Here is a 57671-nt window from a genome sequence, read left to right as displayed (position 1 = left end):
CAACGCGGTCTGGCGGCTGGTGGCGTAACCCATGTAGAACTCGTTCGAGCCGACGGTATAGCTCTCCGCGCCAATGCCGAACAGCTTGCTCTCCACCGCGTCGATGTGGTGCGCCGGGTTGAGTTTTTCGCTGATGGCCTCATCCAGCGCGGCCAGCAGGCGCTGACGCGGGGCGAGACGGTCGACGGTGATGTCTTTCATACCGTCCGGGATCCAGATGTTCATCACCGACGGCGTGCCAAGCTGCTCGCCAAACCAGGCCGAGACGCGGCGGCAGGCTTTAACATGGTCGATCCAGAACTGACGGATGTCGTCGTTGGCATGTGCAAGGGTAAACCCGTCTGCGCTCAGCGGGTGCGAGAAGCAGGACGGGTTAAAGTCCAGACCCAGTTTGTTGGCTTTGGCCCATTCCACCCAGTTTTTAAAGTGCTCCGGTTTGATCTCGTTACGCGCCACCGGCTCGTCGGACTCCAGATAGATCGCGTGCAGGTTCAGGCGTTTTGGCCCCGGGATCAGGCTCAGCGCCAGTTCCAGATCCGCACGCAGTTCGGTGGCGTTGCGCGCTTTGCCCGGGTAGTTACCCGTCGCCTGAATACCACCCGTCAGAGAACCGCCCGGGTTCTCGAAGCCGGCGACGTCATCGCCCTGCCAGCAGTGCATGGAGACAGGCAGACGGTCGAGCTGGCGCAGCGCCGCGTCGACATCCACGCCGACGGCGGCGAAACGCTGTTTAGCCAGGTCCCAGGCTTGTTCAAGTTGAGTGATCATGCGCAAAGCTCCTTAGTCAGTCGTTTTTGCTGAAACTGCGCCCGGTAGCGGGCAATTTCATGGCAGGGATTAGGGGTGAAGGTGGTCAGGCGGGTATTCGCGGTGACCACCGAACGGAATTCGTCGACGTCTGAAAGTTCGTCCAGAGTCATCAGTTGAATACCGATGTTGCCGAGCGTTGAGGCCTCCACCGGACCCGCCACCACGGTGATGCCGCAGGCATCGGCGCAGAGCTGGTTCAGCAGCTGGTTCTGGCAGCCGCCGCCCACGATATGCAGCTGGCTGAACGGTTTGCCGCGAAGGCTCGCCAGCTCGCTCAGAACATCCGCGTAGAGCAGGGCCAGGCTGTCAAAAATGCAGCGCGCCAGCTCGGCAGGACGGGAAGGCACCGGCTGACCGGCTTCGAAACAGGCGGCCTGGATTTCGGCGCTCATATGCACCGGGTTAATAAAGCGGTCGTCGTTCGGGTTGATCAGGAACGTACAGGCCTTCAGCTTTTCGGTCTCTGCGATAAGCGCAGGCAGGTCGGCAATGTGTTGCTCTTTCAGCATCCTCTGGAGCAGCCAGAGCCCCATGATGTTCTTCAGCACGCGGTAGCGGCCTTCGGCACCGCCTTCGTTAGTGATGTTTGCTGCCATTGCGGCGTCGCTGGTGTACGGCGTTTTGCTCTCAAAGCCCATCAGCGACCAGGTGCCGGAAGAGAGATAGGCCGCGTCTTTACCGGCCAACGGAGATGCAATCACCGCGCTGGCGGTGTCGTGACTGGCGACGGCGACCACCGGGATTTCATTCCCCTGCGGGCAAATCCAGTAACCGATTACGTTACCCGGATGGGTCGGCGTGCCGAACCAGGAAGGCGAAGCGCCGGTCCAGGCCAGCAGGGTTTCATCCCAGCTGTCGGTGTTGATGTTGACCAGCTGCGTGGTGGTGGCGTTGGTGTATTCCCAGTTCATGTTGCCGGTCAGCCGGTAACTTAAGTAATCCGGGATCAGCAGCGCGTGCGCCACCTTTTTGACCAGCTCCGGCTGCTGCTCAACCAGCGCGCGCAGCTGATACAGCGTGTTAAAGGACAGAAACTGAATGCCGCTGCGGCCATAGATGTTGTCCTTGCCAATCTGCGCGATGGCCTGTGCCATCAGCCCGTCGGTGCGGCTGTCGCGATACGAGACGGGCAGGCCGACGCGGTCGCCATGGCTGTCGAGCAGAACGTAGTCCACCCCCCAGGTATCAATGCCAATGCTGTCGATGCGAATGCCGTCGTTGCAGACGTTGTTCAGCCCGGTGCGGATCTCCGCTTCCAGGGCATCAATATCCCAGGTATCAAAACCGTCCTGTTTTTGCAGGCAGTTGGCGAAACGGTGCATTTCGCGAAGCGTAAGTGTGCGCTTGCCGCAGTCCCAGGTGGCGAGCATTACGCGGCCGCTGGATGCGCCTAAATCGACAGCCACACAATGGCGAAAAGTCATGGTCAGGTCCCTTCTTAAGTCATTGGTGTTGAGTGTAAAAAAGGGAAGAAAAGACCACCTTCTCGTCACTGACAGCCCGAATCTCGCGCTGGCAAGAAAGCAAAGATGAACGTGAGGGAGTTCACAATTTCCAGTCAGGGCGGGGTTTTCGGGCAATGTGACGCTGACCGCATTTCCCGATTTTTCCGTCTGTTTCTTGAAAAATGGACAGCTTTTGCGACGTTTGCTGTCAAAAATTTAAGGTGTGTGTGGAAGGCCTTAATTACTATTTTGAGAACTTTTCTCATTGGTGGGGGCCGTTATGACCGTACTGCACAGCGTCGATTTTTTCCCGTCGGGAACGTCTCCGGTCGCGATTGAGCCACGGCTCCCGCAGGCTGCGTTTCCTGAACATCATCATGATTTTCATGAAATTGTGATTGTCGAGCATGGGACAGGCATTCATGTCTTTAACGGCCAGCCGTACACCATCAGCGGCGGTATGGTGTGCTTCGTGCGCGATCACGACAGGCATTTGTATGAACATACCGACAATCTGTGCCTGACCAACGTGCTCTATCGTTCGCCGGACGCGTTCCAGTTTCTGTCGGGGTTGAACAAGCTCCTGCCTCAGGAGCAGGATGGGCACTACCCGTCTCACTGGCGGGTGAATCAGTCCACGTTGCAGCAGGTGCGCCAGCTGCTGAATCAACTGGAGCAGAGCGAGGACGGGCAGGAGACCCATGCCATTGCCACCCGCGAGCTGCTGTTTATGCAGCTGCTGGTGCTGCTGCGTCGCAGCTCTCTGGTGGAAGGGCTGGCAAATAACGACGCGCGGCTGAACCTGCTGATGGCCTGGCTGGAGGACCATTTCGCCGAGGACGTGTGCTGGGAAGCGCTGGCGGATGAGTTTTCGCTGTCGTTACGCACGCTTCATCGTCAGCTCAAGCAACACACCGGGCTGACGCCCCAGCGCTACCTCAATCGTCTGCGCCTGATTAAGGCGCGTCATCTTTTACGTCATACCGATGAAAGCGTCACGGATATCGCCTATCGCTGCGGTTTCGGCGACAGTAATCACTTTTCAACCCTTTTTCGCCGCGAGTTTAGCTGGTCGCCGCGCGATATCCGTCAGGGGAAGGATGCTTCACTCCAGTAACGCGAAGGCAATCACCGTTTTATTGCCGCAAAAAGGCTAATAATGTCCGGTTATTCACCGTAGAGGTTGTGGTGTGGCCGCTCAGTTAATTCTTCGCAAAGATGATTTTTTTGCCTCCGCGAGTCAGGCCGTCGCGGTGGCCGACCGCTACCCGCAAAATGTCTTTGCCGAGCATACCCACGAATTTTGTGAGCTGGTGCTGGTGTGGCGCGGCAACGGCTTACACATCCTCAATGACAGGCCCTACCGCATTACGCGTGGCGATCTGTTTTATATCCGCGCCGAAGACAAACACGCCTACGCCTCGGTTAACGATCTGGTGTTGCAGAACGTGATCTACTGCCCGGACAGGCTCAAACTGAACGTCGACTGGGCGGCCCATATCCCCGGTTTTCTCAATGCCAGAGGCGAACCCCACTGGCGCTTGAGCAGCAGCGGCATGGCGCAGGTGCGCCAGACGATCTCCCAGCTGGAGCAGGAGAGCCAGAAGCACGATCCGGTGGCAAACCCGATGGCGGAACTGCTGTTCGCCCAGCTGGTCATGACCCTCAAACGCCATCGTTACGCTACCGATAACCCCTCCGCGACCGTTCAGGAAGCGCTGCTGGACAAGCTGATCGCCCGGCTTGCGGGCAGCCTGAACAAAAGTTTCGTGCTGGAAAAGTTCTGCGAGCAGGAGCAGTGCAGCGAGCGCGCGCTGCGCCAGCAGTTCCGCACCCAGACGGGGATGACGGTGAATCACTACCTGCGCCAGCTGCGCATCTGCCACGCCCAGTATCTGTTGCAGCATACGGAGCTGATGGTCAGTGAGGTGGCGATGCGCTGCGGGTTTGAGGACAGTAATTACTTTTCGGTGGTGTTTAACCGCGAGGTGGGGATGACGCCGGTTCAGTGGCGTCATCGCAGTCGAAAGGCAGCGTAATCAGTTCGCCATGCCGAGGCCGACAATGTTAGCGGCAATGATGATCACCACGCAGCCCAGGCTCAGGACGCCCACCGGACGACGCCCGGCGTTATTCCACTCCTTCAGTACCAGCCCAACCAGTCCGCCACACAGTACGTAGAAGCTCATGTGCAGCATCCAGCTTATGTAGTCGTACTGCGGTGGAATGCTGGCGTGACCCCAGGCGTAGAAAAAGAACTGCAGATACCACATGAGGCCGCCCAGCATCGACAGCAACACATTGGTAATGATTAAGGATTTTGCCAGTGAGAAATCGGCTTTTACCGACAGATCCTTCACTTTTGCCAGACGAATGAAGCAGAAGCCGAGGTTTACCAGCGCGCCGCCGCCCATGATCACCACGTAGCTTGGCAGCGCCACGTACAGCGGGTCGACGCCCAGCGCGGCGGCCGCTTCGTGCATAGGTTTTGCGGCGTTCATGGCGAACGACATGCCCGCCGAGAAGATGCCGCACATCACTGCCAGCAGCAGCCCTTTCTTCAGGTTAAAGTCCTCGGCTTTGATGCCCATCTTGCGCTCTTTCAGCTGACCCGCACGGGTGACGATACCCACGCCGATCACCGCGACAAGCACGCCCAGCAGCGTCATCTGCCCGCCTTTGGTGTTGAGCAACACATCGACATTGCCGTTAAGAATGGGCGTCATCAGCGTGCCGACGATCAGGGTAATGCCAATTGCGATGCCGATACCCATCGACATCCCGAGGTAGCGCATGGTCAGGCCATAGTTGATGTTGCCGATGCCCCACATCGCACCGAACAGAAACACCGGCAGCAGGGTGGAGGCATTGAAGGAGGTGAAGTAGCCCCAGAAATCCGGGAGCAGCATGGCGCTAATGGTCCACGGCAAAATCAGCCAGGAGACGGTACCGCCAACCGACCACATGGTTTCCCACGACCACCCTTTCACCTTTTTGAACGGGGCATAGAAACAGGCTGCACTGGCTGCGCCTATCAAATGCCAGAAGATACCCATCGTAATCGCATGATTCATTTTTACGTCCTCATCGTTTTTATAGCCGGTGGCTTCCCCCCGACTTGATGAGTGTAAAAATTAGGCGGTTCAGGAACCTTCAGAAGGTTGCCGCACTTTGGTTCTGGATGGCAATCAGCACGTTAACCGGGTGAGCAGACTCACAATTTTGTCATTTGGCAAAACCCGAATAACCTTATAAAAACTACGGCATTGATAATCATTTTCAATATCATTTAATTAACTATAATGAACCAACTGCTTACGCGGCATTAACAGCTGTGCCGCCCGACACTAATGGAGAGGATTATGAGTTATACACTGCCATCCCTGCCGTATGCCTATGACGCACTGGAACCGCATTTCGACAAGCAGACGATGGAAATCCATCACACTAAACACCACCAGACCTATGTGAACAACGCGAATGCTGCGCTGGAAAGCCTGCCAGAGTTCGCTAACCTGCCTGTTGAAGAGCTGATCACCAAACTGGACCAGCTGCCAGCGGACAAGAAAACCGTACTGCGTAACAACGCGGGCGGCCACGCAAACCACAGCCTGTTCTGGAAAGGCCTGAAAACCGGTACCACCCTGCAGGGCGACCTGAAAGCGGCTATCGAGCGCGACTTCGGTTCTGTTGATAACTTCAAAGCGGAATTCGAAAAAGCGGCTGCGACCCGTTTCGGATCTGGCTGGGCGTGGCTGGTTCTGAAAGGTGACAAACTGGCGGTCGTTTCTACCGCAAACCAGGACTCCCCGCTGATGGGTGAAGCGATCTCTGGCGCATCTGGTTTCCCAATTCTGGGTCTGGACGTGTGGGAACACGCTTACTACCTGAAGTTCCAGAACCGTCGCCCGGACTACATCAAAGCCTTCTGGGATGTGGTGAACTGGGACGAAGCTGCAGCGCGTTTCGCCGCGAAAAAATAAGGTTGCATTGACGCCTGTGAGAAGCGAGTCTGTTGACTCGCTTTTTTTGTATCTGAAGGAGTAGAGATGCATTACCCGGTGAATGTGTTTACAGGCAAGGTAAGGGAATACGACGGCAGCCGCCCGAGCGCCATCGCCAAAGTGCAGGTCGACGGAGAGCTGACGTTAACCGAGCTCGGGCTTGCGGGCGACGAGCAGGCCGAGAAGAAAATCCACGGCGGGCCCGAACGCGCGCTGTGCCACTATCCGCGCGAGCATTATCAATACTGGATAACCGAATTCCCTGAACAGGCGGACCTGTTCGTCGCCCCCGCGTTCGGTGAGAATCTCTCCACCGAAGGGCTGACGGAGAAGAACGTCTTCATCGGTGATATTTTCCGCTGGGGTGATGCCCTGATTCAGGTAACGCAACCGCGCTCGCCATGCTTCAAGCTTAACTTCCATTTCGGCATTAACGACATATCCGCACGATTGCAGAGCGCGGGTAAAACCGGCTGGTTGTACCGGGTGGTGCTGGCGGGGCAGGTGTCTGCGGATGCGCCGCTGGAGCTGGTGTCGCGCCTGAGCGATGTGTCGGTGTATGACGCTTGTGCCATTGCCTGGCATATGCCGTTTGATGACGAGCAATATCATCGGCTGTTGTCGGCGGCAGGGTTATCCACCAGCTGGACAAGAACGATGCAGAAACGCCGCACTAGTCGGCAGATTGAGGATAATTCGCGGAGATTGTGGGGGAAATAGTGCCCCTCACCCTAACCCTCTCCCCAAAGGGGCGAGGGTGAAAAAACCGCACCGAGCAGTCCCCTCTCCCCTTTGGGGAGAGGGTTAGGGTGAGGGGATTACGCGCGTTTATACAACGGCAGCCACAGCGTTAACCGCAGCCCGCCCAACGGACTGTCGTCGGCTTTCACCCAGCCGCGATGCTGCTGCATAGCGGTTTCAACAATCGCCAGACCCAGCCCGGTACCGCCAGATTCACGGTCCCGCGCCTCGTCGGTGCGGTAGAACGGACGGAAAATCTGCTCGCGATCTTCCGGGCTTACGCCAGGACCATCGTCATCCACAATGATGGTGATACCGTCTTTATCCACCGAGAAGGCCACCTCAATCTTCGTATGCGAGTAGCGCAGGGCGTTACGCACGATATTCTCCAGCGCGCTCTCCAGCGTGTTGGGGTTACCGTACAGCGGCCATGGCCCCGGCGGGAAGTTGACGGTGAACGATTTACCCATCTGTTCCGCTTCGAACGCCGCGTTGTCTAACACTTCATGCCACAGCTGATTGGCTTTCACCGTTTCGCTCACCAGCGCGTTTTTCTGCTGATTGCGCGACATCACCAGCAGATCGTTGATCATGCTGTCCAGACGCTGGGCTTCGGTTTCGATACGTTCCAGCTCTTTGCTCTCACCGCTGCGGCGACGCAGCAGTGCGGTGCCCAGCTGGAGTCGCGTGAGCGGCGTACGCAGTTCGTGCGAGATATCCGACAGCAGCCGCTGCTGCGTGGTCATCATGCGCTCAAGAGCGGTGATCATCTGGTTAAAACTGGCCCCGGCGGCAAGAAACTCCTGCGGTCCGGCTTCCAGCTCAGGGTGCTGTCGCAGGTTACCCTGCGCCACTTCGTCGGCGGCGTTTTTCAGCTTACGCGCCGGTTTTGCCAGGCTCCACGCCAGCCATAACAGCAGTGGAGAACTGACCAGCATCGTCACAATCAGCAGCAGAAGCGGACGGTCAAACAGCAGGTTGATAAAATCGGACTGGGAATTGCTCGCCGGGCGAATCAAATAAAGCTGGTAGTTATCTTCCCCATCCCTGACTGAGAAAGGGCCCACCATCTCAACCCGACCATATTTTTTCTTCTGCGGATGATCGGCGTTATCCGCCTGGCCAATAAAGTTGCGGATGATCTGCATTTCATTGCGATCCGCGCCAATCACGCGGCCTTCGCTGGTCACCAGCAGCAGGCGTTGTCCGGGAGGTGCCCATTTGTCGATAGCGCGAAACAGCCTGCGCCACCACATCAAATCGTTTGGCGGATCGTTTGCCAGCTCGGCTTCTACGTGCTGCTCGATCATCACGCCCTGACGTTGCTCGCTGTCGAGAAGCTCCGTCATCTGGCGTGAGTCGAGTTTTGGCAACATCAAAACCAGCATTAAAACCAGTGCCAGCGTCAGCCAGAAGATGGCGAAGATGCGGGCGGTTAAGCTTCCTATCATGAAGCGGAAACCATCAGATAGCCGCGACCACGCAGGGTTTTAAACCACGGATGACCGTCTTTACGCTCCGGCAGTTTGCGGCGCAGGTTCGAGATATGCATATCGATGGCGCGGTCAAACGGCGTGAGGCGTTTACCCAGTACTTCCTGGCTTAAATGTTCACGCGATACCACCTGGCCGAGGTGCTGCGCCAGCAGATACAGCAGCGTGAACTCGGTACCGGTCAGCTCCAGCGTTTCACCGTCAAAGCTCGCTTCCTGACGACCCGGATTGAGGCTCAGGGAGTCCACTTCCAGCGTCGGTGAACTGTTGTCAGTATTCTGCTGCTGTTCGCTCCAGTGGGAACGACGCAGGATAGCGCGAATACGGGCGACCAGTTCGCGGTCGTTGAACGGCTTCGGTAGATAGTCATCCGCACCCAGCTCAAGGCCGAGTACACGGTCTAGTTCGCTGCCGCGTGCGGTCAGCATGATAACGGGGGTCTGGTGTGTCTGGCGAAGCTCTTTCAGCGTATCAATGCCGTTTTTCTTCGGCATCATGACGTCGAGCAAAAGTAGATCGATGCTGTCGTCAAGGAGACTCAGCGCCTGCTCGCCATCATGGGCGACCAGAACGTTGAAACCTTCCATGTCGAGCAACTCCTTTAAAAGAGATGTGAGCTCTCGGTCATCATCAACTAACAGGATTTTATTCATTGTTTAAATACCTCCGAGGCAGAAATTACGACATCAAGGCTATCTAATCCATGACTTTACGTTGTTTTACACCCCCTGACGCATGTTTGCAGCCTGAATCGTAGACTGTCTCTCGTTGAATCGCGACATGAAAGATTTTGGGAGCAAGTGATGCGCAAAGTTACCGCTGCCGTCATGGCCTCAACGCTGGCGTTCAGTGCGTTTAGCCAGGCCGCTGTAGCTATCATCGGCGATAACGCGTCCTCACAAGAGGGTATCGCGCAGCACAGCAGCCAAAGCCATATGTTTGACGGCATAAGTTTAACCGAACATCAGCGTCAACAGATGCGAGATCTGATGCAGAGGGCACGACACGATCAGCCCCCTGTTAATGTTAGCGAAATGGAGACAATGCATCGCCTTGTCACCGCAGAAAATTTTGACGAAAACGCTGTACGTGCTCAGGCAGAAAAAATGGCACAGGAGCAGGTTGCCCGCCAGGTAGAGATGGCGAAGGTTCGCAACCAGATGTTCCACCTGTTGTCGCCCGAGCAGCAAGCGGTTTTGAACCAGAAACATCAGCAACGTATGGACCAATTGCGTAAGGTTGCACGGATGCAGCGAAGCTCAGAAACGACGCTTTTCAGTAGCAATAGCAGTACCCGTAGTAACCAGTAAACCCTGTTTTCCTTGCCATAGACACCATCCCTGTCTTCCCCCACATGATGTGGGGGTTTTTTTTGCCCTTCATTCTGATGTGTTAACCGTTTATTCATCCTTTGACTCCGTAACCTTCCGTTATACTAGCGGCATGGCATGACAGGAGTATTTATGAATCAATCCTATGGAAGACTGGTCAGCCGGGCCGCCATTGCCGCGACGGTCGTGGCCTCAAGCTTACTGGTCATCAAAATATTCGCGTGGTGGTACACGGGCTCGGTCAGTATTCTGGCGGCGCTGGTGGACTCGTTGATGGATATTGCCGCCTCGCTGACCAACCTGCTGGTGGTGCGTTACTCGCTGCAACCGGCGGATGAAGAGCACACCTTCGGACACGGCAAAGCCGAATCGCTGGCGGCGCTGGCGCAAAGTATGTTTATTTCCGGCTCTGCGCTGTTTCTGTTTTTAACCGGCATTCAGCATCTTGTTTCGCCATCACCCATGAACGATCCCGGCGTGGGCGTGGTTGTGACGGTGGCTGCACTTATATGCACCCTTGTTCTTGTAACGTTCCAGCGCTGGGTGGTTCGAAAAACGCAAAGTCAGGCTGTACGGGCGGATATGCTTCATTATCAGTCTGATGTTATGATGAATGGCGCTATTCTTATTGCGCTCGGTCTGGCCTGGTATGGCTGGCATCGGGCCGATGCGTTATTTGCGTTAGGGATTGGCATCTATATTTTATACAGCGCTTTGCGGATGGGGTATGACGCGGTGCAATCGCTTCTTGACCGTGCACTCCCCGACGCAGAACGCGATGAAATTTATACTATCGTGACCTCCTGGCCGGGTGTCAGTGGTGCTCACGATCTTCGTACGCGGCAGTCAGGGCCGACCCGCTTTATTCAGATTCACATAGAAATGGAAGACAACCTGCCATTGGTTCAGGCTCACGTTATTGCTGAGCAGGTGGAGCAGGCGATTTTGCAGCGTTTTCCTGGGTCAGACGTCATTATTCACCAGGATCCCTGCTCGGTTGTACCCGGTTATGTTGGGCTTTCGTAATTCGTTGTAAAAAAGTGAGCCAGGCCAGCATTTTGTGTATAAATTACCGCCATTTGGTCTGACCTGAATCAATTCAGCTGGAAGTGGTTGATATACTATTTGCAGTATTCGTTGGTCGACAAGTTTCTTCCGGCAACAGATTTCAATTTTGCATTCCTAAGTTCAGAGGTAGTCATGATTAAGAAAATCGGTGTGTTGACAAGCGGCGGTGATGCGCCGGGCATGAACGCGGCAATTCGTGGGGTTGTTCGTGCAGCGCTGACGGAAGGTCTGGAAGTTTTTGGTATCTATGATGGTTATCTGGGTCTGTATGAAGACCGTATGGTTCAGCTCGACCGTTACAGCGTATCTGACATGATCAACCGCGGTGGTACTTTCCTCGGTTCTGCGCGCTTCCCGGAATTCCGCGACGAACACGTGCGTGAAGTGGCTATCGAGAACATGAAAAAACGCGGCCTCGACGCACTGGTTGTTATCGGTGGTGATGGTTCGTACATGGGTGCAAAACGTCTGACTGAAATGGGCTTCCCGTGCATCGGTCTGCCTGGCACCATCGACAACGACATCAAAGGTACTGACTACACCATCGGTTACTTCACCGCCCTGGGTACCGTTGTGGAAGCGATTGACCGTCTGCGTGACACCTCTTCTTCTCACCAGCGTATCTCCATCGTTGAAGTGATGGGCCGTTACTGTGGTGACCTGACCCTGGCTGCGGCTATCGCGGGCGGTTGTGAGTTCGTCGTGGTTCCGGAAGTGGAATTCAGCCGTGAAGATCTGGTTGCAGAAATCAAAGCCGGTATCGCCAAAGGTAAGAAACACGCTATCGTCGCGATCACCGAGCATATCTGTGACGTTGATGAGCTGGCGAAGTACATCGAAGCAGAAACCAAACGCGAAACCCGCGCGACCGTTCTGGGTCACATCCAGCGTGGTGGTTCCCCGGGTCCATACGACCGTATCCTGGCTTCCCGCATGGGCGCGTACGCCATTGAACTGCTGCTGCAGGGCCACGGCGGTCGTTGCGTCGGTATTCAGAACGAAAAACTGGTTCACCATGACATCATCGACGCCATCGAAAACATGAAGCGTCCGTTCAAAGGTGACTGGCTGGACTGCGCGAAAAAACTGTACTGATCGGTGTTTGTATTGTGCCGGGTGGCGGCAAGGTAAATGCAAAACGGTAACCCCAGGGTTACCGTTTTTTATGGTTGCGCCCTCTCCCGTGGGAGAGGGTTGGGGTGAGGGCATCAGGCCACTCATCCACTTTTTTATTCCTCAAAGTTATAGCCAATCTTTTTTTATTCTTTAATCATCAATTCCGTTTCTGGCACGCTGCATTCATCAAAACACTACATATGAGAGCTGGGCGATGAATAAATGGGGCGTGGGTTTAACATTATTGCTGGCATCGACCAGCGTTCTGGCTAAGGACATCCAGTTACTGAACGTGTCATACGACCCGACGCGTGAGCTGTACGAGCAGTACAACAAAGCATTTGCGGCACACTGGAAACAGGAAACGGGCGATAACGTGGTGGTTCGCCAGTCTCATGGCGGCTCTGGTAAGCAGGCGACCTCCGTCATCAACGGCATTGAAGCGGATGTGGTGACTCTGGCGCTGGCCTACGATGTGGACGCAATTGCCGAACGTGGCCGCATCGACAAAAACTGGATCAAACGCCTGCCGGATAACTCCGCGCCATATACTTCGACCATCGTTTTCCTGGTGCGTAAAGGCAACCCCAAACAGATCCATGACTGGAACGACCTGGTTAAACCTGGCGTATCGGTCATCACGCCGAACCCGAAAAGCTCCGGCGGCGCACGCTGGAATTACCTGGCAGCCTGGGGCTATGCCCTGCATCACAACAATGGCGATCAGGCCAAGGCTCAGGAGTTCGTCAAAGCGCTGTATAAAAACGTTGAAGTGCTCGACTCCGGCGCACGTGGCGCCACCAACACCTTTGTAGAGCGCGGCATTGGCGATGTGCTGATTGCCTGGGAAAACGAAGCCCTGCTGGCAACCAACGAACTGGGTAAAGACAAATTCGAGATCGTAACCCCGAGCGAATCTATCCTCGCGGAGCCGACCGTTTCTGTGGTGGATAAAGTGGTCGATAAGAAAGGGACCAAAGCGGTGGCGGAAGCCTACCTGAATTATCTCTATTCGCCAGAAGGCCAGGAAATTGCGGCGAAGAACTTCTATCGCCCACGCGATCCGGCGGTTGCGAAGAAATACGACAGCGTATTCCCGAAACTGAAGCTCTTCACCATTGATGATGAGTTTGGCGGCTGGACAAAAGCCCAGAAAGACCACTTCTCTAACGGCGGTACATTCGATCAGATCAGCAAACGCTAGGCTTTTGTAACGAACGACACGGTGACCCGGTGTGAGAAATCCGCCGGGTTTTTTATTTGGTCATCATTTTGCGTTACTCTTTGGCCTCTACCGAAAACAGGGAACGCATTGTGAAAAAAATTATCTTACTGATTCTGATTGTTATCGCCCTTGCCGCGGGTGGCGTGTACTGGATGAAAGCAGGTAATCCGAATGCGTTGCGTCACATCGTGCTGGACCAGTGTGTGCCGAATCAGATCCAGCACCGCAATCCGGCGCCGTGTGCACAGGTGAAACCTGACGCGGGCTATGTGGTGTTCAAGGATCGCAACGGTCCGCTGCAGTACTTATTGATGCCCACCTACCGCATCAACGGTACCGAAAGCCCGCTTCTGACAAAGCCTCAAACACCGAACTTTTTCTGGCTGGCATGGCAGGCCCGTAGCTTTATGAGCATGAAGCACGGATCCGAGGTGCCAGACAGCGCAATTTCATTGACCATCAACTCACCCACGGGCCGCACGCAGAATCATTTCCATATCCACATCTCCTGCCTGCGCCCGGACGTGCGCGAGAAGCTCAATGCCGCGCAGGGGCAAATCAGCACCCAATGGCTGCCCCTTCCCGGTGGACTGGAAGGACATGAATATCTCGCCCGCCGGGTGACGGAGAACGAGCTGGTGCAGCGGAGTCCGTTTATGATGCTGGCGGAAGAGCTGCCGGAAGCGCGTGACCATATGGGGCGCTTCGCGCTGGCGATGGCCCAGCAGTCTGATGGCTCGTTTGTGTTGCTGGCAACAGAACGTAATCTGCTGATGCTTAACCGCGCGTCGGCTGAGGAATTGCAGGATCATCAATGCGATATCCTGAAGTGACCCCACCATAAATAGCGTTTACTCGTCCTGCCTGTCGCCGTAGACTTGCTGAAAAAAACGACAGGAGACAGGCATGTCGCTCTGGTTAACCCACCCTCTGTTTGTGCCCTCAGCGATCGTCGGCGTCACCATTGTGTTATGGGCGACGTCGCTATTGCCGGAATTCATTACCGCGCTGCTGTTCTTCACGGCAGCGATGACCGCCAGAATTGCCCCGCCGGAGGTCATTTTTGGCGGCTTTGCCTCGTCTGCCTTCTGGCTGGTGTTCAGCGGCTTTGTGCTTGGTGTGGCAATCCGGAAAACCGGTCTGGCTGACAGGGCTGCACGGGCGCTCTCCGCCCGGCTTACCGACTCCTGGGTGCTAATGGTGGCCAGCGTGGTTCTGCTGAGTTATGCCCTGGCGTTTGTGATGCCGTCGAACATGGGGCGTATCGCGCTGCTGATGCCCATCGTGGCCGCGATGGCAAAACGTGCCGGTATTGCCGACGGATCGCGCGCCTGGTTTGGCCTGGCGCTGGCCGTTGGTTTCGGCACCTTCCAGCTTTCGGCCACCATCCTGCCTGCCAACGTTCCCAATCTGGTGATGAGCGGTGCGGCAGAGGGCTCATACGGCATTCATCTGAACTACGTGCCTTATCTGCTGCTGCACACGCCCGTGCTCGGTATTCTCAAAGGGTTGATTCTGATTGGTTTAATCTGCTGGTTATTCCCCGGCAGCCCGAAGCCGCCCAGGGATCTGGCACCCGCTGAACCGATGGGGCGAGATGAAAAACGCCTTGCCTGGCTGCTGGCGGTGGTATTGGGAATGTGGGTGACGGAGAGCTGGCACGGTGTGGGGCCGGCATGGACCGGGCTTGCGGCATCGGTCATTGTGATGCTGCCACGCGTAGGTTTTATCACCGGAGAAGAGTTCTCGGCGGGGGTGAATATGCGCACCTGTATTTATGTGGCAGGCATCCTCGGTTTGGCCATTGTGGTGACGCAAACCGGTATCGGTCCGGCGGTGGGGGAGGCGTTGCTGAAGATAATGCCGCTGGACGCCGACAGACCGTTCACCAGTTTCCTGGCGCTGACCGGGATCACCACGGCACTGAACTTTATTATGACGGCTAACGGTGTTCCGGCGCTCTACACCACGCTGGCGCAAAACTTTTCGGAGGCGACGGGCTTTCCGCTATTGTCTGTCATCATGATTCAGGTGCTGGGCTATTCCACGCCGCTGCTGCCGTATCAGGCGTCGCCGATAGTGGTGGCGATGGGCTTAGGAAAGGTGCCTGCAAGGGCGGGGATGGTGCTCTGTCTGGCGCTGGCAATTGCCACGTATCTGGTGCTGCTGCCGCTGGATTATCTGTGGTTTAGCGTTTTAGGTCGTTTGTAGCGATTTTGTAGGGCGGGTAAGCGCAAGCGCCACCCGCCACAACAGCATTACGCCTGTTTAGCCGCTTCTGCCGCTTTAACGATTACCGCGAAAGCGTCAGCTTTTAGGGATGCACCGCCAACCAGCGCGCCATCGATGTCTGGCTGGGTGAACAGTTCTGCCGCGTTAGAGGCATTTACGGAACCGCCGTACTGGATGATGACCTGCTCTGCCACTTTCGCGTCGGCTTTCGCAATGTGGTCACGGATGAATTTGTGAACCGCCTGAGCCTGCGCTGGGGTTGCAGATTTGCCGGTACCGATCGCCCAGACTGGCTCGTAAGCGATAACCGCGCCTTCGAATGCTGCCGCGCCCTGCGTTTTCAGCACAGCGTCGATCTGACGTGCGCACACTTCTTCCGTTTTGCCTGCTTCGTTTTCTGCTTCGGTTTCACCGATGCACAGAACCGGGATCAGACCCTGCTCTTTCAGCACCGCAAATTTCTTCGCGATGAACTCGTCGGATTCTTTGTGGTAGGTGCGACGCTCAGAGTGGCCGATGATGATGTATTTGGCGCCGATATCTTTCAGCATTTCAGCGGAGGTTTCACCGGTGAATGCGCCAGACAGGTTAACGTCAACGTTCTGTGCGCCCAGAATGATGTGGCTGCCGTCAGCGGCACGTTTAGCCAGATCCAGGTACATATCCGGCGGAGCGATAGCAACCGCGCAGCCAGTCACGCCAGCCAGCTCTTTACGCAGGTTCGCAACCAGTTCGTTTACCATGTGGCGGCTGCCGTTCAGTTTCCAGTTACCCATCACTAAAGGATGTCGCATTTCAATTCTCCACGCTAAATAAGCGAATTAAGGAATATGGCCACCCTGACGGGCAGCATGGTCTGTGAATCAGTATAGAGATTTTCCCTCGAAAGGCTTTGCTTTTTGTCATTAATTCGCCCCTCCGAGTGTGTCAGATAGTGCCAGCTTAATCGGTTCAACAGCGAAGGTCAGGCCTTTTTCGCCGTTATCCGCCACCACATAGCGCACCGCGCCTTCGGTTTCGGTGTAATAGCGCTTGTTTTTACCCGCAACCAGCAGTTTTTGCAGCTTTTGTTGGCTCTGTTTTTTCGTCAGTGCGGGCGTAAACGCCTGCAGCACCGCGCTCATGTACTCCAGCGCCTTCGCCTTGGCGGCTTTCTGCTCTGGCCCCTGAATCGGCAGCCAGGTGATCTGCATACTTTTGATTTTTAGCGTACCGCGCTCCAGCGCAGTGGAAGCGTACAAGTTTTCGTTAATCTTGCTGGCGGCACGGGTCAGGTTTGGAGTATCGCGAGCGCCATCAATGGCGCGAAATTCATCCAGCGGAAGCGTTGGATTGGTTTTGTTAAACGTTTCACGAAACTGACTGATGGACTGATCGAACGATGGCGCACCCGCCAGAAGGTAGGGCGCGGTTGTCGGAGCAGGGGGTTCGGCGGCGTGCAGGGGCAGACCGGCGCTCAGCATCGCGAAACACAGGAAAAGAAGGTGTGCCGAATTTTTCATCAACATTGTCCCTGGCCGTAAGTGCTCATGATTAAATCGATATCTGGTCGGCTTGTCAAAAGGTCACAACTCCAGGGTAAAATGCGCACGATATGATAATAAGGAACCTTACATGACCATACAGCAGTGGTTGTTTTCATTCAAAGGGCGTATTGGACGCCGTGATTTCTGGATCTGGATGGCGACGTGGATTATCGCCATGCTGCTTCTGTTTTTTGTGGCCTATAACGCATGGCTGAGCACGCAAACCGCGGCGTTTGCGCTGGTTTGTTTACTGTGGCCAACCGCGGCCGTGGTGGTGAAACGCCTGCACGATCGCGGTCGTTCCGGTGCATGGGCTTTTCTGATTATTCTGGCGTGGATGCTGGTCGCCGGGAACTGGTCAATACTTCCGTCCATCCTCCCCTGGGTGGTGGGCAGACTGCTACCGACCATTATCTTTGTGATGATGGTTATCGATCTGGGTGCGTTCATCGGCACCCAGAGCGAAAACAAATACGGTAAAGACACTCTTGAGGTGAAATACCGCTGATCACCAGTAGTGTTCGGCGGTCATATGACCCGGTCGGCGGCGAAGGTGTTTCGTCATCTGCCGGGTATCTTTCAGAAGCTGCTGAGTGTCCCGTACCATCTGCGGGTTACCACACAGCATCACGTGGCTGGTTTCGGCACGCATCGGCAAGCCAACGGCCTCTTCCAGGGCTCCACTCTCAATTAATGCCGGCACGCGGCCGGTCAGCGAACCTGCTGCCGTTTCGCGGCTCACCACGGTCTGGATTTTCAGCTTTCCGGCATACTGCCGCTCCAGCTCCTGCATCTGCGGCAGATAACTTAAGTCTGCGGCGTAACGCGCGGCATGCACCAGCACGATGTTTTTAAACCGCTCCAGGTCTTTGCCGTACTGCAGAATGGAGAGATAGGGGCCGATGGCCGTGCCGGTTGCCAGCATCCACAGGGTTTCGCAGTCCGGAATTTCGTCCAGCACGAAGAAACCTGCTGCGTCACTCACAATCTGGACATCATCACCGGGTTTAAGCGCCGCCAGGCGCGGGCTAAGTTTGCCGTCCGGGACGGTAACCAGATAGAACTCGAGATCCGGATTATCGGGCGCGTTGACGTACGAGTAAGCGCGCTGCACGCGTTCGCCGTCGATATCCAGCCCCAGTTTGGCAAACTGTCCGGCCGTAAACGGATGGATGGGGGCGTGCACGGTGAGACTAAATAGCGCATCGGTCCAGAATTTTATCTTAGTGACTTTACCTGTTACCCAGTCCGCCATGATCTTCTCCTGTGCTGTTTCTCGGATCTATCTTCCGTATTTGTGATGAAGATATCCAGCCCATTCGGGCTGGAAAGCTCTATCGATCAAACGGTTTTACAGAATGTGCGTCTGTACGTCCGGGTCTTTACGATCGAGATAGTGAATTGACTGAATGCGACGAATGGTGCGCGATTTACCGCGGATCAGCAGCGTTTCCGTGGTCGCCATGTTGCCTTTGCGGGTGATGCCATCCAGCAGATCGCCTTTGGTGATGCCGGTCGCGGAGAAAACAACGTTGTCGCTGCGGGCCATTTCGTGAAGTGCGAGGACTTTATTGGCTTCGATACCCATTGCCTCACAGCGCGCCAGCTCATCTTCGCCAATGCGGCGATTCTCTTCGTTGTCGCCTTTGACCTCATGACGAGGCAGCAGGCGGGCCTGCATGTCGCCATCCAGCGCGCGAATCACCGCAGCAGAGACCACGCCTTCCGGCGCGCCGCCAATCCCGTACAGGACATCCACTTCACTGTCTGGCATGCAGGTCAGAATGGAGGCCGCCACGTCGCCATCCGGGATGGCAAACACGCGTACGCCCAGCTTTTGCATCTGCGCGATGGTAGCGTCGTGACGTGGTTTCGCCAGAATGGTGACGGTGAGTTCGCTCAGCGGCTTGTTCAGCGCGCTGGCGACATTACGCAGGTTCTCTTCCAGCGGCAGGCTGAGGTCGATGGCGCCTTTCGCGCCAGGACCGACAATCAGCTTTTCCATGTACATATCCGGTGCGTTGAGGAAGCAGCCTTTATCACCCACGGCCAGCACGGCCAGCGCGTTGGCCTGACCCATCGCCGTCATGCGTGTGCCTTCGATCGGGTCGACGGCGATATCCACGGCATCGCCTTTGCCGGTACCCACTTTTTCACCGATGTAGAGCATTGGCGCTTCGTCGATCTCGCCTTCGCCGATCACAATAGTGCCGTCAATATTGACCTGATTGAGGACAATGCGCATGGCATGGACAGCCGCACCGTCGGCGGTATTTTTGTCGCCACGGCCAAGCCATTTATAGCCTGCCAGGGCAGCGGCTTCGGTAACGCGGGAAAACTCGATAGCAAGTTCACGTTTCATGAGGTACTCGTGCAATCAAAAGGAATTGCACGAAGTTTATCACAGAGTGGGGCGAGGCGAGGGGACCGGTGCAGCCGGAGCCCCTCACTCTGACCCTCTCCCCGGGGGAGAGGGAATGTATGATTACTCTTCGTGCTCTTCCCACGCCAGGGCGCGTTTCACCGCTTTCTTCCAGCCGCTGTAGCGGTAGTTACGCTCGGTGGTTTCGATGCCAGGACGGAATTCACGTTCGATAACCGCTTTTTCCTGCAGCTCGTCCAGATTCTGCCAGAAGCCGACCGCCAGACCCGCAAGATACGCCGCACCCAGCGCGGTCACTTCGCGCACTTCCGGGCGTTCCACGCGGGTGCCCAGAATGTCAGACTGGAACTGCATCAGGAAGTTGTTCGCGACCGCACCGCCGTCCACGCGCAGAGCGTGCAGACGGATGCCGGAGTCAGCCTGCATCGCTTCCAGTACGTCGCGCGTCTGATAGGCGATAGATTCCAGGGTGGCGCGAATAATGTGGTTAGCATTCACGCCACGCGTCAGGCCGAAAATCGCGCCGCGTGCATACGGATCCCAGTACGGTGCGCCCAGACCGGTAAACGCAGGTACCACGTACACGCCGTTGGTATCCTTCACTTTGGTGGCGAAGTACTCGGAGTCGAATGCATCACTGATAAGCTTCATTTCGTCGCGCAGCCACTGGATGGATGCACCCGCCATGAACACCGCACCTTCCAGCGCATAGTTCACTTCACCGCGTGGGCCGCAGGCGATGGTGGTCAGCAGACCGTTTTCTGATTTCACCGCTTTCTCGCCGGTGTTCATCAGCATAAAGCAGCCGGTACCGTAGGTGTTTTTCGCCATCCCTTCTTTAACGCACAGCTGGCCGAACAGCGCCGCCTGCTGGTCACCGGCGATACCGGCGATAGGAATACGCGTGCCGCCTTTACCACCGATGTTGGTCTGACCGTACACTTCAGAAGATTTACGTACTTCTGGCAGCATAGCGCGTGGAATATCCAGCGCGTCCAGCATCTTGTCATCCCACTCCAGCGTGTTGATGTTGAACAGCATGGTACGCGAGGCGTTGGTGTAGTCCGTGACGTGAACGCGACCCTGGGTCATCTTCCAGATAAGCCAGGTATCGACGGTACCGAACAGCAGTTCGCCGCGTTTTGCACGCTCACGTGAACCTTCCACGTGGTCAAGGATCCACTTCACTTTGGTACCCGAGAAATACGGGTCGACCACCAGGCCCGTGGCGCTGCGGACGTACTCTTCCATACCGTCGCGCTTCAGCTGTTCGCAAATCTCTGACGTACGACGACACTGCCAGACGATGGCGTTATAAATTGGCTTGCCGGTTTCACGTTCCCAGACGATTGTCGTTTCACGCTGGTTGGTAATACCAATCGCGGCTATTTCGTCAGAACTGATATCGGCTTTCGCAAGCACTTCGACCAGCGTGGAGCTTTGCGATGCCCAGATCTCCATCGGGTCGTGCTCTACCCAGCCTGGACGAGGATAGATTTGCTCAAATTCACGCTGTGACACGCTGACAATGTTCGCGTCATGATCCATTACGACAGCGCGGGAGCTGGTGGTGCCCTGGTCGAGCGCAACGATATATTTTTTTTCGGTCATGGTGTAAGTCCCGTAGTCAGATTACAGCGAAGCTTTTTGTTGTGCGGTAGAAGTCGTCTCTTTCTCCTCGTCCACACAGGTGTCGCACGGTAAGTGGCGACCAATTAATTTGCGATAGCTAAACGCACCCAGCGCAGCCCCGACAACCGGCGCAAACAGCGGAACCAGGAAGTAAGGAATGTCTTTGCCACCGGTGAAGGCCACGTCGCCCCAGCCAGCGATAAAGGCGAACGCTTTTGGTCCGATATCACGCGCCGGGTTCATCGCGAAGCCGGTCAGCGGGCCCATGGATGCGCCGATCACCGCAATCAGCAGGCCAATCAGCAGAGGTGCCAGCGGGCCGCGCGGAATGCCGTTTCCGTCGTCGGTCAGCGCCAGGATAACGCCCATCAGAATAGCGGTAATCACCATTTCAACTGCGAACGCCTGCACAAAATTGATATGCGGGTTTGGATACGTTGAGAAGATACCTGCCAGATCCAGACTTTCGACGCTGCCGCGCACCATATGATGCGTCTGTTCGAAGTCGATGAAAAGATTGTAATAAAGCCCGTAAACTAACGCCGCTGCGCAAAACGCGCCGGCAAATTGAGAAATAATGAAAGGAACAACTTTGCGTCCGTCGAAGCACGCGAACAGCCACAGTGCGATGGTCACCGCCGGGTTAAGATGTGCGCCAGAAACCCCTGCAGTCAGGTAGATGGCCATTGCCACACCCAGACCCCAGATAATACTGATTTCCCACTGACCAAAACTGGCACCCGCCACTTTCAGTGCAGCAACACAGCCCACTCCGAAGAATATCAACAACCCGGTACCAAGGAACTCGGCAATGCACTGGCCTTTTAAGGTTGATGTCTGACTCATAATCGGAATCCTGAAGAGATTGATGTTTATTGTTAGCATGGCCGCCCGTGACAGCCATGATGTCCTGTAGACATAGTGTTAATTTATCGTTAACGAGCAAAAACGAGAAATATCGAAATCAAAATGTGTGGTCTGTGTCAATAAAATGAGCGTTTACGCGCCATAAAGCGCATTTTTGCATCAGCGCGAGAGTGTGAGCTGAATCATTTCATTAACTAATGAGTTAACAACTTAGGGGTAATTGCCGCGAACGCACCAGGACGAGGCCGAAAAGTGTTGCAAACCACGATCTGCGCGGTGTGTCGCTGGACAGGGGCGACGGGGCTTCATACAATCGGCATAGATGTTGTGCGCGTTTACGTTAAAGCGTCGCCTTGCAATTCAGGAGAGGTAGGATCATGTCTTTAGAAGTGTTTGAGAAACTGGAATCGAAAGTACAGCAGGCGATTGACACCATCACGCTGCTGCAGATGGAAATTGAAGAGCTGAAAGAAAAGAACAACAGCCTGGCGCAAGAAGTGCAAACAGCTCAGCACGGCCGTGAAGAACTGGAGCGCGAAAACAACCAGCTGCGTGAACAGCAGAACGGCTGGCAGGAACGTCTGCAGGCACTGCTGGGGCGTATGGAAGAGGTTTAATTCCCCTGGGATTGAACTGAGTAGGCCGGGTAAGGCGAAGCCGCCACCCGGCTTTTTTATGGTTATCGCGAATGGGTAATAACCATAAAAAAGGCCGCCCAAGGCGGCCTTAACGCTACTTGTCCTGCGCTGTCGTAGCAAAAGCAAAGAACACATTGGGTTCATCACTCTTCACAACGAGTACGCTGGCGACAATGAACGCGATACATAAATAGCGTTTCATTATGCGGTCCCTGCAGCTAACCGCTCCACCGTTCACCACCGGTGATAAGTCGGTGGACACAAGCCCTGGTATTAGCCTGTTTTACGGTTGTGAATACACCTTTCCCTGGACCGATGCCCATTTGCGAGATGGCGGAAAGGGACGCTGCATCATAATAAGCAGCAACCGTGGTGTTAAGGTATTCATAAACAATTAGGATTTTATAAAGCTTCTGAGGGGTTGCCCAAGGTTTGGACGAGAGTATGATGAAGATCCTTGGTATTAGCCTGCAAGCCTTCCCAACGGACCGCGAATCCCGAGGGACAAAAAAACCGCCACATTGCTGTTGGCGGTTTTTTTATGGCGCTCGCTTACTGTTTACTACTCAATATCCAGCGGATCTTCGGAGAGGATAATGCCGGTGTTATCGGCATAGAGATGGTCGCCGGAGAAGAAGGTCACGCCGCCGAAATTGACGCGGATATCGCTTTCACCAATGCCTTCACCTGCGGCGCCTACCGGAATGGCAGCAATCGCCTGAATGCCGATATCGAGGTCTTCCAGATCGTCCACCTGGCGGACTGAACCGTAGACCACAATGCCTTCCCATTCATTTTGCACGGCAATTCCGGCCAGTTCTGCGTCAATCAATGCACGACGTACGGAGCCGCCGCCATCAACCAGCAGCACGCGACCACGACCGTTCTGTTCGAGCAGATCGTACAGCAACCCGTTATCCTCGAAACATTTCACCGTGATGATTTGTCCGCCAAACGAAGACCGTCCACCAAAGTTGGAGAACAGCGGTTCAACGACGTTGACATCTTCCTGGTAGATGTCACAAAGCTCGGAGGTATCGTATTTCATAGGTTTAACGCTCTGTTGCTGCGAATGTGTTCAGTATATCGTGCGAAATGCGTTGTTGGCAAAATCATCAATTGTTAATTGATATTTGTCAGTTAACTCAGCGTCTGGCTCAGGACAATCCCTATCACGAACAACAGGTTAGTGAGCAATGCGCCTTTTACCGTGCGCTCAAGCATCGGTGGCATGGCTGCCGGGCTGAGCTCACGCATCACAAAGCGGGCCTGTTTAATCAGCAGCGGCGCGGCGAGCACAAACAGCCAGCCCCAGAGACTATGCAGCGAGATCAGGTTGAACAGTGCGAGGCAGAGCAGGGCGCCCATTAGCAGGCAGGCATGATAGCGACGCGCGTTAACCGGCCCCAGACGCACGGCCAGCGTGTTTTTGCCGTTCTCACGGTCGCTGTCGATATCGCGCAGATTGTTGATGTTAAGTACCGCCGTTGCCAGCAGACCGCAGGCGGTGGCGGGCAGGAACAGGGCAGGGATAAGCGTATGCGCCTGTAAGTACCAGCTGCCCATCACGCTCAGCCAGCCAAAAAATACCAGCACGGAAATATCACCCAGGCCGATATAACCGTAAGGGCGCGTGCCGACGGTATAGGTAATGGCGGCGATAATAGCGAGCAGGCCCAGCACCAGAAAACCAATGAAATCACTGGTGGTTTTCGAGGCGACCGTCACCAGCGCCAGGCCGGATAAACAAATCAGTACCACGGTGATAATCAACGCGCGCTTCATCTGTGCCTGCGTAATCACCCCTTTCTGCATCCCGCGCAGAGGGCCGATACGGTCAGGCTTATCGCTACCCTTAACCGCATCGCCGTAGTCGTTGGCGAGATTAGAGAGGATCTGCAACAAACCGGCTGTGACCAGCGCCAGCACGGCAACCAGCGGATTGAAATACCCCTGCCACCAGGCAAGGACGGTACCGACGATAATCGCGGCAAAGGCCAGAGGAAGGGTTTTAGGGCGTAGACTTTCGAGCCACGCCTGAGTACGGCTGATATCAGTCATAGTTATTAAGCCAAAAAAATGGGGGCATTAGCCCCCATTAAATGTGATGAGAATGCAGTAACCGCGATTATAGGATAAAACGGCTCAGATCTTCATCTGCCACTAACGCATCCAGGTGTTTACCCACATATTCTGCGTCAATGGTAATGGTTTGACCGTTCAGGTCGCTCGCATCATAAGAGATATCTTCCATCAGGCGTTCCAGCACCGTGTGCAGACGACGCGCACCGATGTTCTCGGTAGTTTCGTTGACCTGCCAGGCCGCCTGGGCGATGCGTTTGATACCGTCTTCGGTGAACTCAATGTTCACGCCTTCGGTCGCCATCAGCGCTTTGTACTGTACGGTCACAGACGCGTTTGGCTCGGTCAGGATACGTTCGAAATCTTCAGTGGTCAGCGCCTGCAGCTCAACGCGGATAGGCAGACGGCCCTGCAGTTCCGGGATCAGGTCAGACGGGCTGGCAATCTGGAACGCACCGGACGCGATAAACAGGATGTGGTCCGTTTTGACCATGCCGTGCTTGGTGGAGACGGTGCAACCTTCTACCAGCGGCAGCAGGTCGCGCTGCACGCCTTCACGGGAGACATCCGGGCCGGACGCGTTACCGCGCTTACAGATCTTATCGATTTCGTCGATAAACACGATACCGTGCTGCTCAACCGCGTCGATCGCATCCTGCTTCAGCTCTTCCGGGTTCACCAGCTTTGCTGCTTCTTCTTCAATCAGCAGCTTCATCGCATCTTTGATTTTCAGCTTACGCGCTTTCTGTTTCTGACCGCCCAGGTTCTGGAACATGGACTGCAGCTGGCTGGTCATCTCCTCCATGCCAGGAGGTGCCATGATTTCCACACCCATTGGCGCGGCGGCGAGATCGATCTCAATCTCTTTGTCATCCAGCTGGCCTTCGCGCAACTTTTTGCGGAATGCCTGACGTGCCGCAGACGGTTCAGCCTGCTGTTCAGCCTGGCCCCAGTTGTTTTTCGCCGGCGGGATCAGCACGTCAAGAATGCGCTCTTCAGCCATCTCTTCCGCGCGATAGCGGTTTTTCTCGATCGCCTGAACGCGAACCATCTTGATTGCCGAGTCGGTCAGATCGCGGATGATCGAGTCAACTTCTTTACCTACATAGCCCACTTCGGTGAATTTAGTGGCTTCAACTTTGATGAACGGCGCGTTAGCCAGTTTCGCCAGACGGCGCGCGATTTCGGTTTTACCGACACCGGTTGGGCCGATCATCAGAATGTTTTTTGGCGTCACTTCATGGCGCAGCTCTTCGTCGAGCTGCATGCGGCGCCAGCGGTTACGCAGAGCAATAGCCACGGAACGCTTGGCGTTATCCTGGCCGATAATATGTTTGTCCAGTTCGCTGACAATTTCGCGTGGGGTCATTTCAGACATGGGAGATCCTTACGCTTTAGAGGTCAATTCTTCGATGGTGTGGTTGTGGTTGGTATAGATGCAGATATCACCCGCAATATCCAACGCCTTCACAGCGATATCACGCGCATTCATGTCGGTATTCTCCAACAGTGCGCGAGCCGCAGCCTGGGCATAAGGGCCGCCAGAGCCGATGGCAATCAGGTCGTTTTCCGGCTGAATGACGTCACCGTTACCGGTGATGATCAGCGATGCGGTTTCATCGGCCACGGCCAGCAGCGCTTCGAGTTTGCGCAGCATGCGGTCGGTTCGCCAGTCTTTCGCCAGCTCAACGGCGGCTTTCACCAGATGACCCTGGTGCATTTCCAGTTTACGTTCAAACAGTTCAAACAGCGTGAAAGCATCAGCCGTGCCGCCTGCAAAACCGGCGATCACTTTGTCGTTGTATAAACGACGGACTTTTTTCACGTTGCCTTTCATTACGGTATTACCCAGCGTGGCCTGGCCATCACCGGCGATTACCACGTGGCCGTTACGGCGTACACTTACTATTGTTGTCACGAGCAGACCCCCTGGTTACAGAATCGGGAAACAGAAGCCCTGAGCCTGTGCTCAGGGCTGAATAGAAAGATAGATGGGGGGGAATTTGGGGGTTTCAACCCCCGGAAGCAAGTCGGATGCAGTTTGTGTGACCGGCGACTTTCAAACGAGAAATGGTGCCATCGGCATTTTCTTTGCCTTTGACCGGGCCAATCACCACGCGATTCCAGCCGTTATTGGTGGTAATGCGCGAGTCAAATCCTTCAAATGCCAGCTGAGCGCGGACCGTTTCGGCCTGCTCGGCGCCTTTGAACGAGCCGCACTGCACCATCCAGCGGCGTTCGTCTTTCTTCTCAGCCGTCTGCTTCGGTGCCTCGGTCTCTTTGGTGACCGGTGCGGCCTGCTGTGTTTTCGGCTGCTGCGCGGTGGTATGCGCAGGCGTCTGCAGCAGATCCTGATACGGTTGAGCCGTTTGCTTCTGCGTCTGGGCCTTTGGCTGCTGAGCAGGCTGAGACTGCGCCGTTCGTGTTTGCGGCTGCTGGTACGGCTGTTCCGTCACGCGCGGCTGCGCTTTAGGTTGCTGTACCGGCTGGTTTTGCGTCCACTGCTGCTGTTGTTGTTGCTGCTGAATCTGTGCCTGACGCTGGCGCTGCAGTTGCAGCGTTTGCTGACGCTGCGCCGGCGTTTGTTCATTCCACGGCACTTCATTCAGCTGCGTAGGCTGCTGGCGCATATCGGCCTGCATCTGTGCCAGCAACTGACGCTGTTCGTCCGTTAGCTGATCGGCATTTTTCACCTCGCCACCGGCGGATGGCTCGGTCGGCGCACGCACGCCAGGCTGACGGCTTTCCAGCTCTTTAATATAGCGCCAGCGCTCTTCAGGCTTCGGTGGCAGACCATTTCCAACCACTTTGTTGCCCTGAAGGGCCTCAGCCTCTTCTTTTTTATGGTGCGTGATAAAGTACAGGCCGCCGATGAAGGCCACCAGTACCGCCGCAGCAATAGCGACCATTGCTGGCGAGACAGCAGGCAGGTTACGTTGCTTTTTCTTTGCGCTACTCTTTTTGCGTCGCGAAGGTGCCGGCTGGCCGCGACGTACATAATCTCGTTGTGCCACTATCGTTTCGCTGTATTTATTCGTTCGTCAGTCCGCCATGTTACTTAAGCGGCGGGGCTTTGACCAGATAAGGGTGTCCTAAAGACATTTACTTTAAGTCAATGCCTGGGTAGAACCACGAATAATCAGTTCGCAGTCCAGCAACCTCGATCCGCTGCTAACTGTTTGACCCTGCAACTGATCGAGCAAAAGAAGCATCGCTTCACGGCCAATGTCGTAGCGTGGCTGCGAAACGGTTGAGAGCGGGGGATCGCAAAATTCTGAAAGCGAAATATTATCGAAACCGATAATCGACAAATCTTTCGGTATGCGCAGGCCGCGGCGTTTCGCATACGATAATGCCCCAAGCGCCATCACGTCGCTGTGGCAGAACACTGCGGTAGGCGGCTCAGGCAACGCCAGTAGTTTTTCCAGCGCCTGACCACCGGCTTCGAAGGAAAAATTACCGCGCGCAATGTAGTGCGGATCAACCGTCACGCCGGTTCGGCGAAGCGCCTGAACATAGCCCTGCAGGCGATAGTGACACAGCGGCATCTCTTCTGGCCCGGCAATGCAGCCAATCCGTTTATGCCCCAGCTCCTGCAGGTAATTAACGGCGTTGAACGCGGCGGTCAGGTTATCAATATGCACCGTTGGCAGTTCCAGCTCCGGCGCAAACTCGTTGGCCATCACCATTGGCGGTAAATTGCGCTGCTCTTCAATGCTGGCATCAAACGGCAGGCGCGAACCAAGCAGCAGCATGCCGTCGATCTGCTTGGTGATAATGAGGTCGATAAAGGTTTTTTCCTGCTGATTCTGGTGCGCGCAGTCGCCAATGAGCACCAGATACCCTTGCTCCGCAGCGGTCACTTCGATGCCGCGAATAATTTCGCTGAAGAAGGGATCGCAGATGTCCGGCACAATCACCAGGATGGTCCGCGACTCATTACGTTTAACGTTACGCCCCATCGCCTGTGGGAAATACCCCACTTCCAGCGCGGCCTGTTCTACCCGGTTGCGGGTCGCCTGAGAGACTTTATCCGGGTTCATTAATGCGCGGGACACGGTTGCCGTAGAGACTTGTGCTTTCTGGGCAACGTCTTTCATGGTCGCCGTGGCAACCTCTTTCCTGGACTTCAACGTCTTCTCCTCGCCTGAACACCGAACTTCTGACGCCACCATTTTTACAGATAGTTAATGGAATCGGTTACAGAATTTTCATAAAAAGTGTGAGGGACGTTAAATTTTTCGATCCGGCTTCAGCCTTCGATGGGATCAACGTCAAGCACCCACTTCACTTTGCGCGCTTCTGGCAGGGTGTTGATCAAGGCCAGCGTGCCGCTGACGATGTGCTGTAAACGGATGCGCGAAGGGTGCTGGAGCAAAATCTGCCAGCGAAAACGTCCGCCGCGCTTGGGGGCCAGCGCCGGAACCGGCCCTAAAATCCACAATTGATTATCGACCAGCGGGCTGGCCTGCAGAAGGTTTCTCAACTGCTGCAGGAAAAGCGGCGCCTGCTGGTTGTTATGATCTTCCGCGCGGATGATCACGTGGCTGGTCCACGGGGGAAGCTGCATGGTCTGGCGTTCAGCCAGCGCCTGCTCGGCAAAGGCGTCATAGCCTTTGTGCAGCAGGGTTTGCAGCAACGGATGCTCAGGATGGTGCGTTTGTAGTACCACTTCGCCCTGTTTCCCGGCGCGTCCCGCGCGTCCGGCCACCTGGGTATAAAGCTGGGCAAAACGCTCGGCTGAGCGGAAATCGGCAGAGAACAGTGCGCCATCGACATCCAGCAGGGCAACCAGCGTCACGTCCGGGAAGTGATGACCTTTGGCCAGCATCTGGGTGCCAATCAGGATGCGCGCGCCACCGCGATGCACTTCTGCCAGCTGCTGTTCCAGCGCCCCTTTACGGCTGGTGGTGTCCCTGTCGATTCGGGAAATGGGCACATCCGGGAAGAACGGCTCCAGGGCCTGTTCCAGTTGTTCAGTGCCCAGACCGACCGGCACGATGTGCGTTGACCCGCATGACGGACACTGACGCGGCACCGGGCGCTGGCTGTCGCAGTGGTGGCAGCGCAAATGGCGCTGGGCCTGATGGAAGGTGTAGTAGTGGTCGCAGCGCGGGCATTCTGCGATCCAGCCGCAGTCGTGACACAGCAGTGCCGGGGCAAAGCCGCGTCTGTTGAGGAACAAAATAACCTGATTGCCCGCCTGCAAATGCTGACGCATCCGGGTGATAAGGACAGGTGCTAACCCCGCCTGCACCTGCTGACCTTTCAGGTCCAGCACGTGTTGAATGGCCGGACGCGCATTCCCCGCGCGACGCGTCAGGCGCAGCATATGGTATTTACGCTGACGAACATTATGCAGCGTTTCGAGCGCCGGGGTAGCAGAGCCCAGAATAATGGGGATTTGCTCGCTGTGCGCGCGATAGACGGCCAGATCGCGGGCGTGATACCGCCAGCCTTCCTGCTGCTTATAAGAGCTGTCATGTTCTTCATCAATGACGATGACGCCAAGATTTTTGAACGGTGTAAACAGTGATGAACGGGTACCAATCACGATCGCCGCTTCGCCGTTTTTCGCTTTCAGCCAGGCGCTGAGGCGTTCGCTGTCATTCAGGCCAGAGTGCAGCACCTCAACCGGCGCATTAAACCGCTCGCGAAAGCGGGCGATGGTTTGCGGCGTCAGGCCAATTTCCGGCACCATCACCAGCGCCTGTTTGCCCTGCGCGAGCACGTTTTCCAGCACACTGAGATAGACTTCTGTCTTGCCGGAACCGGTGACCCCGGCCAGTAGCCAGGCGGAGAAATGGCCGGAGGCACTGTGGATCGCCCCCACGGCGGTGGCCTGCTCGGTGTTCAGGCGCAGGCGATCGCCCGAGACGGAAAATCGCTCCCGCCAGTCATACAGGGCCGGAGCCTCGCTTGCCAGTTCGCTCAGCCCTTTTTTTCGTAGTGCCTGGAGCGCGGTTTCGCTGACTTCCATCTCATCGACCTGATGGCGCCAGATTTTCCCCTGACGCAGGGCGGCCAGCGCCTGCTGTTGTTTCTGGGAGCGCTTCAGGCTGTTAATGTCCACCGCCTGGCCCTGTTCGGTCGCAAACCAGTACCACATTGGCGCGTGGCTGGCGCTTTTGCCCTGGCGCAGCATAATCGGTAAAGCGTGGAACAGAACATCGCCAATCGGATGATGATAATAATCCGCCGCCCATAGTAGCAGTCGCCAGGTGCTGGTGGAGTAAACGGGCTCGCTGTCGAGCACCTCAACGACCGATTTCAGTTCGTTAAGCGGCAATTCGCTCTTGTCGCTGACGGAGACGACGATCCCTACGCGCTGCTGTTTGCCAAAGGGCACGGTCACGCGACAGCCCGCTTTAACGCTCATGCTGTCGGGCAGCAGATAGTCAAACGTGCGGGGAAGCGGAACGGGCAGGGCAACGTGAGCGACGGGCATCGAATCTTCCTGACTTGAAAAGTGGCGCGTTAGTATACACATTAGTGAAAGCGGCGTGCGGATCAGTTTGCATACGTTGGTCAAATTCTGTATGATTCGCCGCCTTTGGTGTACTTTACGCCAAAGAACTTACATTCAACATCGCGTGGTGTCTGGCGTTAGGGCTGGAAGAGCGACGCGGCCTTAACTGAGGTTCTCCCATGAAAAAAGATATTCACCCGAAATACGAAATGATTACTGCAAACTGCTCTTGCGGTAACTCTATCCAGATCCGCTCTACCGTGGGTCACGATCTGAACCTGGACGTGTGCGGCAAATGCCACCCGTTCTACACTGGTAAGCAGCGTGACGTTGCAACCGGTGGCCGTGTTGACCGCTTCAACAAGCGTTTCAGCATCCCGGGCGCTAAATAAGTTTCCCGAAAAAAAGGCACCGCAAGGTGCCTTTTTTGTATCCGCTTATCAGTATTCCCACGTCTCCGGGTCGATACCCAGTTCACGCATGATCACCTTCGCCTCTTCCGGGATTTCGTCGCTACGCTCTTTGCGCAGGTCGTCATCGTTCGGCAACGGTTGGCCGGTAAACGCATGCAGAAACGCTTCGCACAGCAGTTCGCTGTTGGTTGCGTGGCGCAGGTTGTTCACCTGACGACGCGTACGTTCATCGGTGAGGATCTTCAACACCTTCAGAGGAATGGAAACCGTAATTTTCTTTACTTGCTCACTCTTCTTACCGTGCTCAGCGTATGGGCTGATATATTCGCCGCTCCATTCAGCCATGAGATACCTTTAATCCTCTCAGTCATTAATCTAAAGGTGCAAAACCTGTAACCGTCGGTTTTGAACCGTAAACCTGCGTAGTTTACCGTAGAGACGATACCGTGGCACGGATATTGCCGCTGCAGCGTGCACTAAAGCATATAATTTTAACGGCTATTTGCGCATTGCTCAATCTATACGCAAAGAAGTTTAGATGTCCAGATGTATTGACGTCCATACTTTCAATGTTTACTCTGGTGCCTGACTTTTCACCTAATTAGCCAGGAAGCCTTCACCATGACGCGTAAACAGGCCACCATCGCAGTGCGTAGCGGATTGAATGATGACGAGCAGTACGGCTGTGTTGTCCCGCCGATTCATCTTTCCAGTACCTATAATTTCACCGGATTTAATGAACCCCGTGCGCATGACTACTCGCGTCGTGGCAACCCTACGCGTGATGTTACCCAGCGCGCGCTGGCGGAACTGGAAGGTGGCGCAGGGGCAGTATTAACCAATACCGGCATGTCTGCCATTCATCTGGTGACTACCGTGTTCCTGAAGCCGGGCGATCTGCTGGTTGCGCCGCACGACTGTTACGGCGGCAGCTATCGTCTGTTTGATAGCCTGGCAAAACGCGGCTGTTACCGGGTGTTGTTTGTCGATCAAAATGACGAACAGGCGCTGAAACAGGCGCTGGCAGAGAAGCCGAAGCTGGTGCTGGTGGAAAGTCCAAGCAATCCATTGTTGCGCGTTGTCGATATTGCGAAAATTTGTCAGCTCACAAGGGATGCGGGAGCGATAAGTGTAGTGGATAATACGTTCCTCAGTCCGGCCCTTCAGAACCCACTGGCGCTGGGTGCAGATCTGGTATTGCATTCATGCACTAAATATCTGAACGGTCATTCTGATGTCGTCGCAGGCGTGGTGATTGCAAAAGATCCCGACGTTGTCACCGAACTGGCATGGTGGGCCAATAACATTGGCGTCACCGCCGGGGCCTTCGACAGCTATCTGCTGTTACGCGGGATTCGCACGCTGTCGCCGCGTATGGAGGTGGCACAGCGCAATGCCCAGGCGATTGTCGATTTCCTGAAAACGCAGCCGCTGGTGAAGAAGCTTTATCACCCGTCGCTGCCTGAAAACCAGGGGCACGAGATTGCCGCGCGTCAGCAGAAAGGGTTTGGCGCGATGTTAAGTTTTGAACTGGACGGTGACGAGCAAACGCTGCGTCGCTTCCTGAGCGGGCTGTCATTGTTTACGCTGGCGGAATCGTTAGGTGGGGTTGAAAGTTTGATCTCCCACGCCGCAACCATGACGCACGCAGGTATGGCACCAGAGGCACGTGCCGCCGCCGGGATTTCTGAGACGCTGCTGCGGATCTCAACCGGTATTGAAGATTCTGAAGATTTAATTGCCGATCTGGAAAATGGCTTCCGGGTCGCAGCCAAGGGGTAATCATGAGTGTGATAGCGCAGGCAGGGGCGAAGGGTCGTCAACTGCACAAGTTTGGTGGTAGTAGTCTTGCTGATGTGAAGTGTTACCTGCGCGTTGCAGGGATCATGACAGAGTATTCACAGCCGGGTGACATGATGGTTGTCTCCGCGGCGGGCAGCACCACCAACCAGCTGATTAGCTGGCTGAAATTGAGCCAGACCGATCGCCTCTCTGCGCATCAGGTGCAACAGTCCTTACGCCGTTACCAGAGCGAGCTGATTGCCGGTTTGCTGCCCGCAGACGTGGCGGATGGGCTGATTAGCGCTTTTACGCATGACCTTGAGCGTCTGGCCGCCCTGCTGGACAGCGGTATTACCGATGCGGTGTACGCCGAAGTGGTGGGTCACGGTGAAGTGTGGTCTGCGCGCCTGATGGCCGCCGTGCTGCAACATCTGGGCGTTGAGGCTGCCTGGCTCGACGCGCGTGATTTCCTGCGTGCCGAACGCGCCGCACAGCCACAGGTGGACGAAGGTCTATCCTACCCGCTGCTGCAACAGTTGCTGGTACAGCATCCGGGTAAACGCATTGTGGTGACCGGCTTTATCAGCCGCAGCAATGCCGGGGAAACCGTGCTGTTGGGGCGTAACGGCTCTGACTACTCGGCGACGCAAATCGGTGCCCTGGCGGGCGTGTCCCGCGTCACCATCTGGAGTGACGTCGCCGGTGTTTACAGTGCTGATCCACGTAAGGTGAAAGACGCCTGCCTGCTGCCGCTGCTGCGCCTGGATGAAGCCAGCGAGCTGGCACGTCTGGCCGCGCCGGTTCTGCATGCGCGTACGCTGCAGCCGGTTTCCGGTAGCGATATCGATCTGCAGTTACGCTGCAGTTACACCCCGGATCAGGGCTCCACGCGCATCGAACGCGTGCTGGCATCCGGTACGGGGGCGCGTATTGTCACCAGCCACGACGACATCTGCCTGATTGAGTTCCAGGTCCCGGCGGGCCAGGACTTCAAACTGGCGCATAAAGATATCGACACGATCCTCAAACGTGCTCAGGTGCGTCCGCTGGCGGTTGGCGTACATAACGACCGTCAACTGCTGCAGTTCTGCTACACCGCCGAAGTGGCGGACAGCGCGCTAAAAATTCTGGATGAAGCGGGCCTGCCGGGCGAGCTTCGTCTGCGTCAGGGGCTAGCGCTGGTGGCGATGGTGGGCGCGGGCGTCACCCGTAACCCACTGCACTGCCACCGCTTCTGGCAACAGCTGAAAGGGCAACCGGTTGAATTTACCTGGCAGTCGGAAGAGGGCATCAGCCTCGTTGCCGTCCTGCGTAAAGGACCAACTGAGAGCCTGATTCAGGGTCTGCATACCTCTCTGTTCCGTGCGGAAAAACGTATCGGTCTGGTGTTGTTCGGTAAAGGCAACATCGGTTCTCGCTGGCTGGAGCTGTTCGCGCGCGAGCAGGTCACGCTCTCAGCACGTACCGGCTTTGAATTTATCCTCGCCGGGGTGGTGGACAGCCGCCGCAGTCTGTTGAACTACGAGGGGCTGGATGCCAGCCGCGCGCTTGCCTTCTTTAATGATGAAGCGGTTGAACAAGACGAAGAGGCGCTGTTCCTGTGGATGCGCGCGCACCCGTATGACGATCTGGTGGTGCTGGACGTTACTGCCAGCGAACAGCTTGCCGATCAGTATCTTGATTTCGCCAGCCACGGTTTCCACGTCATCAGTGCGAATAAACTGGCGGGGGCAAGCAGCACCGATAAGTACCGTCAGATCCACGATGCGTTCGAAAAAACCGGTCGTCACTGGCTCTATAACGCCACCGTAGGCGCGGGTCTGCCGGTTAACCATACCGTGCGCGATCTGATTGAAAGCGGCGACAGCATTCTGGCGCTGAGCGGTATTTTCTCCGGTACGCTCTCCTGGCTGTTCCTGCAGTTTGATGGCACCGTACCGTTCACTGACCTGGTGGATCAGGCGTGGCAGCAGGGGCTAACCGAACCCGATCCCCGCGTCGATCTTTCCGGTAAAGATGTGATGCGTAAGCTGGTGATCCTGGCGCGTGAAGCCGGTTATGACATTGAACCCGGCGCTGTTCGCGTCGAGTCGCTGGTGCCGGCAGGCTGCGAGGAAGGATCCATTGATCACTTCTTTGAAAACGGTGATGAACTGAACGAGCAGATGCTGCAACGTCTGGAAGCCGCAAACGAGATGGGGCTGGTGCTGCGCTATGTGGCGCGTTTCGAGGCCAACGGTAAAGCGCGTGTGGGGGTTGAGGCGGTGCGTCCTGAACATCCGCTGGCGGCGCTGCTGCCTTGCGATAACGTCTTTGCAATCGAAAGCCGCTGGTACCGCGATAACCCACTGGTGATCCGTGGCCCGGGTGCAGGGCGCGATGTCACCGCCGGGGCGATCCAGTCGGACATCAATCGTCTCGCTAAGCTACTGTAACCCCTGTATTTCCCTCTCCCGGTGGGAGAGGGTTAGGGTGAGGGCATCAGACCGCACTCACCCCATCTTGAATTTCCTTCATCTTCCCTGAGCATTCCTCACCGTTATTGTTGATTATTTCTGTTGACGTCACCCCGCTTTTCCGTCATTTTTACATCTGGACGTCTAAACGTATAGAAGTTCACAACACAACAAACAACGACACGCGAAAGATAGAGGTAAGGTATGAGCTTTTTTCACGCCAACCAGCGGGAAGCCCTGAATCAGAGCTTGGCCGAAGTAAACGGCCAGATTAACGTCTCTTTTGAATTTTTCCCGCCGCGCACCAGTGAAATGGAGCAAACCCTCTGGAGCTCTATCGATCGCCTGAGCAGCCTGAAACCGAAATTTGTCTCCGTGACCTACGGCGCGAACTCCGGCGAGCGTGACCGTACGCACAGCATTATTAAAGGCATTAAAGACAGAACCGGTCTGGAAGCGGCGCCGCATCTGACCTGTATCGACGCCACCGGTGACGAGCTGCGTGCTATCGCCCAGGATTACTGGAATAACGGGATTCGTCATATCGTCGCCCTGCGCGGCGACCTGCCGCCGGGTAGCGGTAAGCCGGAAATGTATGCGGCGGATCTGGTCGCGCTGCTGAAAGACGTTGCCGATTTTGATATCTCCGTGGCGGCGTACCCGGAAGTGCATCCGGAAGCGAAAAGCGCTCAGGCCGACCTCCTTAACCTGAAGCGTAAAGTGGATGCCGGTGCGAACCGGGCCATTACTCAGTTCTTCTTTGATGTGGAAAGCTACCTGCGCTTCCGCGACCGCTGCGTTTCTGCGGGTATCGACGTGGAAATCATCCCGGGTATTCTGCCGGTCTCTAACTTCAAACAGGCGAAGAAATTTGCCGATATGACCAACGTACGCATTCCGCTGTGGATGTCCAAAATGTACGAAGGGCTGGACGATGATCCGGAAACGCGCAAGCTGGTAGGTGCCAATATCGCAATGGACATGGTGAAAATTTTAAGTCGGGAAGGGGTAAAAGATTTCCACTTCTACACGCTGAACCGCGCGGAAATGAGCTACGCCATTTGTCATACGCTCGGTGTTCGCCCGGCGTAATAAACATCAAGCCCTCCTGAATGGAGGGCTTTTTAGTCTGGCTAAAAGTTAAAAGGTATTAGCTATCGAATCTGTGGATTAATTCAACTATATCTTATTGCTAGTGGTGTATATCGTAACGGTAACACTGTAAAAGGGAGCATAGCGATGAGCACGTCAGACGAGAGCAATAAAGCGGCATCAGTCGGCAAATGCCCGTTCCACCAGGGCGGCGTCGATCACAGCGCGGGGGCAGGTACAGGCAGCCGCGACTGGTGGCCAAAACAACTCCGCATCGATCTTCTTAATCAACATTCCAATCGTTCGAACCCTCTGGGTGAAGACTTCGACTACCGCAAAGAATTTAGCAAGCTGGATTACTCCGCCCTCAAGGGCGATCTCAAAGCACTCTTAACCGACTCTCAACCGTGGTGGCCTGCCGACTGGGGCAGCTATGCGGGCCTGTTTATTCGCATGGCCTGGCACGGTGCGGGAACCTATCGCTCCGTTGACGGACGCGGCGGTGCCGGACGCGGTCAACAGCGCTTTGCGCCGCTGAACTCCTGGCCAGATAACGTCAGTCTGGATAAAGCTCGCCGTCTGCTGTGGCCGATCAAGCAAAAATATGGTCAAAAAATCTCCTGGGCTGACCTGTTTATTCTTGCGGGTAACGTGGCGCTGGAAAACTCCGGCTTCCGCACCTTTGGTTTTGGTGCCGGGCGTGAAGATGTCTGGGAACCGGATCTCGACGTTAACTGGGGGGATGAAAAAGCCTGGCTGACCCATCGTGACCCGGAAGCGCTGGCGAAACGCCCGCTGGCGGCCACAGAAATGGGGCTGATCTACGTTAACCCGGAAGGACCAAACGCCAGCGGTGAACCGCTGTCCGCGGCGGCAGCCATTCGCGCCACCTTCGGTAACATGGGAATGAACGACGAAGAGACCGTGGCGCTGATTGCCGGGGGGCATACGCTCGGTAAAACCCACGGTGCGGGTGAAGCAACGCACGTTGGCACAGACCCGGAAGCGTCTCCGATTGAAGCGCAGGGCCTGGGCTGGGCCAGCACGCACGGTACCGGTATTGGCGCTGACGCCATTACTTCCGGTCTGGAAGTCATCTGGTCACAAACCCCGACCCAGTGGAGCAACTACTTCTTCGAGAACCTGTTCAAATACGAATGGGTGCAAACCCGCAGCCCGGCCGGTGCGATTCAGTTTGAAGCCGTGGACGCGCCTGAGATCATGCCAGACCCGTTCGACCCGTCGAAAAAACGCAAACCGACTATGCTGGTTACCGACCTGACGCTGCGTTTTGACCCGGAATTCGAAAAAATTTCCCGTCGCTTCCTGAACGATCCGCAGGCTTTCAACGAAGCCTTCGCCCGCGCGTGGTTCAAACTGACCCACCGCGATATGGGGCCAAAATCGCGTTATCTTGGCCCGGAAGTGCCGAAAGAAGATCTGATCTGGCAGGATCCGCTGCCGGAGGCAGTATTCAATCCGACCAAAGAGGACATTGAGAGCCTGAAGGCGGAAATTGCAGCATCCGGGCTCTCCGTGAGCGAACTGATTTCCGTGGCATGGGCGTCAGCCTCTACCTTCCGCGGCGGTGACAAGCGTGGCGGTGCCAACGGTGCGCGTCTGGCGCTTGCGCCTCAGCGCAACTGGGATGTTAACGCCGCAGCCGTACGTGCATTGCCTGCTCTGGAAGCTATTCAGCGCACCACCAATAAAGCCTCACTGGCCGATATTATCGTGCTCGCGGGTGTGGTAGGCGTTGAGCAGGCGGCGAAAGCGGCAGGCGTTTACGTCACCGTACCGTTCACGCCGGGCCGTGTGGATGCACGTCAGGATCAGACGGATATCGATATGTTTAACCTGCTTGAACCGATTGCTGACGGTTTCCGTAACTATCGTGCGCAGGTTGATGTTTCCACCACCGAATCGCTGCTGATTGATAAAGCCCAGCAGTTGACGTTAACCGCACCAGAAATGACGGTGCTGATCGGCGGCCTGCGCGTACTGGGCGCAAACTTCGACGGCAGTAAAAATGGTGTGTTCACCAACCGCGAAGGCGTGCTGAGCAATGACTTCTTCGTGAACCTGCTGGATATGAACACCCAGTGGAAGGCGACCGATGAATCGAACGAGCTGTTTGCCGGAAGCGATCGCACCAGCGGTGAAGTGAAATACACCGCCACTCGCGCTGACCTGGTCTTCGGCTCTAACGCTGTCCTTCGCGCGCTGGCAGAGGTGTACGCCAGCAGTGATGCTCACGAGAAGTTCGTTCGCGACTTCGTTGCAGCGTGGGCGAAGGTGATGGATCTGGACCGTTTTGACGTGAAATAACCATTGAGCCGGGTACGCGTAGCGCACCCGGCTTTTTTATTACTCCCACTCCTGCAGGAAACGCTGTCCATACTGGTCGGCAACCAGCAGTGCCGCGTAAACCTGATCCGGCGATACGCCACCCGGCATGTTGTGAATGGTCTCTCCCTCAGCGCAAGACGCTTCGGCAATCAGGCGCATTTTGGCCGGAATGTCTTCTTTGATGTTCAGCTGCGCCAGCGTGATCGGCAATCCAACGCTGTGGCAAAGCGCCGCGACGGTTTCGATCTCCTCAACCGGCGCGTTTTCCAGCACCAGTTGCGTCAGCGTACCAAACGCCACTTTTTCACCGTGGTAGAAGTGATGCGCATCCGGCACTGCCGTCATCCCGTTGTGAATGGCATGCGCTGCCGCCAGCCCGCCGCTTTCAAACCCTACGCCGCTCAGATAGGTATTGGCTTCGATAATGCGTTCCAGCGCGGGGGTGACGACGTGCTGCTCCGCCGCGAGCATCGCTTTCTCGCCCTCTTCAATCAGCGTGTTGTAGCACAGCTCGGCAAGCGCTAACGCGGCCTGCGTGCACTTGCCGCCCGCCATGGTCGTGGCGCCGCTGCGCGAGCAGGCGCGTGCTTCAAACCAGGTGGCAAGGGCATCGCCAATTCCGGCGGCCAGCAGACGCGGCGGCGCACCAGCCACCACTTTGGTGTCGACAATCACCATATTGGGGTTATGCGGCAGCATCAGATAGCGTTCGAATTCGCCGCTGTCGGTATAAATCACAGAAAGGGCGCTGCACGGGGCATCGGTGGAGGCGATAGTCGGGGCGATAGCGACCGGCACGTCCATAAAATGTGCCAGCGCTTTGGCGGTATCCAGCGTTTTACCGCCGCCAATACCCAGCACCGCCATGCAGTCCGCACTGTCGGCCAGTTTTTTCAGACGATCGATCTCATTCTGCGAACATTCGCCGCCAAACGGCGCGATTTCGGCATGTAGCTCTGCATTTTTAAAACTCTGGCGCAAGGTCTCTTCGGCAAAACCCAGCACAAATTTATCGCCAACAACCAGCCAGCGTGTAGCCAGAGGTTTCAGATAGTCGCCGAGACGGGTGAGAACATTAGCGCCCTGGATATATTTCCCCGGCGATTGAATGATACGGTCCATAACATATCTCCCTTAGAGGTTGAGGTTACCAAACGCGTTTTTCCAGTCCTGCTCGAACTTCTCTATTGCTGACTCTACCGCCGGCGTGCCGAGCATTTGTTGCGCTACATCTAAGGGAAGCGTGATTGCTTCACATCCGGCGAGCAGGCAGTCCAGCGCCTGGCGTGGCGTTTTGAAGCTGGCTGCCAGCACCTTGCTCTCCGGTGCATGCTGTTCCAGCAGGGATTGCAGCTCCTGAACCATGCGAATGCCGTCCCCGCCCTGGGCATCCACGCGGTTTACGTATGGCGCGACATATTTTGCCCCGGCCAGCGCGGCCAGCAGGCCTTGCGCGGCGCTGTACACGGCGGTACCCAGCGTAGTGATGCCCGCTGTTTTTAGCGCCTTAATGGCGATAAGCCCCTGGGCGGTGACCGGGATTTTCACCACGATATCCGGGATAGCATTGCTCAGGCGTTTGGCTTCGGCCACCATGCCTTCTGCGTCGCGGCTCATTGTCTGGGCGAATAGCCTGCCTTTCGGTCCAATGGCGTTTTGCAGGCGCGGCAGTACCTCCCAGATTGACTCACGGCTGGCGGCAATGATGCTCGGATTGGTGGTGACGCCTGCAAGGGGGAAAACGCGCGCAAGGCGTTCTACTTCTGCCACGTTGGCGGTATCCAGATACAGTTCCATTATTTTTCCTTAAGTCAGAAAGATTGATTTAAGGATAAGGCGGGGCGGCAGGCGGGATATACAGGTCAATTTTGCCAAATACTGGACAAATGTAATGTGCTTAGCGATGTGCGATGCCGATCACAGTGCTATTTTTTGGCGGTTAACTGGCTGTGATACTGGCGGCGATATTCGGAAGGAGAACGTTCGGTGTGTTTGCGAAACAGGCGGCAGAAGTAGTTGCTGTCCATAAAACCGCATCGTGCGGCGATATCCTTGATTTTGAGATCGTAGCCTTTAAGCAACTGTCGGGCATGTTCAAGTCGGGTTTGGGTCAGGTATTCATTGAATCCGACACTGCCAACTTTCTGAAAGAGATGGGAAAGATAGTTTGGGGAGATGTAGAACGCCTGCGCCACCGATTCACGCGTTAACAAAGAGGCGTGATGTTCGTCGATATAGCTACGAATCGCTTCGAAGAGCGCGCGGCTGCGGTTGGCGGTGCGAATGTCGCTGCCAAAAAGATCCCGGCAGTGGCTGAGCAGACTCAGTACCACCAGCCTCGCGGTGTCTTGTTCATCCGGTTGCATCTGTAATTCGGCTAGTGTCTGGAGGAGAAACGCACCGGTTCGCGGGCCACGCCGGGCGACCTGGACCTGCTGCGCAGGCACGTTCTCACGCTGTAACTCAATGGCCATTTGCTGCTTACCGAAGTTGATTCTTAGGAAGTTAGCCGGGTGATGAGTCATGTGCCCGGATGAGGAAAATATCGCCTCACAGGAATTATTCAGGGTAATAACGAGGCAGGGCGCTGTTCGGGGGGACTGCTCAGCCCTGGCTGAGAAATGGATCTGACCCAGCGATAACGTGCGGTTAACCAGCTCTGTCAAAATTCGGGTGATATCGGAATGCATCAGGAGACTACCGAAATGTGCCGGGTGGCGCTGACGCTTACCCGGCCTACTTGTCGTAGGCCCGGCAAGCGAAGCGCCGCCGGGCAGTGAGCATTAGCCGGTGTTACGCATACCCGCTGCAACGCCCGCAATCGTCACCATCAGCGCTTGTTCAACGCGTGGATCCGGATCTTTACCTTCCTCTTCCGCCAGACGCGAACGGTGCAGCAGCTCCGCCTGCAGGACGTTCAGTGGGTCGGTATAGATGTTACGCAGCTGGATAGACTCGGCAATCCACGGCAGATCGGCCATCAGATGGGAGTCGTTGGCGATATCCAGCACCACTTTGATGTCGCCTTCCAGCAGTTCGCGCAGCTCTTTACCCAGCGCCCACAGCTCTGGTTTCACCAGGCGCTGATCGTAGTATTCCGCCAGCCACAGGTCAGCTTTCGAGAAGACCATCTCCAGCATACCCAGACGGGTAGAGAAGAATGGCCAGTCGCGGCACATGGTTTCCAGTTCGTTCTGTTTGCCATCTTCAACCACCTTCTGCAGCGCCGCACCGGCACCCAGCCAGGCTGGCAGCATCAGACGGTTCTGCGTCCAGGCGAAGATCCACGGGATTGCACGCAGAGACTCCACGCCGCCGGTCGGACGACGCTTGGCCGGACGTGAACCCAGCGGCAGTTTGCCCAGCTCCTGCTCTGGCGTAGCAGAGCGGAAGTAAGGTACGAAGTCTTTGTTTTCACGCACGTAGCCGCGGTACAGGTCGCATGAGATGTCAGACAGCTCATCCATAATGCGGCACCAGGATTCTTTCGGCTCCGGCGGTGGCAGCAGGTTTGCTTCGAGAATCGCACTGGTATAGAGCGACAGGCTGCTGATGGTCACTTCCGGCAGGCCGTATTTGAAGCGGATCATCTCGCCCTGTTCGGTCACGCGCAGCCCGCCTTTCAGGCTTCCTGGCGGCTGAGAGAGCAGCGCCGCGTGCGCAGGCGCACCGCCACGGCCAATGGAACCACCGCGACCGTGGAATAGCGTCAGCTCAATACCGGCTTTCTCGCAGGTTTTGATCAGCGCGTCCTGCGCCTGATACTGCGCCCAGGATGCCGCCATCACGCCCGCATCTTTTGCGGAGTCGGAATAGCCGATCATCACCATCTGTTTGCCCTGAATAAAGCCGCGATACCAGTCGATGTTCAGCAGCTGGGTCATTACATCATTGGCGTTGTTCAGGTCGTCGAGGGTTTCAAACAGCGGGGCGACAGGCAGGGCATAGTCGATACCGGCTTCTTTCAGCAGCAGGTGAACGGCCAACACGTCGGACGGGGTTTTCGCCATCGAGATCACATAGGCGGCGACCGATCCTTTTGGCGCATCCACGATCGCTTTACAGGTGTTGAGCACTTCGCGGGTTTCGTTGCTTGGCTCCCAGTTGCGCGGCAGCAGAGGACGCTTGGAGTTCAGCTCGCGGATCAGGAAGGCCTGTTTGTCGGCTTCAGACCAGCTTTCGTAGTCGCCAATGCCAAGATAACGTGTCAGTTCGCCCAGCGCTTCGGTATGGCGGGTGCTCTCCTGACGCACGTCGATACGCACCAGCGGCACGCCAAAACACTTCACGCGGCGCAGGGTGTCGAGTAGTTCGCCATTGGCGATGATGCCCATCCCGCAGGCCTGTAGTGATTTATAGCAAGCGTATAGCGGTTCCCAGAGCTGTTCGTTCTGGCTCAGCAGACCTTCCGGCTTCGGCAGGCGCTGGCCTTTCAGGCGTGCTTCCAGCCAGGCCTGGGTCGCCATCAGCTGGCTACGCAGTTTTTTCATCAGGAAACGATACGGCTCGCTGGCACCTTCTTCACCGGCCAGCGCGCGCAGTTCTGGCGTTGCTTCCACCATCGACAGCTCGGAGATCAGCACCTGAATGTCTTTCAGGAACAGATCGGTGGCTTTCCAGCGGCTCAGCAGCAGCACGTGGCGGGTGATTTCCGCCGTCACGTTCGGGTTACCGTCGCGGTCACCGCCCATCCAGGAGGTAAAGCGTACCGGGACAAAATCTACTGGCAGGCGATAGCCCAGGTTTGCTTCCAGCTGTTCGTTCAGCTCACGCAGGTAGTTCGGCACCCCTTCCCACAGGCTGTTTTCCACCACCGCAAAGCCCCATTTGGCCTCGTCTACCGGGCTTGGGCGATGCTTACGAATTTCATCGGTGTGCCAGGACTGCGCAATCAATTGGCGCAGACGGCGCATCAGCTGGTTACGTTCGTAGTCGGCAATGTCTTTGTTATCCAACTGTTTCAGACAGTTGTTCACTTCGACCATTTTGTGGATCAGGGTGCGACGGGTGATTTCGGTTGGGTGGGCAGTCAGCACCAGCTCCAGCGAAAGGGACTCCACCGCTTTTTTAATGGTGGCTTCGTTGAGGTTTGGCTGGTCTTTGAGTTTACGAAGCGTACGGGCAATGACTTCCGGGTTGCTGGCAGCTTCGCCGTTTGGCGAAATGCTATGGTATTGCTCAGCCGTGTTTGCCAGGTTCAGGAACTGGCTGAATGCGCGTGCAACGGGCAGCAGCTCATCGTTAGAGAGGTTCTGCAAGGTAGTGAGCAGCTCCTGACGACTCGCTTCGTTACCGGCACGGGAAGATTTAGACAGCTTGCGGATGGTTTCAACGCGGTCGAGGATGTTTTCCCCCAACGCATCTTTGATGGTATCTCCAAGCACTTTGCCGAGCATACTGACATTACTACGCAACGCGGAATATTGTTCGTTCATAAAAACCCAGTCACCCCATCATTTTTGTTTATGCCCATGCGAAAATCTTCTGGACATTATTTTGTCATCTCCCTTTATAAAGCCACGTAAAACCCCCGTCGTCAATTGCTGCGAAAACGGTTCAGCAAACGAATAAATGCGGGCAATTTACGAAATTTAATTCGCATTGCGTCAGATAAGAGATGCTTATGGGAATGTGACCGAGATCGCGGGATTTGTTGCCCTCACCCTAACCCTCTCCCATCGGGAGAGGGGACTAATCGGTGCGGTTTTAATGCCAGCAGAAGTGATGCACGACCTGGGTAATCAGTTCGCGGGTGGGCTTGATGAAGCGGGTTTCCAGGTATTCATCTGGCTGGTGCGCCTGGTTGATGGAGCCTGGGCCAAGTACCAGCGTCGGGCACAGCGTCTGAATAAACGGCGCTTCGGTGCAGTAGTTCACCACGTCGGTTTTCTCGCCGAGCAGTTTTTCCACCACTTCAACCAGCTGATGATCCGGTGGACATTCATAACCCGGGATCGGTGGATGCAGTTCAGACACCGTCAGGCGGCCAGGCCAGCGTTCACTTACCGGGGCCAGCGCTTCGGTCAGCAAGCCGTCGAGATCGCTCAGCGTCATGCCCGGCAGCGGACGGATATCCATGTGCAGCTCACAGCAAGCGCAGATACGGTTAGAGGCATCGCCACCGTGCAGGCTCCCGAGGTTCAGCGTCGGATACGGCACGGTGAAGGCGTCGTAGTGATACCGCTCTTTCAGTTCGTCGCGTAGAGTCATGATGCGGCCGATGGCGTCGTGCATCAGTTCAATGGCGTTCACGCCACGCGCCGGATCGCTGGAGTGGCCGGACTGGCCCATCACGCGCACTGCCGTGGAGATATGGCCTTTATGCGCACGGATCGGTTGTAATGACGTTGGCTCACCGATGATGGCGCAATCCGGGCGAATCGATGTGTTTTCTGAGAAGTAACGCGCCCCCGCCATGCTGGTCTCTTCATCGGCGGTCGCCAGAATGTAGAGCGGCTTTTTCAGTTTTGTCACGTCCACGTCACGCAGCGCGTCAAGGATAAAGGCGAAGAAGCCTTTCATGTCGGCGGTGCCAAGGCCGTAAAGCTTGTTGTCATGCTCGGTCAGGGTAAACGGGTCGCGGGTCCAGCGGCCATCGTCAAACGGCACCGTGTCGGTATGACCGGCCAGCAGCAGTCCGCCTGCGCCGTGTCCGGTACTGGCGAGCAGGTTAAATTTATGGCGTGTTCCGGGAACAGGCTGAACCTCAACGTTAAAGCCAAGATCGCTAAACCAACCCGCCAGCAGATTGATTAAAGACTCATTGCTCTGATCCAGCGCTTCTTCGGTCGCGCTGATGGAGGGTGTGGCAATCAGGGCGCGGTAAATCTCGATAAATGGCGGTAAGTTCATTTTCATTGTTGACACACCTTAGGTCGTGATAGTATCAATATTCATGCAATAAATGTGAATAAAAATACATTAACGTTGAGCATAAAGGAACCCGATGTTGAATACGCTGATTGTAGGCGCTAGCGGTTATGCGGGCGCAGAGCTTGTAAGCTACGTGAATCGCCATCCACATATGACCATAACCGCTTTGACCGTGTCAGCGCAAAGCAATGATGCAGGAAAGTTAATTTCTGATTTGCATCCGTGCCTTTTGGGCATTGTCGACTTGCCACTGCAGCCAATGTCTGATATCAGCGAGTTCACTGACGGCGTCGACGTGGTGTTTTTGGCCACCGCGCACGAGGTCAGTCACGACCTGGCGCCGCAATTCCTGGCGGCCGGTTGCGTGGTGTTCGACCTCTCCGGCGCGTTCCGTGTTAACGACGGCGCGTTCTACGAAAAATACTATGGCTTTACCCATCAGCACCCGGACCTGCTTGCAAAAGCCGTGTATGGGCTGGCGGAGTGGAGCGCAGACAAGCTGAAAGAAGCGGATCTGATTGCCGTGCCGGGCTGCTACCCGACGGCCGCACAGCTTTCTCTGAAGCCGCTGATCGACGCAGACCTGCTGGATCTGAACCAGTGGCCGGTGATCAACGCCACCAGTGGTGTCAGCGGTGCCGGACGCAAGGCTGCTATTTCTAACAGCTTCTGTGAAGTCAGCCTGCAGCCGTATGGCGTGTTTAATCACCGCCATCATCCGGAAATCACCACCCATCTGGGGGCCAATGTCATCTTTACGCCGCACCTGGGCAGCTTCCCGCGTGGGATCCTCGAAACCATTACCTGCCGCCTGAAACCGGGCGTGACCAAAGACCAGGTGAGCGAGGCCTTTACTCAGGCGTATGCGGATAAACCGTTGGTGCGTCTCTACGACAAAGGCGTGCCCGCGCTGAAAAACGTGGTTGGCCTGCCGTTCTGCGACATCGGCTATGCCGTGCAGGGCGAGCATCTGATCGTGGTGGCAGCAGAAGATAACTTACTCAAAGGCGCTGCCGCTCAGGCAATGCAGTGTGCAAATATTCGTTTCGGTTTCCCGGAAACGCAGGCTCTTATTTAAGGTGTGATGATGAACCCATTAATTATCAAACTCGGTGGTGTACTGCTGGACAGCGAAGAAGCGCTGGAGCGTCTGTTTACCGCGCTGGTTAACTATCGCGAATCGCACCAGCGTCCGCTGGTGATTGTGCACGGCGGCGGCTGCGTGGTGGATGAGCTGATGAAAGGGCTCAACCTGCCGGTGAAAAAGAAAAACGGCCTGCGCGTGACGCCTGCCGACCAGATTGACATCATCACCGGTGCGCTGGCAGGTACGGCGAATAAGACTCTGTTGTCCTGGGCGAAGAAACACAACATTGCCTCCGTTGGCCTCTATCTGGGCGATGGCGACAGCGTAAAAGTGACCCAGCTCGATGAAGAACTCGGCCACGTTGGACTGGCGCAGCCAGGTTCGCCTAAGCTGATTAACACGCTGCTGGAAGGCGGTTTCCTGCCGGTAGTGAGCTCTATCGGGGTGACCGAAGAGGGTGAGTTGATGAACGTGAATGCGGACCAGGCGGCAACGGCACTGGCGGCAACGCTGGGCGCGGACCTGATCCTGCTCTCCGATGTGAGCGGTATTCTGGACGGCAAAGGCCAGCGCATTGCGGAAATGACCGCGGCAAAAGCCGAACAGCTGATCGCCCAGGGCATTATTACCGACGGGATGATCGTCAAAGTGAATGCCGCGCTGGATGCCGCCCGTACGCTCGGTCGACCGGTGGATATCGCCTCCTGGCGTCACGCGGAGCAGCTTCCGGCGCTGTTTAACGGCACGCCAATTGGCACGCGTATTTTAGCGTAAGTTATTAATGAATGACCGTAGGCCGGGTAAGCGCAGCGCCATCCGGCGGAACTAACGAATAAAGGAACGATGTTATGGCACTTTGGGGTGGGCGTTTTACACAGGCAGCGGATCAACGGTTCAAACAGTTCAACGACTCTTTGCGCTTCGACTACCGCCTGGCCGAACAGGATATCGTCGGCTCTGTGGCCTGGTCCAAAGCGCTGGTGACGGTGGGCGTGCTGACCGCAGAGGAGCAGCAGCAGCTGGAAGAGGCGCTCAATAATCTGCTGGAAGAAGTGCGTCTGGATCCGCAGCAAATTCTCCAGAGCGATGCCGAAGATATTCACAGCTGGGTAGAAGGCAAACTGATCGACAAAGTTGGCCAGCTGGGTAAAAAGCTGCACACCGGCCGTAGCCGTAACGACCAGGTCGCGACCGATCTGAAGCTGTGGTGTAAAGATACCGTCGCGGAGCTGCTGGCGGCTAACCGTCAGCTGCAGAGCGCGCTGGTGGAAACGGCACAGAACAACCAGGACGCGGTGATGCCGGGTTATACCCATTTGCAGCGCGCGCAGCCGGTGACCTTTGCGCACTGGTGTTTGGCCTATGTCGAGATGCTGGCGCGTGACGAAAGCCGCCTGCAGGATACCCTGAAGCGCCTGGACGTCAGCCCGCTGGGCAGCGGTGCGCTGGCGGGTACGGCATATGAAATTGACCGCGAGCAGCTGGCAGGCTGGCTGGGCTTTGCGTCTGCCACCCGTAACAGTCTGGACAGCGTCTCTGACCGTGACCACGTGCTGGAACTGCTGTCGAATGCTTCTATCGGGATGGTCCACCTGTCACGCTTTGCCGAAGACCTGATCTTCTTTAACTCTGGCGAAGCCGGATTTGTGGAGTTGTCTGACCGTGTGACGTCCGGCTCTTCCCTGATGCCGCAGAAGAAAAACCCGGATGCGCTGGAGCTGATCCGCGGGAAGTGTGGCCGCGTACAGGGCGCACTGACCGGCATGATGATGACCCTGAAAGGGCTGCCGCTGGCGTACAACAAAGATATGCAGGAAGACAAAGAAGGGCTGTTCGACGCGCTCGACACCTGGCTGGACTGCCTGCATATGGGTGCGCTGGTGCTGGACGGCATTCAGGTGAAACGTTCTCGTTGTCAGGAAGCGGCGCAGCAGGGTTATGCAAACGCGACCGAACTGGCGGATTACCTGGTGGCGAAAGGCGTACCGTTCCGTGAAGCGCACCACATTGTGGGCGAAGCGGTAGTGGAAGCGATTCGTCAGGGGAAACCGCTGGAAGAGCTGGCGCTTGCCGACCTGCAGAAATTCAGTGCGGTTATCGGGGAGGATGTGTACCCGATTCTGTCGTTGCAGTCATGCCTGGATAAGCGTGCGGCGAAAGGCGGTGTGTCGCCGAAGCAGGTGGCGCAGGCGATTGCGGACGCAAAAAACCGGTTGGTTTGATTTGTGCGGGCTGGCGCCCTCACCCCGGCCCTCTCCCACAGGGAGAGGGAGCAAACCCTAAAAATGGCAACTTCGGTTGCCATTTTGCTTTTACCCCCGGGCTTTTTTACGCAAAAAAAAGCGGACCACGGGGTCCGCAAAAGTTCACGTTGGCTTTAGTTGTTCGAGTTTTGAGAGAAACTCGCTGACGATGCGGGGACGTCAAGGGTCAAACACGTGCCGCCTCGTCTATGTGGTGTATTATTCAACAGAATGCTTGATAGGGATAATCGTTCGTTGCTATGCTATCTATCGCCATGAACTATCGTGGCGACGGAGGATGAATAATGAATATTCGTGATCTTGAATACCTGGTAGCGTTGGCCGAGCATCGCCACTTTCGCCGTGCGGCAGATTCCTGCCACGTCAGCCAGCCTACGCTGAGCGGTCAGATCCGCAAGCTGGAAGATGAGCTGGGCGTGATGCTGCTGGAGCGCACCAGTCGTAAAGTGCTGTTCACTCAGGCGGGTTTGCTGCTGGTAGATCAGGCGCGCACCGTGCTGCGCGAGGTCAAAGTGCTCAAGGAAATGGCAAGTCAGCAAGGGGAGACCATGTCCGGCCCGCTGCATATTGGCCTGATCCCAACCGTTGGTCCGTACCTTCTGCCGCACATCATTCCGATGCTGCACCAGACGTTCCCGAAACTCGAAATGTATCTGCATGAAGCGCAAACCCATCAGCTGCTGGCACAGTTAGATAGCGGCAAGCTCGACTGCGCCATTCTGGCGCTGGTAAAAGAGAGCGAAGCCTTTATCGAAGTGCCGCTGTTTGACGAGCCGATGATGCTGGCGATCTACGAAGATCACCCGTGGGCGAACCGCGATCGCGTGCCGATGGCCGATCTGGCCGGTGAAAAGCTGCTGATGCTGGAAGATGGCCACTGCCTGCGCGATCAGGCCATGGGCTTCTGTTTTGAAGCGGGAGCGGATGAAGATACCCATTTCCGCGCAACCAGCCTGGAAACGCTGCGTAATATGGTGGCGGCGGGAAGTGGTATTACGTTGCTGCCTGCGCTGGCCGTGCCGCGCGAGCGTAAACGTGACGGTGTGGTTTACCTGCCGTGCATTAAACCAGAGCCACGTCGTACTATAGGTCTGGTTTATCGTCCGGGGTCACCGCTGCGCAGCCGCTATGAGCAGCTGGCAGAGGCCATCCGTGGTGCGATGGATGGCCATTTTGACAACGCGTTAAAACAGGCGGTTTAAACCGTTCAGCGCGGCAACCCGATAGGCTTCCGCCATGGTCGGGTAGTTAAAGGTGGTGTTAACGAAGTACTCAATGGTGTTACCGCCACCTTTTTGCTCCATTATCGCCTGGCCGATATGAATGATTTCCGCCGCGCGTTCACCAAAGCAGTGAATACCGAGGATCTCTTTCGTCTCGCGATGGAACAGGATCTTCAGCGTTCCCACGCTCATGCCAACAATTTGTGCCCGTGCCAGATGTTTAAACTGGGCGCGACCCACCTCGTAAGGCACCTTCATGGAGGTCAGCTGCTGCTCGGTTTTCCCTACGGAGCTGATTTCCGGAATGGTGTAAATCCCCGTTGGAATGTCTTCGATCAGATGCGCCGTCGCTTCGCCTTTTACCAGCGCCTGCGCCGCAATGCGCCCCTGGTCATAGGCCGCGGAAGCGAGGCTCGGGTAACCAATCACGTCACCGACCGCGTAAACGTGCGGCAGGGCAGTCTGGTACATGCTGTTAACCTTCAACTGACCACGGCTGTCCGTCTCCAGACCGATGTTTTCCAGCGCCAGTGAATCGGTGTTACCGGTACGGCCGTTAGCATACAGCAGGCAGTCGGCTTTCAGCTTTTTGCCAGACTTCAGATGCATGATCACGCCGTCGTCGCAGCCTTCGATCTTCTCGTACTCTTCGTTGTGGCGAATCACTACACCGCTGTTCCAGAAGTGGTAGGAGAGCGAGTCTGACATCTCCTGATCCAGGAAAGCCAGCAGGCGGTCGCGGGTGTTAATCAGATCAACTTTGACATCCATTCCGCGGAAGATAGACGCATATTCACACCCGATCACCCCCGCGCCATAGATAATCACATGGCGAGGTTCATGGTGCAGGCTGAGGATGGAATCGCTGTCGTAAATGCGCGGGTGTGAGAAATCCACATCTGCCGGATGATACGGGCGGGAACCACAGGCGATAACAAATTTTTCAGCGGTGAGGGTTTCAACCGAACCGTCGTGACACTCCAGCGCCAGCGTATGTTCATCCACAAAATGCGCGTTACCCTGAAGAATTTCGCAATGGTTACGCTCGTAAAAACCCTGACGCATGCGTGTCTGCTGGTTAATAACGGTATCTGCATGATTCAGGATATCGGCAAAAGAGGAACGAAGAAGTCGGGAGTGGTCGCTGTAAAGAGGGTTCTGGTTAAATTCAATAATGCGGCTAACGGCGTGGCGGAGGGCTTTGGAAGGGATGGTGCCCCAGTGGGTGCAACCGCCGCCAACATTATGGTAGCGCTCAATGACTGCTACTCTGGCTCCCTGTTTTACCAGACCCATAGCAGCGCCTTCGCCGCCGGGGCCGGAACCAATAACTATTGCGTCGTAATCGTAGGAATGTGGCATGGCAAGGCTTACCTGTTCTTATACATAAAAGCAACAGAATCATAACATCATTGCCAGGGTAACCCAATTATCGTTGTGCTTTTTTCCGGCAGTGGAGCACAAAGCGCGCGTAAACAATCATTCACAAAGCCAGGTAAACAGATTAATTTTATTCTCTGGTATAGTGCCATCAGACCTTTGGAAGGATTCAACTATCGTGATGGGCGTAAGAGCACAACAAAAAGAGAAAACCCGGCGTTCGCTGGTGGAAGCTGCATTCAGTCAACTGAGTGCTGAGCGGAGTTTTGCCAGTTTGAGCCTGCGTGAAGTCGCACGCGAGGCCGGGATTGCGCCAACGTCCTTCTATCGCCATTTCCGTGATGTGGATGAACTGGGTCTGACCATGGTCGACGAGAGTGGGCTCATGCTGCGCCAGTTGATGCGCCAGGCGCGGCAGCGTATCGCGAAAGGCGGTAGCGTTATCCGTACCTCCGTGTCGACCTTTATGGAATTTATTGGCAATAACCCCAACGCGTTTCGCCTGTTGCTGCGCGAGCGTTCAGGGACGTCAGCGGCATTTCGTGCCGCTGTCGCGCGTGAAATTCAGCATTTCATTGCGGAACTTGCCGACTATCTTGAACTCGAAAACCATATGCCGCGTGCGTTCACCGAAGCACAGGCTGAAGCAATGGTGACGATTGTTTTCAGTGCAGGTGCCGAAGCGCTGGATGTCAGCATTGAACAACGTAAGCAACTCGAAGAGCGACTGGTATTGCAGCTCAGGATGATTTCCAAAGGAGCGTACTACTGGTATCGCCGTGAACAAGAGAAACTGGCACATCAAACCGAAGAGTGAAGGTGAGTAATGAAACAGTCAGGTCAGGATAAAGGGACGCTGTTGCTGGCATTGATCGCTGGCTTATCCATTAATGGTACGTTTGCCGCTATTTTTAGCTCCATCGTACCCTTCTCGATTTTCCCGCTTATCGCCCTGGTGCTGACGGTTTACTGCCTGCACCAGCGTTATCTGAACCGCACCATGCCGGTGGGGTTACCGGGTCTGGCCGCTGCCTGCTTTATTCTGGGTGTGTTGCTGTACAGCACGGTGGTGCGCGCAGAGTACCCGGATATCGGCTCTAACTTCTTCCCTGCTGTTCTGTCTGTGGCGCTGGTGTTCTGGATTGGCTCTCGCATGCGCAGCCGCAAGAGCCAGTTGCCAGAGTAAGGAATTATTTGTAGGGCAGGTAAGCGAAGCGCCACCTGCCAAAAACGCCGGATGGCGCTACGCTTATCCGGCCTACAGATCACCGTGCGGTAAGTAAAACACCGCACTCCATATGGTGCGTATACGGGAACTGATCGAACAGCGCCAGACGTTCAACCTTGTGCGTCTGGCTTAATGTTTCCAGGTTTTTGCACAGCGTTTCCGGGTTACAGGAAATGTACAAAATACGCGGGTATGCCTGCACCATCTTCTCGGTTTCGCTGTCCAGGCCACTGCGCGGCGGATCGACAAAAATCGTCTCGCACTGATAGCCCTTCAGATCGATCCCCTCAAGACGGTTAAATTCGCGCACGCCGTTCATGGCCTGCGTAAACTCTTCTGCTGCCATACGAATAATCTGCACGTTGTCGATATGGTTGGCGGCAATGTTGTACTGCGCGGCCGCAACGGACGGTTTGGCAATTTCCGTTGCCAGTACGCGCTCGAAATTGCGCGCCAGTGCCAGCGAGAAGTTGCCATTCCCACAGTACAGCTCAAGCAGATCGCCCTTTGACCCTTCGGTCGCTTTCAGCGCCCACTCCAGCATTTGCACGTTCATCGCCGCGTTAGGTTGGGTGAAGCTGTTCTCTACCTGACGGTAAACCATCTCTTTTCCTGCCACCGACAGGCGCTCATCGATGTAATCCTGATCCAGCATGATTTTGGTTTTTGTCGCGCGGCCAATCAGGTGAACGTTGATGTTTTGCGCCCGCAGCGCATCGCGCAGCGCTTCTGCCTGCTCGCGCCACTCGTCGTTAAGCGCCTTGTGGTACAGCAGAGAGACAATGGCCTGATTGCTTTGGGTGGTCAGGTAGTCAATCTGGAACAGCTTATGGCGCAGCACCGGGTTGTTGCGCACACCGTCAATCATTAGAGTCATGAGCTGGTTAATCAGCTCACTCGCCGCCGGGAAGCTGTTAACCCGGATACGGGATTTAGTCTGCTGATCGAAAATGATGTGATACAGGTCGTCGCCATCGTGCCAGATGCGGAACTCGGCGCGCATACGGTAGTGGCTGACGGGGGAACGGAACACCTCAGGAACGGGCGCGTTGAAAGGCGTCATCATACTTTGCAGGCGGACAACTTTCTCTGCCAGCTGTGCGTCGTACTGTTCTGTCGGGAGGTGTTCGGGGGTCATGATGCGTCCTGAGTGATAAAGAATTACGCGGGGATTGTAGGGATTGTGCAGTGGATGTCCAGATTTAATGGCTAATAGCTATCTGGACATCTATACGTGTCTAATTGTAGCATTCTGTTTCCGGTCTCCTGAGAGTGAAAAGGGAATCCAGTGTAAATCTGGAGCTGACGCGCAGCGGTAAAGACTGGCGGGATGAGAGTTGCAGACACTGTGAAAATGGGAAGTCTTCATCCACAAAACGCCACCCAGCCCGAAGACCTGCCGGGATCACGTCGCATTTGGTTTCATCATCGCGTGCTATAGATGAGGCCTGCGGCATCCTTCTTATATTGTGGATGCTTTAACAATGATTAAAAAAGTATCGCTGTTAACGGCGTTGTCCGTTACGGCATTTTCGGGCTGGGCGCAGGATAGCGCTGACTCGTTGGTGGTGACAGCAAATCGTTTTGAACAACCGGCAAAAACAGTTCTGGCACCGACGTCCGTGGTGACGCGTGAAGATATTGAGCGCTGGCAGGCAAAGAGCGTTGTGGAGATTATGTCACGTCTGCCGGGCGTAGATATCGCGCAAAGCGGTGGCCTGGGTGCCACCTCTTCTACCTTTATTCGCGGCACTGAATCCCGTCATGTTCTGGTCCTGATTGACGGTGTACCGTTGAACAGCGCCGGGATTAGCAATGTTCCCGATCTGAGCCAAATCCCAACCTCGCTGATTCAGCGAATCGAATACGTCCGTGGCCCGCGTTCTGCGCTGTATGGCTCCGACGCGATTGGCGGCGTGATTAACATCATCACCGGGCGTGATAAGCCGGGTGCGGAAATCTCAGCGGGCGTCGGCTCTAAGGGCTACCAGACCTATGATGGCGCTTTCCAGCAGGTGCTGGATAAAACCAAAATCACTATGGCGGGTAACTACACCTATACCCGCGGCTTTGATATTGCTGCCCAGGATGCGCCGCGCCAGCCTGACCGCGATGGTTTTATGAGTAAATCGCTGTACGGCTCCGTGGAACAGCAATTTACCAACAGCGTGAGCGGGTTCTTCCGTGGCTTTGGTTATGACAACCGCACCGCGTATGACGGTTACGATCATTACGACGCCAATTTTATGGTGGATGGACGACCTGATACTCGCCAGCTTTACAGCCAGAACTGGGATACCGGTTTGCGTTACAGCCAGGGGATTTTCCAGTCACAGCTGGTGGTGGGTTACGGCCGCAGTAAAGATCAGAACTATGATCCGAAGAAAGGGCGCTACGCTGATTCCGCAACCATGGATGACGTGAAGCAGTACACCACCCAATGGCTCAACACTATAGAAGTCGGCCATGGCAATATCGGTGCAGGCCTGGACTGGCAAAAGCAGAAGACGCAGGCTGGGACCGGTTACCTGGAAAAAGGTTACGAGCAACATAATACCGGCGTGTTCGCGTCTGCGATGCAGCAGTTCAACAGCGTGACGCTGGAAGCGGCGGCGCGTAATGACGACAACTCCAACTTTGGCAACCATGGCACGTGGCAAACCAGCGCAGCGTGGGAGTTTGTGGATGGTTATCGCGTGATTGCCTCCTACGGCACCGCTTTTAAAGCACCGACGATGAGCCAGATCCACAGCGCTTCTTACGGCAATCCGAACCTTAAACCGGAGGAGAGTAAACAGTGGGAAGGGGGCTTTGAAGGCCTGACGGGACCGGTCAACTGGCGTATCACCGGTTATCGTAATGATATTGATAACCTGATCAGCAGCGATCCGCATACGTATCGGTACTACAACGTTGACGAAGCGCGTATTAAAGGTGTGGAAGCGACGGCACAGTTCGAAACTGGACCGGTTGGACACCAGATCTCCTATGATTATGTTGACCCGCGTAACGCCAAAACTCATGAAGTGCTGGCCCGCCGTTCTAAGCAGCAGGTTAAGTATCAACTTGACTGGCAGGTATGGGATCTCGACTGGAACCTCGCTTACCGTTACCTCGGCACCCGCTATGATGTCGCGATCGATCCAGACACGTATACGTCAGAACGCGTGAAAATGGGCGGGGTAAGCCTGTGGGATGTCGCAGTTTCATATCCTGTCACCTCTCACCTTACAGTTCGTGGTAAAATAGCCAACCTGTTCGATAAAGATTACGAGACAGTTTATGGCTACCAAACTGCAGGACGGGAATACACCTTGTCTGGCAGCTACACCTTCTAATCCGCGTCCCACCGTGCTGGTATTTGATTCCGGCGTCGGTGGGCTTTCGGTCTATGATGAGATTCGGCATCTCCTGCCGGATCTCCATTATATCTACGCCTTCGATAACGTCGCTTTCCCTTATGGGGAGAAGAGCGAGGACTTTATTGTTGAGCGTGTCGTTGAAATCGTCACCGCGGTACAGCAGCGTTATCCTCTGGCGCTGGCGGTCATCGCCTGTAATACGGCAAGCACGGTATCGCTGCCAGCCTTGCGCGCAAAATTTCAGTTCCCGGTTGTGGGCGTGGTTCCCGCAATAAAGCCTGCTGCGCGCCTGACTGCGAATGGTATTGTGGGTCTGCTGGCTACGCGCGGCACGGTGAAGCGTCCTTATACGCGTGAATTGATCGATCGTTTTGCCAATGAATGCCAGATCGCGATGCTCGGTTCGGCAGAGCTGGTGGAGATGGCTGAAGCGAAGCTGCATGGCAAGACAGTGCCACTTGAGGAGCTGCGTCGTATTCTTCGCCCGTGGCTGCGTATGCCGGAACCGCCGGATACCGTCGTTCTGGGCTGCACTCATTTCCCGCTCTTACAGGAAGAATTGTTAGAAGTACTGCCGGAGGGGACGCGTCTGGTGGATTCCGGTGCGGCTATTGCCCGTCGTACTGCCTGGCTGCTGGAACATGAAGCGCCGGATGCCAAATCTGCCGATGCGAATATCGCGTTTTGTATGGCACTAACAAACGAGACTGAACAACTTTTACCCGTTTTGCACCGTTATGGGTTTGAAACGCTCGAAAAACTCGCGCTGTAGCACGGTTTTGAGCAAAAAAGAGACGGTTGAACGTTTTTTTTTAAAGAGGGGTTGTCAACGTCTGAGAACTCCCTATAATGCGCCTCCACTGACACGGAACAACGGCTTGCAAGCCGCCGGGTTAGCGGGGTTCAGAGATGAATGCCGACAGAGAAAAGTGAAAATAATCACTTGACTCTGAATGAGGAAAACGTATTATACGGGACCTCGCAACGGTGAGCGAAAGCCGCGTTGCACTGCTCTTTAACAATTTATCAGACAATCTGTGTGGGCACTCAAAGTGACATGGATTCTTAACGTCGCAAGACGAAAAATGAATACCAAGTCT

51 protein-coding genes and 1 riboswitch (1 of these 52 running past the window's edge) are annotated in these 57671 nt (G+C 55.7%); of the genes, 25 read left to right on the top strand and 26 right to left on the bottom strand.

Features of this window, described 5'->3' with window-relative positions; translation table 11 throughout:
* Together rhaA and rhaB are read right to left on the bottom strand one after the other, a co-directional pair.
* Positions 1 to 768: the 5' portion of an L-rhamnose isomerase gene (gene rhaA, locus ACOTZF_RS17250; RefSeq protein ID WP_129252942.1), read on the bottom strand. It extends 492 nt beyond the left edge of the window; 768 of the gene's 1260 nt are visible here — the first part of the coding sequence; it begins with the start codon at positions 766 to 768; its stop codon lies beyond the left edge, outside the window.
* On the bottom strand, positions 765 to 2234 hold the full coding sequence (rhaB, locus tag ACOTZF_RS17245; protein WP_129252944.1) for a rhamnulokinase: 1470 nt from the start codon (positions 2232 to 2234) through the stop codon (positions 765 to 767). Before rhaB ends, rhaA begins: the two co-directional genes overlap by 4 nt.
* 301 nt (positions 2235 to 2535) lie before the next feature.
* On the opposite strand from rhaB, the gene rhaS reads away from it, so the two are divergent.
* Together rhaS and rhaR are read left to right on the top strand one after the other, a co-directional pair.
* Positions 2536 to 3372 (top strand): HTH-type transcriptional activator RhaS, encoded by an 837-nt coding sequence (gene rhaS / locus ACOTZF_RS17240; protein ID WP_129252949.1) that lies wholly within the window; start codon positions 2536 to 2538, stop codon positions 3370 to 3372.
* A 73-nt stretch (positions 3373 to 3445) separates the two neighbouring features.
* Positions 3446 to 4294 carry an HTH-type transcriptional activator RhaR gene (rhaR, locus tag ACOTZF_RS17235; RefSeq protein ID WP_013099334.1) on the top strand — a complete coding sequence of 283 codons (849 nt, stop codon included), beginning with the start codon at positions 3446 to 3448 and terminating at the stop codon, positions 4292 to 4294.
* Here the strand turns inward: rhaR and rhaT are convergent, their stop codons facing one another.
* Entirely contained in the window at positions 4295 to 5329 is a 1035-nt protein-coding gene (rhaT, locus tag ACOTZF_RS17230) for an L-rhamnose/proton symporter RhaT (protein WP_057072168.1), read from the bottom strand.
* Between the two features lie 288 nt (positions 5330 to 5617).
* Here rhaT and sodA point away from each other — a divergent pair, with 288 nt between their 5' ends.
* On the top strand, positions 5618 to 6238 hold the full coding sequence (gene sodA / locus ACOTZF_RS17225) for a superoxide dismutase [Mn] (protein ID WP_003861999.1): 621 nt from the start codon (positions 5618 to 5620) through the stop codon (positions 6236 to 6238).
* 66 nt (positions 6239 to 6304) lie between these two features.
* The gene (gene yiiM / locus ACOTZF_RS17220) at positions 6305 to 6979 is read left to right on the top strand and encodes a 6-hydroxyaminopurine reductase (protein WP_129252951.1); all 675 of its coding nucleotides are present in this window, start codon (positions 6305 to 6307) and stop codon (positions 6977 to 6979) included.
* A gap of 98 nt (positions 6980 to 7077) precedes the next feature.
* Here the strand turns inward: yiiM and cpxA are convergent, their stop codons facing one another.
* On the bottom strand, positions 7078 to 8451 hold the full coding sequence (gene cpxA, locus ACOTZF_RS17215; protein WP_013099331.1) for an envelope stress sensor histidine kinase CpxA: 1374 nt from the start codon (positions 8449 to 8451) through the stop codon (positions 7078 to 7080).
* A complete protein-coding gene (gene cpxR, locus ACOTZF_RS17210; RefSeq protein WP_003862004.1) occupies positions 8448 to 9146 on the bottom strand; it encodes an envelope stress response regulator transcription factor CpxR in 699 nt (232 codons plus the stop codon). The genes cpxA and cpxR overlap by 4 nt, the downstream gene beginning before the upstream one ends.
* A gap of 150 nt (positions 9147 to 9296) precedes the next feature.
* Between cpxR and cpxP the strand changes: the two genes are divergently transcribed.
* The 6 genes from cpxP to ACOTZF_RS17180 all read left to right on the top strand — a co-directional run bounded on the left by cpxP (position 9297) and on the right by ACOTZF_RS17180 (position 15444).
* On the top strand, positions 9297 to 9803 hold the full coding sequence (cpxP, locus tag ACOTZF_RS17205) for a cell-envelope stress modulator CpxP (protein ID WP_013099329.1): 507 nt from the start codon (positions 9297 to 9299) through the stop codon (positions 9801 to 9803).
* A gap of 153 nt (positions 9804 to 9956) precedes the next feature.
* Positions 9957 to 10850 carry a CDF family cation-efflux transporter FieF gene (gene fieF, locus ACOTZF_RS17200; protein ID WP_013099328.1) on the top strand — a complete coding sequence of 298 codons (894 nt, stop codon included), beginning with the start codon at positions 9957 to 9959 and terminating at the stop codon, positions 10848 to 10850.
* 174 nt (positions 10851 to 11024) lie between these two features.
* Positions 11025 to 11987 carry a 6-phosphofructokinase gene (pfkA, locus tag ACOTZF_RS17195; RefSeq protein WP_013099327.1) on the top strand — a complete coding sequence of 321 codons (963 nt, stop codon included), beginning with the start codon at positions 11025 to 11027 and terminating at the stop codon, positions 11985 to 11987.
* Between the two features lie 235 nt (positions 11988 to 12222).
* Complete coding sequence (locus ACOTZF_RS17190; protein WP_129252953.1) at positions 12223 to 13212, top strand: sulfate ABC transporter substrate-binding protein; 990 nt, start codon at positions 12223 to 12225, stop codon at positions 13210 to 13212.
* 110 nt (positions 13213 to 13322) lie between these two features.
* Complete coding sequence (locus ACOTZF_RS17185; RefSeq protein ID WP_020686902.1) at positions 13323 to 14066, top strand: CDP-diacylglycerol diphosphatase; 744 nt, start codon at positions 13323 to 13325, stop codon at positions 14064 to 14066.
* A gap of 73 nt (positions 14067 to 14139) precedes the next feature.
* On the top strand, positions 14140 to 15444 hold the full coding sequence (locus ACOTZF_RS17180) for an SLC13 family permease (RefSeq protein ID WP_013099324.1): 1305 nt from the start codon (positions 14140 to 14142) through the stop codon (positions 15442 to 15444).
* 47 nt (positions 15445 to 15491) lie between these two features.
* Here ACOTZF_RS17180 and tpiA read toward each other — a convergent pair whose 3' ends face one another.
* Together tpiA and ACOTZF_RS17170 are read right to left on the bottom strand one after the other, a co-directional pair.
* Positions 15492 to 16259 (bottom strand): triose-phosphate isomerase, encoded by a 768-nt coding sequence (gene tpiA, locus ACOTZF_RS17175; protein ID WP_003862019.1) that lies wholly within the window; start codon positions 16257 to 16259, stop codon positions 15492 to 15494.
* A gap of 111 nt (positions 16260 to 16370) precedes the next feature.
* Positions 16371 to 16967, bottom strand: coding sequence for a DUF1454 family protein (locus tag ACOTZF_RS17170; protein ID WP_020686903.1), 597 nt, complete (start codon positions 16965 to 16967; stop codon positions 16371 to 16373).
* A gap of 112 nt (positions 16968 to 17079) precedes the next feature.
* On the opposite strand from ACOTZF_RS17170, the gene ACOTZF_RS17165 reads away from it, so the two are divergent.
* Positions 17080 to 17499, top strand: coding sequence for a DUF805 domain-containing protein (locus ACOTZF_RS17165; RefSeq protein WP_020686904.1), 420 nt, complete (start codon positions 17080 to 17082; stop codon positions 17497 to 17499).
* On the opposite strand, the gene fpr is transcribed toward ACOTZF_RS17165, so the two are convergent.
* The 4 genes from fpr to ACOTZF_RS17145 all read right to left on the bottom strand — a co-directional run bounded on the left by fpr (position 17500) and on the right by ACOTZF_RS17145 (position 21852).
* Entirely contained in the window at positions 17500 to 18246 is a 747-nt protein-coding gene (gene fpr, locus ACOTZF_RS17160; protein WP_013099320.1) for a ferredoxin--NADP(+) reductase, read from the bottom strand.
* A 96-nt stretch (positions 18247 to 18342) separates the two neighbouring features.
* Positions 18343 to 19353, bottom strand: coding sequence for a class II fructose-bisphosphatase (glpX, locus tag ACOTZF_RS17155; RefSeq protein ID WP_013099319.1), 1011 nt, complete (start codon positions 19351 to 19353; stop codon positions 18343 to 18345).
* 123 nt (positions 19354 to 19476) lie between these two features.
* On the bottom strand, positions 19477 to 20985 hold the full coding sequence (glpK, locus tag ACOTZF_RS17150; protein WP_038420817.1) for a glycerol kinase GlpK: 1509 nt from the start codon (positions 20983 to 20985) through the stop codon (positions 19477 to 19479).
* A 21-nt stretch (positions 20986 to 21006) separates the two neighbouring features.
* Positions 21007 to 21852 carry an MIP/aquaporin family protein gene (locus ACOTZF_RS17145; protein WP_013099317.1) on the bottom strand — a complete coding sequence of 282 codons (846 nt, stop codon included), beginning with the start codon at positions 21850 to 21852 and terminating at the stop codon, positions 21007 to 21009.
* A 398-nt stretch (positions 21853 to 22250) separates the two neighbouring features.
* On the opposite strand from ACOTZF_RS17145, the gene zapB reads away from it, so the two are divergent.
* On the top strand, positions 22251 to 22490 hold the full coding sequence (gene zapB / locus ACOTZF_RS17140) for a septal ring assembly protein ZapB (RefSeq protein WP_013099316.1): 240 nt from the start codon (positions 22251 to 22253) through the stop codon (positions 22488 to 22490).
* 583 nt (positions 22491 to 23073) lie between these two features.
* Here the strand turns inward: zapB and rraA are convergent.
* The 7 genes from rraA to priA form a co-directional block, all read right to left on the bottom strand.
* Positions 23074 to 23559, bottom strand: a complete 486-nt coding sequence (gene rraA, locus ACOTZF_RS17135; RefSeq protein ID WP_013099315.1) for a ribonuclease E activity regulator RraA — start codon at positions 23557 to 23559, stop codon at positions 23074 to 23076.
* Between the two features lie 92 nt (positions 23560 to 23651).
* Positions 23652 to 24572: a 1,4-dihydroxy-2-naphthoate polyprenyltransferase gene (gene menA, locus ACOTZF_RS17130; RefSeq protein ID WP_013099314.1), complete on the bottom strand. Its 921-nt coding sequence runs from the start codon at positions 24570 to 24572 to the stop codon at positions 23652 to 23654.
* Between the two features lie 67 nt (positions 24573 to 24639).
* Positions 24640 to 25971, bottom strand: coding sequence for an HslU--HslV peptidase ATPase subunit (hslU, locus tag ACOTZF_RS17125; protein WP_013099313.1), 1332 nt, complete (start codon positions 25969 to 25971; stop codon positions 24640 to 24642).
* A gap of 9 nt (positions 25972 to 25980) precedes the next feature.
* Positions 25981 to 26511, bottom strand: a complete 531-nt coding sequence (gene hslV, locus ACOTZF_RS17120) for an ATP-dependent protease subunit HslV (RefSeq protein ID WP_008501802.1) — start codon at positions 26509 to 26511, stop codon at positions 25981 to 25983.
* 94 nt (positions 26512 to 26605) lie between these two features.
* Positions 26606 to 27607: a cell division protein FtsN gene (gene ftsN, locus ACOTZF_RS17115; RefSeq protein ID WP_028028089.1), complete on the bottom strand. Its 1002-nt coding sequence runs from the start codon at positions 27605 to 27607 to the stop codon at positions 26606 to 26608.
* A 93-nt stretch (positions 27608 to 27700) separates the two neighbouring features.
* On the bottom strand, positions 27701 to 28726 hold the full coding sequence (gene cytR / locus ACOTZF_RS17110; RefSeq protein ID WP_013099311.1) for a DNA-binding transcriptional regulator CytR: 1026 nt from the start codon (positions 28724 to 28726) through the stop codon (positions 27701 to 27703).
* Positions 28727 to 28845: 119 nt separating this feature from the next.
* Entirely contained in the window at positions 28846 to 31041 is a 2196-nt protein-coding gene (priA, locus tag ACOTZF_RS17105; protein ID WP_058651857.1) for a primosomal protein N', read from the bottom strand.
* Between the two features lie 200 nt (positions 31042 to 31241).
* On the opposite strand from priA, the gene rpmE reads away from it, so the two are divergent.
* Positions 31242 to 31454: a 50S ribosomal protein L31 gene (rpmE, locus tag ACOTZF_RS17100; protein WP_003862040.1), complete on the top strand. Its 213-nt coding sequence runs from the start codon at positions 31242 to 31244 to the stop codon at positions 31452 to 31454.
* 48 nt (positions 31455 to 31502) lie between these two features.
* Here rpmE and metJ read toward each other — a convergent pair whose 3' ends face one another.
* Positions 31503 to 31820, bottom strand: coding sequence for a met regulon transcriptional regulator MetJ (gene metJ / locus ACOTZF_RS17095; RefSeq protein WP_003862042.1), 318 nt, complete (start codon positions 31818 to 31820; stop codon positions 31503 to 31505).
* 276 nt (positions 31821 to 32096) lie between these two features.
* Here metJ and metB point away from each other — a divergent pair, with 276 nt between their 5' ends.
* The 4 genes from metB (at position 32097) to katG (ending at position 39133) form a co-directional block, all read left to right on the top strand.
* The gene (metB, locus tag ACOTZF_RS17090) at positions 32097 to 33257 is read left to right on the top strand and encodes a cystathionine gamma-synthase (protein ID WP_013099309.1); all 1161 of its coding nucleotides are present in this window, start codon (positions 32097 to 32099) and stop codon (positions 33255 to 33257) included.
* Positions 33258 to 33259: 2 nt separating this feature from the next.
* Positions 33260 to 35692, top strand: a complete 2433-nt coding sequence (locus ACOTZF_RS17085; RefSeq protein WP_029882892.1) for a bifunctional aspartate kinase/homoserine dehydrogenase II — start codon at positions 33260 to 33262, stop codon at positions 35690 to 35692.
* A 225-nt stretch (positions 35693 to 35917) separates the two neighbouring features.
* Positions 35918 to 36805, top strand: coding sequence for a methylenetetrahydrofolate reductase (gene metF / locus ACOTZF_RS17080; protein WP_013099307.1), 888 nt, complete (start codon positions 35918 to 35920; stop codon positions 36803 to 36805).
* A gap of 147 nt (positions 36806 to 36952) precedes the next feature.
* Positions 36953 to 39133: a catalase/peroxidase HPI gene (gene katG / locus ACOTZF_RS17075; protein ID WP_023621815.1), complete on the top strand. Its 2181-nt coding sequence runs from the start codon at positions 36953 to 36955 to the stop codon at positions 39131 to 39133.
* Between the two features lie 39 nt (positions 39134 to 39172).
* Here the strand turns inward: katG and gldA are convergent, their stop codons facing one another.
* The 5 genes from gldA to argE form a co-directional block, all read right to left on the bottom strand.
* Complete coding sequence (gene gldA / locus ACOTZF_RS17070) at positions 39173 to 40276, bottom strand: bifunctional L-1,2-propanediol dehydrogenase/glycerol dehydrogenase (protein WP_094085108.1); 1104 nt, start codon at positions 40274 to 40276, stop codon at positions 39173 to 39175.
* A 12-nt stretch (positions 40277 to 40288) separates the two neighbouring features.
* Positions 40289 to 40951 (bottom strand): fructose-6-phosphate aldolase, encoded by a 663-nt coding sequence (fsa, locus tag ACOTZF_RS17065; RefSeq protein ID WP_020686913.1) that lies wholly within the window; start codon positions 40949 to 40951, stop codon positions 40289 to 40291.
* A 128-nt stretch (positions 40952 to 41079) separates the two neighbouring features.
* Positions 41080 to 41844 carry a helix-turn-helix transcriptional regulator gene (locus ACOTZF_RS17060; RefSeq protein WP_094916776.1) on the bottom strand — a complete coding sequence of 255 codons (765 nt, stop codon included), beginning with the start codon at positions 41842 to 41844 and terminating at the stop codon, positions 41080 to 41082.
* Positions 41845 to 41937: 93 nt separating this feature from the next.
* On the bottom strand, positions 41938 to 44589 hold the full coding sequence (gene ppc / locus ACOTZF_RS17055) for a phosphoenolpyruvate carboxylase (RefSeq protein ID WP_013099302.1): 2652 nt from the start codon (positions 44587 to 44589) through the stop codon (positions 41938 to 41940).
* 271 nt (positions 44590 to 44860) lie between these two features.
* Positions 44861 to 46012: an acetylornithine deacetylase gene (argE, locus tag ACOTZF_RS17050; protein WP_013099301.1), complete on the bottom strand. Its 1152-nt coding sequence runs from the start codon at positions 46010 to 46012 to the stop codon at positions 44861 to 44863.
* An 88-nt stretch (positions 46013 to 46100) separates the two neighbouring features.
* On the opposite strand from argE, the gene argC reads away from it, so the two are divergent.
* The 4 genes from argC to oxyR all read left to right on the top strand — a co-directional run bounded on the left by argC (position 46101) and on the right by oxyR (position 50580).
* Complete coding sequence (argC, locus tag ACOTZF_RS17045; protein WP_129252955.1) at positions 46101 to 47105, top strand: N-acetyl-gamma-glutamyl-phosphate reductase; 1005 nt, start codon at positions 46101 to 46103, stop codon at positions 47103 to 47105.
* 6 nt (positions 47106 to 47111) lie between these two features.
* A complete protein-coding gene (argB, locus tag ACOTZF_RS17040; protein ID WP_095428052.1) occupies positions 47112 to 47888 on the top strand; it encodes an acetylglutamate kinase in 777 nt (258 codons plus the stop codon).
* A gap of 74 nt (positions 47889 to 47962) precedes the next feature.
* Positions 47963 to 49336: an argininosuccinate lyase gene (gene argH, locus ACOTZF_RS17035; RefSeq protein WP_020686924.1), complete on the top strand. Its 1374-nt coding sequence runs from the start codon at positions 47963 to 47965 to the stop codon at positions 49334 to 49336.
* 326 nt (positions 49337 to 49662) lie between these two features.
* Complete coding sequence (oxyR, locus tag ACOTZF_RS17030; protein ID WP_014833742.1) at positions 49663 to 50580, top strand: DNA-binding transcriptional regulator OxyR; 918 nt, start codon at positions 49663 to 49665, stop codon at positions 50578 to 50580.
* Here the strand turns inward: oxyR and sthA are convergent.
* Entirely contained in the window at positions 50563 to 51963 is a 1401-nt protein-coding gene (gene sthA / locus ACOTZF_RS17025) for a Si-specific NAD(P)(+) transhydrogenase (protein WP_014833741.1), read from the bottom strand. The two genes, oxyR and sthA, sit on opposite strands and share 18 nt — an antisense overlap.
* Positions 51964 to 52159: 196 nt before the next feature.
* Here sthA and fabR point away from each other — a divergent pair, with 196 nt between their 5' ends.
* Positions 52160 to 52798, top strand: coding sequence for an HTH-type transcriptional repressor FabR (gene fabR, locus ACOTZF_RS17020; protein ID WP_008501784.1), 639 nt, complete (start codon positions 52160 to 52162; stop codon positions 52796 to 52798).
* Between the two features lie 9 nt (positions 52799 to 52807).
* On the top strand, positions 52808 to 53167 hold the full coding sequence (locus ACOTZF_RS17015) for a YijD family membrane protein (RefSeq protein WP_008501783.1): 360 nt from the start codon (positions 52808 to 52810) through the stop codon (positions 53165 to 53167).
* 79 nt (positions 53168 to 53246) lie between these two features.
* Here the strand turns inward: ACOTZF_RS17015 and trmA are convergent, their stop codons facing one another.
* Positions 53247 to 54347, bottom strand: a complete 1101-nt coding sequence (gene trmA / locus ACOTZF_RS17010) for a tRNA (uridine(54)-C5)-methyltransferase TrmA (RefSeq protein ID WP_013099295.1) — start codon at positions 54345 to 54347, stop codon at positions 53247 to 53249.
* A gap of 104 nt (positions 54348 to 54451) precedes the next feature.
* Positions 54452 to 54627, top strand: a riboswitch (cobalamin riboswitch).
* A 66-nt stretch (positions 54628 to 54693) separates the two neighbouring features.
* Here trmA and btuB point away from each other — a divergent pair.
* Positions 54694 to 56547: a TonB-dependent vitamin B12 receptor BtuB gene (gene btuB / locus ACOTZF_RS17005; RefSeq protein WP_129252957.1), complete on the top strand. Its 1854-nt coding sequence runs from the start codon at positions 54694 to 54696 to the stop codon at positions 56545 to 56547.
* Positions 56492 to 57343 (top strand): glutamate racemase, encoded by an 852-nt coding sequence (gene murI, locus ACOTZF_RS17000; RefSeq protein WP_038985170.1) that lies wholly within the window; start codon positions 56492 to 56494, stop codon positions 57341 to 57343. The genes btuB and murI overlap by 56 nt, the downstream gene beginning before the upstream one ends.
* Positions 57344 to 57671: the final 328 nt, after the last annotated feature.

Origin of the sequence: Enterobacter cloacae complex sp. SHL021, from assembly GCF_049237765.1 — a bacterium.
Lineage (GTDB): Bacteria > Pseudomonadota > Gammaproteobacteria > Enterobacterales > Enterobacteriaceae > Enterobacter > Enterobacter cloacae.
Note: the sequence above shows the minus strand (reverse complement) of the source record. Positions and strands in the feature narration are given on the sequence as shown.

Coding starts and splice junctions, on each gene's coding strand:
- rhaT (WP_057072168.1), bottom strand. CDS start 5,329: ATGAATCATGCGATTACGATGGGTATCTTCTGGCATTTGATAGGCGCA.
- gldA (WP_094085108.1), bottom strand. CDS start 40,276: ATGGACCGTATCATTCAATCGCCGGGGAAATATATCCAGGGCGCTAAT.
- sthA (WP_014833741.1), bottom strand. CDS start 51,963: ATGCCACATTCCTACGATTACGACGCAATAGTTATTGGTTCCGGCCCC.
- ACOTZF_RS17015 (WP_008501783.1), top strand. CDS start 52,808: ATGAAACAGTCAGGTCAGGATAAAGGGACGCTGTTGCTGGCATTGATC.
- ACOTZF_RS17145 (WP_013099317.1), bottom strand. CDS start 21,852: ATGAGTCAGACATCAACCTTAAAAGGCCAGTGCATTGCCGAGTTCCTT.
- fpr (WP_013099320.1), bottom strand. CDS start 18,246: ATGGCGGACTGGGTAACAGGTAAAGTCACTAAGATAAAATTCTGGACC.
- yiiM (WP_129252951.1), top strand. CDS start 6,305: ATGCATTACCCGGTGAATGTGTTTACAGGCAAGGTAAGGGAATACGAC.
- glpX (WP_013099319.1), bottom strand. CDS start 19,353: ATGAAACGTGAACTTGCTATCGAGTTTTCCCGCGTTACCGAAGCCGCT.
- menA (WP_013099314.1), bottom strand. CDS start 24,572: ATGACTGATATCAGCCGTACTCAGGCGTGGCTCGAAAGTCTACGCCCT.
- cpxA (WP_013099331.1), bottom strand. CDS start 8,451: ATGATAGGAAGCTTAACCGCCCGCATCTTCGCCATCTTCTGGCTGACG.
- fieF (WP_013099328.1), top strand. CDS start 9,957: ATGAATCAATCCTATGGAAGACTGGTCAGCCGGGCCGCCATTGCCGCG.
- metF (WP_013099307.1), top strand. CDS start 35,918: ATGAGCTTTTTTCACGCCAACCAGCGGGAAGCCCTGAATCAGAGCTTG.
- sodA (WP_003861999.1), top strand. CDS start 5,618: ATGAGTTATACACTGCCATCCCTGCCGTATGCCTATGACGCACTGGAA.
- trmA (WP_013099295.1), bottom strand. CDS start 54,347: ATGACCCCCGAACACCTCCCGACAGAACAGTACGACGCACAGCTGGCA.
- ppc (WP_013099302.1), bottom strand. CDS start 44,589: ATGAACGAACAATATTCCGCGTTGCGTAGTAATGTCAGTATGCTCGGC.
- ACOTZF_RS17190 (WP_129252953.1), top strand. CDS start 12,223: ATGAATAAATGGGGCGTGGGTTTAACATTATTGCTGGCATCGACCAGC.
- argE (WP_013099301.1), bottom strand. CDS start 46,012: ATGAAAATGAACTTACCGCCATTTATCGAGATTTACCGCGCCCTGATT.
- cpxP (WP_013099329.1), top strand. CDS start 9,297: ATGCGCAAAGTTACCGCTGCCGTCATGGCCTCAACGCTGGCGTTCAGT.
- rpmE (WP_003862040.1), top strand. CDS start 31,242: ATGAAAAAAGATATTCACCCGAAATACGAAATGATTACTGCAAACTGC.
- hslU (WP_013099313.1), bottom strand. CDS start 25,971: ATGTCTGAAATGACCCCACGCGAAATTGTCAGCGAACTGGACAAACAT.
- katG (WP_023621815.1), top strand. CDS start 36,953: ATGAGCACGTCAGACGAGAGCAATAAAGCGGCATCAGTCGGCAAATGC.
- fsa (WP_020686913.1), bottom strand. CDS start 40,951: ATGGAACTGTATCTGGATACCGCCAACGTGGCAGAAGTAGAACGCCTT.
- argH (WP_020686924.1), top strand. CDS start 47,963: ATGGCACTTTGGGGTGGGCGTTTTACACAGGCAGCGGATCAACGGTTC.
- metB (WP_013099309.1), top strand. CDS start 32,097: ATGACGCGTAAACAGGCCACCATCGCAGTGCGTAGCGGATTGAATGAT.
- metJ (WP_003862042.1), bottom strand. CDS start 31,820: ATGGCTGAATGGAGCGGCGAATATATCAGCCCATACGCTGAGCACGGT.
- cpxR (WP_003862004.1), bottom strand. CDS start 9,146: ATGAATAAAATCCTGTTAGTTGATGATGACCGAGAGCTCACATCTCTT.
- pfkA (WP_013099327.1), top strand. CDS start 11,025: ATGATTAAGAAAATCGGTGTGTTGACAAGCGGCGGTGATGCGCCGGGC.
- glpK (WP_038420817.1), bottom strand. CDS start 20,985: ATGACCGAAAAAAAATATATCGTTGCGCTCGACCAGGGCACCACCAGC.
- argC (WP_129252955.1), top strand. CDS start 46,101: ATGTTGAATACGCTGATTGTAGGCGCTAGCGGTTATGCGGGCGCAGAG.
- rraA (WP_013099315.1), bottom strand. CDS start 23,559: ATGAAATACGATACCTCCGAGCTTTGTGACATCTACCAGGAAGATGTC.
- ACOTZF_RS17085 (WP_029882892.1), top strand. CDS start 33,260: ATGAGTGTGATAGCGCAGGCAGGGGCGAAGGGTCGTCAACTGCACAAG.
- rhaS (WP_129252949.1), top strand. CDS start 2,536: ATGACCGTACTGCACAGCGTCGATTTTTTCCCGTCGGGAACGTCTCCG.
- ACOTZF_RS17165 (WP_020686904.1), top strand. CDS start 17,080: ATGACCATACAGCAGTGGTTGTTTTCATTCAAAGGGCGTATTGGACGC.
- zapB (WP_013099316.1), top strand. CDS start 22,251: ATGTCTTTAGAAGTGTTTGAGAAACTGGAATCGAAAGTACAGCAGGCG.
- murI (WP_038985170.1), top strand. CDS start 56,492: ATGGCTACCAAACTGCAGGACGGGAATACACCTTGTCTGGCAGCTACA.
- ACOTZF_RS17060 (WP_094916776.1), bottom strand. CDS start 41,844: ATGCATTCCGATATCACCCGAATTTTGACAGAGCTGGTTAACCGCACG.
- priA (WP_058651857.1), bottom strand. CDS start 31,041: ATGCCCGTCGCTCACGTTGCCCTGCCCGTTCCGCTTCCCCGCACGTTT.
- oxyR (WP_014833742.1), top strand. CDS start 49,663: ATGAATATTCGTGATCTTGAATACCTGGTAGCGTTGGCCGAGCATCGC.
- btuB (WP_129252957.1), top strand. CDS start 54,694: ATGATTAAAAAAGTATCGCTGTTAACGGCGTTGTCCGTTACGGCATTT.
- tpiA (WP_003862019.1), bottom strand. CDS start 16,259: ATGCGACATCCTTTAGTGATGGGTAACTGGAAACTGAACGGCAGCCGC.
- ACOTZF_RS17170 (WP_020686903.1), bottom strand. CDS start 16,967: ATGAAAAATTCGGCACACCTTCTTTTCCTGTGTTTCGCGATGCTGAGC.
- argB (WP_095428052.1), top strand. CDS start 47,112: ATGATGAACCCATTAATTATCAAACTCGGTGGTGTACTGCTGGACAGC.
- ACOTZF_RS17180 (WP_013099324.1), top strand. CDS start 14,140: ATGTCGCTCTGGTTAACCCACCCTCTGTTTGTGCCCTCAGCGATCGTC.
- rhaB (WP_129252944.1), bottom strand. CDS start 2,234: ATGACTTTTCGCCATTGTGTGGCTGTCGATTTAGGCGCATCCAGCGGC.